The 47352-nt window shown below is 39.1% G+C and carries 38 protein-coding genes, 1 rRNA gene and 5 pseudogenes; 40 read left to right on the forward strand and 4 right to left on the reverse strand.

Translation table 11 applies throughout. The features are described from left to right. The 21 genes and pseudogenes from LFLEISCH_RS07100 to LFLEISCH_RS07200 all read left to right on the forward strand — a co-directional run. Positions 1–1571: ABC transporter permease (locus LFLEISCH_RS07100; protein WP_007474898.1), on the forward strand; the 1571-nt coding region annotated here is incomplete at its 5' end. Between the two features lie 291 nt (positions 1572–1862). After that, on the forward strand, positions 1863–2630 hold the full coding sequence (locus tag LFLEISCH_RS07105; protein WP_007474901.1) for a TatD family hydrolase: 768 nt from the start codon (positions 1863–1865) through the stop codon (positions 2628–2630). A gap of 294 nt (positions 2631–2924) precedes the next feature. Next, a complete protein-coding gene (locus LFLEISCH_RS07110) occupies positions 2925–4181 on the forward strand; it encodes a G5 and 3D domain-containing protein (protein WP_007474904.1) in 1257 nt (418 codons plus the stop codon). A gap of 93 nt (positions 4182–4274) precedes the next feature. Next, positions 4275–4850 (forward strand): ribonuclease M5, encoded by a 576-nt coding sequence (gene rnmV, locus LFLEISCH_RS07115; protein ID WP_149022049.1) that lies wholly within the window; start codon positions 4275–4277, stop codon positions 4848–4850. Beyond that, positions 4843–5730, forward strand: a complete 888-nt coding sequence (gene rsmA, locus LFLEISCH_RS07120) for a 16S rRNA (adenine(1518)-N(6)/adenine(1519)-N(6))-dimethyltransferase RsmA (RefSeq protein ID WP_007474908.1) — start codon at positions 4843–4845, stop codon at positions 5728–5730. Before rnmV ends, rsmA begins: the two co-directional genes overlap by 8 nt. A gap of 117 nt (positions 5731–5847) precedes the next feature. Further along, a complete protein-coding gene (gene veg, locus LFLEISCH_RS07125; RefSeq protein ID WP_007474909.1) occupies positions 5848–6105 on the forward strand; it encodes a biofilm formation stimulator Veg in 258 nt (85 codons plus the stop codon). Between the two features lie 519 nt (positions 6106–6624). After that, positions 6625–7485 carry a 4-(cytidine 5'-diphospho)-2-C-methyl-D-erythritol kinase gene (gene ispE, locus LFLEISCH_RS07130; protein WP_007474910.1) on the forward strand — a complete coding sequence of 287 codons (861 nt, stop codon included), beginning with the start codon at positions 6625–6627 and terminating at the stop codon, positions 7483–7485. Between the two features lie 17 nt (positions 7486–7502). After that, a pseudogene (gene chbG / locus LFLEISCH_RS07135) lies at positions 7503–8239 on the forward strand (chitin disaccharide deacetylase). A gap of 131 nt (positions 8240–8370) precedes the next feature. Then, entirely contained in the window at positions 8371–9192 is an 822-nt protein-coding gene (gene purR, locus LFLEISCH_RS07140; RefSeq protein ID WP_007474915.1) for a pur operon repressor, read from the forward strand. A gap of 184 nt (positions 9193–9376) precedes the next feature. Then, entirely contained in the window at positions 9377–10057 is a 681-nt protein-coding gene (locus LFLEISCH_RS07145; protein WP_007474917.1) for an efflux RND transporter periplasmic adaptor subunit, read from the forward strand. Positions 10058–10084: 27 nt separating this feature from the next. Next, complete coding sequence (locus LFLEISCH_RS07150) at positions 10085–10771, forward strand: ABC transporter ATP-binding protein (RefSeq protein ID WP_007474919.1); 687 nt, start codon at positions 10085–10087, stop codon at positions 10769–10771. Further along, positions 10768–11964, forward strand: coding sequence for an ABC transporter permease (locus tag LFLEISCH_RS07155; RefSeq protein WP_007474922.1), 1197 nt, complete (start codon positions 10768–10770; stop codon positions 11962–11964). The genes LFLEISCH_RS07150 and LFLEISCH_RS07155 overlap by 4 nt, the downstream gene beginning before the upstream one ends. Before the next feature lie 644 nt (positions 11965–12608). Beyond that, positions 12609–12902, forward strand: a complete 294-nt coding sequence (gene spoVG / locus LFLEISCH_RS07160; protein WP_007474924.1) for a septation regulator SpoVG — start codon at positions 12609–12611, stop codon at positions 12900–12902. A 123-nt stretch (positions 12903–13025) separates the two neighbouring features. Then, a complete protein-coding gene (gene spoVG / locus LFLEISCH_RS07165) occupies positions 13026–13334 on the forward strand; it encodes a septation regulator SpoVG (RefSeq protein ID WP_007474925.1) in 309 nt (102 codons plus the stop codon). A gap of 316 nt (positions 13335–13650) precedes the next feature. Beyond that, complete coding sequence (gene glmU, locus LFLEISCH_RS07170; RefSeq protein ID WP_007474927.1) at positions 13651–15024, forward strand: bifunctional UDP-N-acetylglucosamine diphosphorylase/glucosamine-1-phosphate N-acetyltransferase GlmU; 1374 nt, start codon at positions 13651–13653, stop codon at positions 15022–15024. 64 nt (positions 15025–15088) lie between these two features. After that, positions 15089–16048 carry a ribose-phosphate diphosphokinase gene (locus LFLEISCH_RS07175; protein ID WP_007474929.1) on the forward strand — a complete coding sequence of 320 codons (960 nt, stop codon included), beginning with the start codon at positions 15089–15091 and terminating at the stop codon, positions 16046–16048. A gap of 80 nt (positions 16049–16128) precedes the next feature. Next, the gene (locus LFLEISCH_RS07180; RefSeq protein ID WP_007474931.1) at positions 16129–18057 is read left to right on the forward strand and encodes a BglG family transcription antiterminator; all 1929 of its coding nucleotides are present in this window, start codon (positions 16129–16131) and stop codon (positions 18055–18057) included. 114 nt (positions 18058–18171) lie between these two features. Beyond that, positions 18172–19467 (forward strand): PTS sugar transporter subunit IIC, encoded by a 1296-nt coding sequence (locus LFLEISCH_RS07185; RefSeq protein WP_007474933.1) that lies wholly within the window; start codon positions 18172–18174, stop codon positions 19465–19467. Between the two features lie 12 nt (positions 19468–19479). Continuing rightward, positions 19480–19785: a PTS sugar transporter subunit IIB gene (locus tag LFLEISCH_RS07190; RefSeq protein WP_007474935.1), complete on the forward strand. Its 306-nt coding sequence runs from the start codon at positions 19480–19482 to the stop codon at positions 19783–19785. Between the two features lie 23 nt (positions 19786–19808). Further along, positions 19809–22052, forward strand: a complete 2244-nt coding sequence (locus LFLEISCH_RS07195; RefSeq protein ID WP_007474938.1) for a glycoside hydrolase family 3 N-terminal domain-containing protein — start codon at positions 19809–19811, stop codon at positions 22050–22052. Positions 22053–22055: 3 nt separating this feature from the next. Further along, complete coding sequence (locus LFLEISCH_RS07200; protein WP_007474940.1) at positions 22056–22388, forward strand: PTS sugar transporter subunit IIA; 333 nt, start codon at positions 22056–22058, stop codon at positions 22386–22388. Positions 22389–22415: 27 nt separating this feature from the next. Here the strand turns inward: LFLEISCH_RS07200 and fghA are convergent, their stop codons facing one another. The 4 genes from fghA to LFLEISCH_RS07220 form a co-directional block, all read right to left on the reverse strand. Next, positions 22416–23258, reverse strand: coding sequence for an S-formylglutathione hydrolase (gene fghA, locus LFLEISCH_RS07205; RefSeq protein WP_007474942.1), 843 nt, complete (start codon positions 23256–23258; stop codon positions 22416–22418). 4 nt (positions 23259–23262) lie between these two features. Continuing rightward, positions 23263–24378, reverse strand: a complete 1116-nt coding sequence (locus LFLEISCH_RS07210; RefSeq protein WP_007474944.1) for an S-(hydroxymethyl)glutathione dehydrogenase/class III alcohol dehydrogenase — start codon at positions 24376–24378, stop codon at positions 23263–23265. 355 nt (positions 24379–24733) lie between these two features. Continuing rightward, a complete protein-coding gene (locus LFLEISCH_RS07215) occupies positions 24734–25066 on the reverse strand; it encodes a putative heavy metal-binding protein (protein WP_007474946.1) in 333 nt (110 codons plus the stop codon). Positions 25067–25181: 115 nt separating this feature from the next. Then, positions 25182–26120 carry an L-lactate dehydrogenase gene (locus tag LFLEISCH_RS07220; RefSeq protein ID WP_007474948.1) on the reverse strand — a complete coding sequence of 313 codons (939 nt, stop codon included), beginning with the start codon at positions 26118–26120 and terminating at the stop codon, positions 25182–25184. A gap of 374 nt (positions 26121–26494) precedes the next feature. On the opposite strand from LFLEISCH_RS07220, the gene LFLEISCH_RS07225 reads away from it, so the two are divergent. The 19 genes and pseudogenes from LFLEISCH_RS07225 to LFLEISCH_RS07310 all read left to right on the forward strand — a co-directional run. Beyond that, entirely contained in the window at positions 26495–27121 is a 627-nt protein-coding gene (locus tag LFLEISCH_RS07225) for a 50S ribosomal protein L25/general stress protein Ctc (RefSeq protein ID WP_007474950.1), read from the forward strand. Positions 27122–27275: 154 nt separating this feature from the next. Continuing rightward, positions 27276–27830, forward strand: coding sequence for an aminoacyl-tRNA hydrolase (gene pth / locus LFLEISCH_RS07230; protein ID WP_007474952.1), 555 nt, complete (start codon positions 27276–27278; stop codon positions 27828–27830). Positions 27831–27940: 110 nt separating this feature from the next. Further along, entirely contained in the window at positions 27941–31480 is a 3540-nt protein-coding gene (gene mfd, locus LFLEISCH_RS07235) for a transcription-repair coupling factor (protein WP_007474954.1), read from the forward strand. Positions 31481–31513: 33 nt separating this feature from the next. Next, entirely contained in the window at positions 31514–33103 is a 1590-nt protein-coding gene (locus tag LFLEISCH_RS07240) for a putative polysaccharide biosynthesis protein (protein WP_007474956.1), read from the forward strand. An 18-nt stretch (positions 33104–33121) separates the two neighbouring features. After that, positions 33122–33388: an RNA-binding S4 domain-containing protein gene (locus LFLEISCH_RS07245; protein WP_007474958.1), complete on the forward strand. Its 267-nt coding sequence runs from the start codon at positions 33122–33124 to the stop codon at positions 33386–33388. 171 nt (positions 33389–33559) lie between these two features. Further along, positions 33560–33793 carry a hypothetical protein gene (locus LFLEISCH_RS16480; protein WP_007474960.1) on the forward strand — a complete coding sequence of 78 codons (234 nt, stop codon included), beginning with the start codon at positions 33560–33562 and terminating at the stop codon, positions 33791–33793. A gap of 73 nt (positions 33794–33866) precedes the next feature. Then, on the forward strand, positions 33867–33968 hold the full coding sequence (locus LFLEISCH_RS16485) for a hypothetical protein (protein ID WP_420912438.1): 102 nt from the start codon (positions 33867–33869) through the stop codon (positions 33966–33968). An 83-nt stretch (positions 33969–34051) separates the two neighbouring features. Beyond that, the gene (locus tag LFLEISCH_RS07255) at positions 34052–34477 is read left to right on the forward strand and encodes a S1 domain-containing RNA-binding protein (protein WP_007474962.1); all 426 of its coding nucleotides are present in this window, start codon (positions 34052–34054) and stop codon (positions 34475–34477) included. Between the two features lie 77 nt (positions 34478–34554). Next, positions 34555–36495 carry a hypoxanthine phosphoribosyltransferase gene (gene hpt / locus LFLEISCH_RS07260; protein WP_040504797.1) on the forward strand — a complete coding sequence of 647 codons (1941 nt, stop codon included), beginning with the start codon at positions 34555–34557 and terminating at the stop codon, positions 36493–36495. 304 nt (positions 36496–36799) lie between these two features. Further along, positions 36800–38886: pseudogene (ftsH, locus tag LFLEISCH_RS07265) on the forward strand (ATP-dependent zinc metalloprotease FtsH). Between the two features lie 109 nt (positions 38887–38995). Then, complete coding sequence (locus LFLEISCH_RS07270) at positions 38996–39772, forward strand: type III pantothenate kinase (RefSeq protein WP_007474968.1); 777 nt, start codon at positions 38996–38998, stop codon at positions 39770–39772. Next, positions 39769–40652, forward strand: a pseudogene (hslO, locus tag LFLEISCH_RS07275) (Hsp33 family molecular chaperone HslO). The gene LFLEISCH_RS07270 and the pseudogene hslO overlap by 4 nt, the downstream one beginning before the upstream one ends. A gap of 101 nt (positions 40653–40753) precedes the next feature. Next, the gene (cysK, locus tag LFLEISCH_RS07280) at positions 40754–41680 is read left to right on the forward strand and encodes a cysteine synthase A (protein ID WP_007474970.1); all 927 of its coding nucleotides are present in this window, start codon (positions 40754–40756) and stop codon (positions 41678–41680) included. 720 nt (positions 41681–42400) lie between these two features. Further along, the gene (gene folP / locus LFLEISCH_RS07285; protein ID WP_007474972.1) at positions 42401–43207 is read left to right on the forward strand and encodes a dihydropteroate synthase; all 807 of its coding nucleotides are present in this window, start codon (positions 42401–42403) and stop codon (positions 43205–43207) included. 15 nt (positions 43208–43222) lie between these two features. Further along, positions 43223–43591 (forward strand): dihydroneopterin aldolase, encoded by a 369-nt coding sequence (gene folB, locus LFLEISCH_RS07290; protein WP_007474973.1) that lies wholly within the window; start codon positions 43223–43225, stop codon positions 43589–43591. Next, positions 43592–44071, forward strand: a complete 480-nt coding sequence (gene folK, locus LFLEISCH_RS07295; protein WP_007474974.1) for a 2-amino-4-hydroxy-6-hydroxymethyldihydropteridine diphosphokinase — start codon at positions 43592–43594, stop codon at positions 44069–44071. Between the two features lie 90 nt (positions 44072–44161). After that, positions 44162–45158: pseudogene (gene dusB, locus LFLEISCH_RS07300) on the forward strand (tRNA dihydrouridine synthase DusB). A 128-nt stretch (positions 45159–45286) separates the two neighbouring features. After that, positions 45287–46785, forward strand: a pseudogene (lysS, locus tag LFLEISCH_RS07305) (lysine--tRNA ligase). Between the two features lie 452 nt (positions 46786–47237). After that, positions 47238–47352, forward strand: a 16S ribosomal RNA gene (locus LFLEISCH_RS07310); the annotation flags it as partial.

Below are 47352 nucleotides of genomic sequence, written 5' to 3' on the forward strand. Positions count from 1 at the left end.
CGAAACGTGATTATGTWAAAAAAATTATTTTTTGGGTTTTGGGACTAGGTGCTTTTTCAGGAGCTTACGTACCTGCATTTGAAGAAATTGCTAAAGGAACTGGTTTAATCGGTATGTATGAAACGATGCAAAACCCGGCCATGATTTCGATGGTAGGACCAACGCCTGTCCAAAATGCGGCTGATTACACGTTAGGTGCGATGTATTCAAATGAAATGCTTCTTTTTTGCGGGTTGTTCGCAATGATTATTTCTGCTCTTCATGTAGTCGGTCATACGAGAAAAGAAGAAGATTTAGGGCTTACTGAACTTGTTCGCTCCTTTCAAGTTGGCCGCCAATCGAATTCGCTTGCGGTCATTATTGAAACGGTTGTAATTAATATACTGCTTGGCGCTGTTACGGCTATCATTATGATGAGCTTTGGGGCGACAAGTATAACGCCAGGCGGGTCTGTTCTCTTTGGGGCATCAATTGCTGCTGCGGGATTAATTGGTGCTGTTATTGCGCTTGTTTTGGCGCAAATTATGCCAAACTCATCAAGCGCAACAGGCGCTTCGCTAGGAATTGTAGGTCTTTTGTATATTTTGCGTGCTGGAACGGATGTCACAAATGTAGATTTGTCGATGTTAAATCCAATGGGGTGGGTATACTTGACCTATCCTTTTACCGAAAATAATGTTCTGCCGCTTTTATATGCTGCTCTTTTTAGTTTAGTGCTTATTGTGGCTGCTTTTATGCTCGAAGGAAAGCGGGATATGGGAGCGGGCTATTTACCTGAACGCGAAGGACGTGCTGTGGCAAAAAAATCACTGCTTTCTGTATGGGGATTATTTTTCAAAATTAACAAAGGTGTCATTAATGGCTGGCTCGTTGCCTTTGTTGTAATGGGCGCGGCTTACGGCTCGATTTACGGCGATATGCAGTCGTTTTTAGAAAGTAATGATCTAGTGAAGCAAATGTTTACACAATCGGGTGTTTCGATTGAGGAATCTTTTACGGCGACGATTATGATGGTTTTAGTCAGCCTCGTTTCGATTCTTCCAATCGCTATTATTAACAAACTTTTTGTGGAAGAAAGTCGGCTTCGCTTAAGTCAAATTTATGCATCAAAAGTAACAAGAAGTAAATTGTACTGGACAACGATTTCGCTGGCCCTTATGTCAGCCGTATTGGGTATTTTGTTAGGAGTCGGCAGCTTAGGTGCAACGGCAATGTATGTCATGAAAGGGAAGTCTGTTATGGACATGGGCGACTTTTTAGCGAGTGGGTTCAATTTCCTACCCTCCGTATTGTTTTTCGCAGGTCTAGCAGCGCTCGTTTTCGGATTTGTACCGAAATTCACCAAGCTCGTTTATGCATACTTGGGCTATTCATTTGCGCTTAACTATTTTAGTGGCATTTTAGATTTGCCGGACTGGTTCTTAAAAACTGCGATTCAAAGCTATATTCCGCAAATGCCAGTTGACCATTTTGATGCCCCAACATTTATCACCATTACAATTATCAGTATCGCCTTTATCATTCTCGGTTATTTAGGTTATAAAAACCGCGATTTAATTGAAGGTGCTTAAAATGAAGCCGGTGAGTTTTACTCGCCGGCTCAGACTGCTGACAAACGGCAATCTTCGTTGTTAAACCCTCCGTTCCGGTGCTCACGTACTCGAGTACGCTCCGCTCCGGTACTCGGATTTGCCTAGAATCTCACCATTTATCAGCAGTCTGATTGTGGTGAGAAGCGTTTTGTTTTACGTAATCTTTGAGTTTTTATACAATCTGAGACGGTGAGTTTTACTCGCCGTCTTTTTACTTTCAACCGCATTTTATAATATAATAGAAGAAAGATGAATTTTGGGGGAATAAAAATGCTTTTTGATACACATGTACACTTAAATGACGCTGCTTTCAATGAAGATTTAGAAGAAGTAATAAAACGCGCTAAGGAAAATGATGTTTCGAAGATGGCGGTCGTAGGATTTAATCGTCCAACAATCGAACGAGCGCTTGAGCTAGCGGAACAATACGATTTTATTTACTTAATTTTAGGCTGGCATCCTACAGATGCGATTGATTTTACAGATGCCGATTTAGATTATTTACGCGAACTTACAAAGCATCCTAAAATGGTTGCGCTAGGCGAAATGGGGCTGGATTATCATTGGGATACATCCCCAAAGGAAGTTCAATTTGAAGTTTTTCGCAAGCAAATTCGGTTAGCGAGGGAAGTCAAATTACCTATCGTCATTCATAACCGCGAAGCAACAGAAGACATCATCCAAATTTTAAAAGAGGAAAAAGCGGAAGAAGTTGGCGGAATTATGCATTGCTTTGGTGAAACGGTAGAAGTGATGGAAGCATGTTTGGCGATGAATTTTTACATTTCATTTGGAGGAACGGTGACTTTTAAAAATGCAACACTACCAAAAATTGCTGCCGAAGCTATACCAATTCATCGGATTTTAATTGAAACAGATGCGCCGTATCTCGCACCACACCCGAATCGAGGCAAAAGAAATGAACCGGCATACGTCAAGTTGGTTGCCGAAAAAATTGCAGAATTGAAAGAAATGAAATATGAGGAAATCGCTAGAGCTACAATGGATAACGCTGAAAAGTTATTTCGCATCAATTAATATTTGTAATATTGGTGTAACAAAAGGCTATCTCTGTAATCTATTCTTAAGTTTAGGTCATAGGATAGAAATGGATTAGATGAAACCTCCTTATTTTATGCCTAAGTCTTGAGTCGTAGTTTTTTGACATCGAATTGTCATAAAGTCCACATAATTTAATTTTAGAGTTTTGAAATGGCTTTAAATCAACGTTTTTAATATTGTTTTGAGAAAATGTGAACAAAGATGGGCTAAAATTGACAGTTCTTTCTTCCCCTGTATATAATCACTAGCGAGTAGAAAGGGGAGAAATATATGACCATGGAAAACAGCAGTAACGTAGACCAGCCATCAAAGTGGAAATTACCTATTTTGATAGCAGGATTTGTTATTGTAGTAGCACTGGTTTTTTATTTCGTTTTCGAAGGAACAAAAAACGATATCACCATTTTAAATGCAGGTGAAAAAATTGAAGCTAAAACACATGCAGCTACAGTCGGTGAGGCTTTAGATGAAACAGGGATTAAATTAGGGGCGCATGATTCAGTGTCTCCGTCAAAAAATACAAAAATTAAAGACGGCATGGAAATTAATTTTTCTAAAGCTAGTCAAGTAAGCATTACAGATAATGGTAATGAAACAAAAGTATGGAGTACAAAGGCAACAGTGAAAGATTTGCTGAAGGACGAAAATATCACAACGCGTCCTCATGATGTTGTTAATGTAGCACTTGATACAAAAATCAAAGACGGTTTAAATGTGAAAATTGACCGCGCCATTAAACTAGTCCTACAAAACGGGGCTAAAAAAGAACAAGTTTGGTCTACAAAAGCAAATGTTGGGGACCTTTTATCTGAGAAGAATATTAAACTTCAAAAAGATGATCGCGTATCACCAGCTAAACATACAGCTTTAAAAGAAGACATGGCAATTTTAGTTACATACGTAGATAAAAAAGCAGAAGAAAAAACAGAAAAAATTCATTTCGATACCGTATACAAAAACGATTCTAGCCTTGAAAAAGGAGAAACGAAAGTTCTTTCTGCTGGAAAACAAGGTTCTAAAAAAGTGAAATACGAAATTGTTTTAGAAAATGGTAAAGAAAAATCCCGCAAACGAATTAGTGAAGCAGTAGTTGCGAAGAGTGAAGATAAAGTGGTTGCTCGCGGAACAAAAGAAGCTCAAGTTATTGCGGTTAATAATCCAAGTAAGCAAAAAGCATCAACTTCGCGTGCAGAATCCAGTCAAGCAAGTTCGAAAGTGTCTTCCGCATCTTCTGCGGCACCTAGCACGAGCGGCGGGAAAACATTTACAATGGAATCAACTGCTTATACAGGTGGCGGAACAACCGCGACGGGTATTAATTTAAGTGCGAATCCTGGTATGAAAGTTGTAGCAGTAGATCCAAGTGTAATTCCACTAGGCTCAAAAGTTTGGGTTGAAGGTTACGGAGTTGCGGTTGCTGGTGATACAGGCGGCGCGATTAAAGGAAATATTGTGGATGTTTATTTCCCAGACCACGGTTCTTGTGTAAACTGGGGACGCAGAACAGTTACAGTACGTGTTTTATAATTTTTAAATTTCTAAGCGGAGCCTCGTGAAAGAGGCTTCGCTTTTTTTAGATGCTATGGTATGATAAGCATATTGATTTTAAAAAGGACGTTAGTGATGGAGAAACCGATTATTCAAGAAATTATCGTTGTAGAAGGTCGAGATGATACGACAGCGCTAAATCGGGCTGTTATAGCCGACACGATTGAAACAGGCGGGTCAGCGATTAACCAAAAAATTTTAGAAGAAATTAAACATGCAAAAGAAAAACGCGGTGTCATTATTTTTACGGACCCTGATTTCCCCGGGGAAAAAATTAGAAAGACCATTGAGGCATATGTTCCGGGCTGTAAACACGCGTTTATTGAGCGTAAAGATGCGCTACCGAAAAGTGGGCGGGGACTTGGCGTTGAGCATGCGAGTGTAGAAGTGATTCAAAACGCGCTTTTAAGTTATCAGACAAGTGGGGAAACGGCAAATGAAACGTTAGTGCCGCGCGAAAAAATTATCGCCTCTGGGCTTTTATTTGGCGCTGGTGCTAAATTGCGACGGGAAAAATTAGGCGATTTTCTTCGGATTGGTTATACGAACGGCAAACAACTTGAAGCGCGTCTAAAAATGTTCGGCATCACCGAAACAGAATTTGATGAAGCACTACAAGCCGTTTTACAGGAGGAAAAGAATGAATAAAGATATTGCAACGCCTATTCGGACGACTGAAATTTTAAAGAAATATGGTTTTTTATTTAAGAAAAGTCTGGGTCAAAATTTCTTGATTGATCCTAATATATTGCGCCGAATTGTTACAACGGCCGGTGTTACGGAAGAAACGAATGTGATTGAGATTGGCCCTGGGATTGGTGCGCTTACGGAGCATCTGGCGCGTTCGGCAAATGAAGTTTTGGCTTTTGAAATTGATGATCGGCTCCTTCCGATTCTTGCAGAGACGCTTAGTCCGTATGAAAATGTGGAGATTGTTCACGCGGATATTTTAAAAGCGAATGTTCATGAAGTGATGGGTGAAAAATTTTCAAGTCCAGAAGCTCCGTTAAAAATTGTTGCGAACCTCCCGTATTATGTGACAACGCCGATTATATTGCAGCTTTTACACGAAAAAGTCCCTGCGAGCTCTATGACATTTATGCTTCAAAAGGAAGTGGCGGAACGAATTAGTGCGAAGCCGGGTACGAAAAGTTATGGTAGCTTGTCAATTGCTATCCAGTTTTATATGGTGGCGGAATTAGCGTTTATTGTCCCGAAAACGGTCTTTATGCCGCAACCGAATGTTGATTCAGCTGTCATTCACCTTGTGAAACGTGAAACGCCGGCTGCTATGGTGCATGATGAGACTTTCTTCTTTGAGGTGACCCGTGCAGCTTTTGCGCAGCGCCGTAAAACACTATGGAACAATTTGGTTTCTAAATTTCCGGAACTAAAAGAACAAAAAAATGAATTAGAAGTCCGTTTTTCCAGCTTAGACATTGATTTATCGAGACGTGGTGAAACTTTCAGCATCCAAGAATTTGCTAAAATAAGCAATGAATTAGCAAGATTTTTAAAAAATCATTAATTTTTACTAAGAAAGCGTATATAGTTGTTGACAATAGCCGTTTACACTGATAAAATATTCTGTTATTGATTTATTCTCCTCTTTATGGTATACTTTTATATAGTGAGGTGGAAAATAATGCCAAAAACCATTGCAAGCATTAAGAAAAGCCTAGACGAGAGACTAGGAAGAGCTTTAACATTGAAAGCAAACGGAGGCCGTAAAAAAACGATTGAACGTTGCGGTGTTTTAGCAGAGACCTATCCATCCGTTTTCATTGTTGAACTAAATCAAGATGAAAACAACTTTGAAAGAGTGTCTTACAGTTACACAGACATTCTAACAGATGCAGTAGAACTAGAGTTTACAGACGATAAAACAGAAGTCGCATTATAATGAAAAGCAAGCCGAATCTCATAAGAGGTTCGGCTTTTTGCTTGGCCTCTAAGGAAGCGTAGTTTGCTTCCATAGAGGCCAAGCATGAACTTGGGCGAAGCCCGAGTTCGAGCCCCGAAATCTCTAAGGAAGCGTAGTCTGCTTCCATAGAGGCCAAGCATGAACTTGGGCAAAGCCCGAGTTCGAGCCTCAAAATCTCAAAGGAAGCGTAGTTTGCTTCCCTAGAGGCCAAGCGTGAACTTGGGCAAAGCCCCGAGTTCGGGCCCCAAAATCTCAAAGGAAGCGTAGTTTGCATCCATAGAGGGGCCAAGCGTGAACTCAGGACTTAGCCCTCGAAATCGCACAGCATACTCGCTGAAAACAAACAGCAAAAACCTCCTAACTTACATTCTAAACCCTCTTTCATTCAAAAATAGCCGCCATAATTCTAATTTAAGCGTATAATTCAAGCTACATATTTTGTTCGGCATATGATAAAATAAACGAAGAGATTTAGAAGGATGTACGGAGGCCGAAAAAATGAAAATAACAATAAAGGCGCCAGCTAAAATCAATTTGTCACTTGATGCCTTGTATAAGCGAGAAGATGGTTATCATGAAGTGGAGATGGTCATGACAACAATTGATTTATCGGATAGTTTGCAGCTTGAATTACTTGAGGAAGACCGAATTGAATTAGATGTCAACGCGCACTTTATTCCTGATGATAAACGTAACTTAATTTACCAGGCGGCGGAGCTTTTAAAAAATCGCTATGATGTTAAAAAAGGTGTGAAGATTACACTGGATAAGCAAATCCCTGTTTCGGCGGGTCTTGCTGGGGGCAGCACAGATGCGGCAGCTACATTTAAAGGGCTAAACAAACTTTGGAACTTAGGGCTTTCTTTAGAAAAGTTGGCTGATTTAAGTGCTGAAATTGGCTCTGATATTGCCTTTTGTTTATATGGTGGAACGGCGCTTGCGACTGGACGCGGAGAATTGATTGAGCGTTTAAATCGTATGCCGGGTTGCTGGATTATTTTAGCAAAGCCGAATATAGGGGTCCAAACGCCTTCTGTTTACAAAGAATTACGTGTTCAGGAAGTGGGACACCCGAATACTAAAAAAATGCTTGAGGCGATATCTAGGGGCGATTTAGACGGTATTTTTGATTCGATGGGGAATGTGCTTGAAAGCGTTACACTTGAAAAAAATAGTCAGGTTAAACAGTTGAAAGATAAAATGCTTGAATTTGGTGCTGATGCGGCGATGATGAGCGGAAGTGGGCCAACTGTTTTTGCGATTGTTAAACAACATTCGCGGGCTAAGCGCGTTTATAATGGACTGCGGGGTTTTTGTAATGAGGTTTACATGGTAAGACCGTTATCATATGATGACTAAATTAAGGGAGGAAGAATATGAAACTTATTTTTAATGCGGACGATTTTGGGATGACGAAAGGTGCGGTTTACGGGACGCTTGATGCGTATAAAAATGGTGTCGTGCGATCAACGACCATGCTTGCTAATGGATATGCGTTTGATTTAGGCGTGCAAATTGCAAAGGAAAACCCGGGTCTTGATATAGGTGTACATTTGGCGCTTACGTTTGGTAAGCCGGTTTTAAAAGATTTGAAGACGCTTGTTGATTATGAGGGTAAGTTTTATCGAAATATTAATGAATTGCTCCAAAACGCACCTGATTTTAGTCTAGAAGAGGTGGAACGTGAATTTACGGCGCAAATTGAAAAAATAAAAGCGGCGGGTATCGCGTTCACGCACTTTGATGTCCACCACATGCTTGAACCGCATATTTATGAAGTGGAACATCGTTTGGCGGAAAAATACGGGGTCAGTGTTAGGCGTGCTCTTCCAGAAGTGGGCTACGAGCGTGTCACAACAACAGACGTGTTTATGAATGATTTTTATGCAGAAGGTGTTACCATGGCAACTATCCGCAAAATTGTCGAACAATATAAGGGGACGGATAAAGTTATTGAAATTATGACGCACCCTGCCTTTTAGATGAAAAATTACTTGCTATATCAAGCTATGCGGATATCCGAATGAAAGAGGTAACGCTTCTTACATCGAAAGAGTTGCAAAATTATTTAGCGCAGGAGAATGTGACGCTTGCAAGTTTCCGTGATTTGTAAAAACGAATTTCAAATGATAAAACTCTTTTAAGTTGTCAAGATATATGAAGTCTTTTATAATAAAGAAAAATACGTTACAAACATTTTATTTTTTGTTTTAATATACGGAATTAAAAAAGGGAAGAGAGAGTATGAAAATTCGGCGTAGTGAACGTTTAATTGATATGACAGAGTTTTTGCTTAGTCATCCGCGCAAATTAGTCCCTCTTACGATGTTTGCTGAACGTTATAGCTCGGCTAAATCATCTATTAGTGAGGATTTGGTGATTATAAAGAAAACGTTTGAAGATCGTGGCATCGGTACGCTTGAAACGGTCCCTGGGGCTGCGGGTGGTGTGCGTTATATTTCTATCGCTGGGAATGCAGATGTGCTTGATTTTGTGCAAACACTCTGTAACCGAATTGCTGAGCCGAATCGTCTTTTGCCAGGTGGGTATTTATATTTATCGGATCTTTTAGGGGAGCCAGTAACTTTAAAGGCAATTGGGAAGATTCTTGCTACTAAATTTAACAACCAGCCTATTGATGCTATTATGACGGTGGCAACAAAAGGTATTCCAATTGCTCAAGCTGTGGCAGAGCATTTAAGTGTTCCTTTTGTAATTGTACGTCGTGATAGTAAAGTAACAGAAGGCTCAACAGTTAGTATAAATTATGTATCAGGTTCAACTAAACGTATTGAAAAAATGGAATTGTCGAAAAGGAGCCTTGCTGAAGGTTCAAACGTGCTTGTTGTCGATGATTTTATGAAAGCTGGCGGGACGGTAAATGGTATGAAAAATTTACTGGAAGAATTCAACGCGAATTTAGTTGGTATTGCGGTTTTGGTGGAGTCGGAATACGCGGAAGAGCGTCTTGTAGATGACTATGTTTCGCTTGTGAAAATTAAAAATGTAAATGTAAAAGAAAAACAAATTGAAGTGGTGGAAGGAAATTACTTCACGGTGAGTTAAACTAAGGAAGTCAGTAGCTGGCTTCTTTTTCTTGTGCCCTGAAAAACGGACCATAGCCTTAAGTTCGTATAAACGCACGTTTTCCCGAAAAGAAATCAGTCCAGCGCTGTACGTTGCTTGCGCGTTTTTATGGTAGAATGTATAAATATTCTACAAATACATAACTCATAGAGGAGGAAATAAGTTGAAAAAATGGATGAAATGGGTCATAACAATTCTCGTTATCATACTAATTGGCGGTGGCGTCATTTGGTTTTTAAATAAAGGCGAGGCGAAACAAAAGGCAGATACGAGTGATTTTGTGACAACTAAAGTCAAACAAGGCGATATGAAAATCAATGCAACTGGAACAGGTGCTATCGTTCCGCAAAATAAACAAATGCCAAATTTTGATGAACTTGAGTTCCAAGCGCAAATGGATGAACTGGATATTCCTAATATTAAGGTTGATCAAGCCGTAAAAGTGACGGTAACAGCGCTTCCGGATAAAACATTTACAGGAAAAGTCAAAACAATCGCAGACCAAGGGCAGGCGCAAAACGGAGTATCCACTTTCCCTGTTACAATTTCATTAGATAGTACGGAAGGGTTAAAATCGGGAATGACCGCAGACGCTTCTATTTTAGTGAATGAGAAGAAAAATGCTCTCTACGTACCGATTGAGGCGGTCCAAAAAAGTGACGATGATCGCTACTATGTGATGATTCCTAAGAAAGAAAAAGAAGGACGTACAAAAAAAGTCAAACAGTTTGTAGAAACAGGACTTCACAATGAAGATAATATTGAAATTACGAAAGGTTTGGAAAAAGGCGATACCATTATCTTACCTTCCAAAAAATCATCCACAACGCAAGGTGGCTTTTAATCAAGCAGAAAAGGAGGGAAACGAACAATGAATCCACTTATTGAGATGAAAAATATCACCAAAACGTATACATTAGGTGGTGAAACCTTTAAAGCGCTTGATGATGTCACGTTATCCGTTGACGAAGGAGATTTTGTCACCATTGTCGGTCCGTCTGGTTCAGGGAAATCGACATTAATGAATATGATAGGTTGTTTAGACGTGCCAGATAGTGGCAGTTACCAGTTGGATGGGGTAGATGTTTACCGTTTAAATGATAACAAGCTTTCAGAAATACGTAATAAAAAAATTGGTTTTATTTTTCAGCAATTTAATTTACTTACAAAGCTCTCAGCGCTTGAGAACGTGGAACTTCCCCTTGTTTATGGCGGTTACGGCGTTTCGAAGCGGGAAAAAATGGCAATGAGCTGTCTTGACCGTGTTGGTCTAGCTGATAAAAAAAGAAACCTGCCAACCCAATTGTCGGGCGGGCAACAACAACGAGTAGCGATAGCGCGCGCTTTAGCGACTGAACCATCTATTTTACTTGCCGATGAACCAACCGGCGCGCTTGATTCCAAAACGGGTAAAGAAGTTATGGGCATCTTGCAATCCTTAAATGCAGCAGGAAATACAATCGTGATGATTACGCACGATTTAGAACTTGCTAAATACGGTACTAAAAGTATTCGCATCCAAGACGGACGCTTATATAAAGAGGAGGTTGCTAAATGACAATTCTCCAAAGTATGAAAATGGCCTTTAAGCAACTTAAAACGAGTAAGCTACGCTCCTTTTTAACCATGCTAGGTATTATTATTGGGGTTGCCTCTGTGATTTTACTTGTTTCACTTGGAAAAGGCGTCACGCAAGAGGTCAATAGCCAAATGGGTGACCTTGGCTCGAATCTGATTACCGTAATGAATACTTCGGTTAATCCGAATGATAAAATATCTTATGACGATGCAATGAAATATCAAAATATTGATGGCGTGAAAAGTGTATCACCTGAACTTTCTGGTCAAGTGAACGCAGCGTATGACTATCAAACTAAAAACGTCAAAGTTATCGGAACGAACGATCAATACCGAGGAGCGCGAAGTTTAGACTTAGAAAATGGTCGCTTCTTACTTCCAATAGATATCGAATATGGGCAAAAAGTAGCGGTTTTAGGCCCAAGCGTTGCAAGCGACTTATTTGGCTTCGCCAATCCAGTTGGAGAGACCGTGCGTTTAAATGGCCTGCCCTATAAAGTTGTAGGTGTTTTAAAAGAAAAAGGCGCTTCCATGATGGGGTCCAGTGATGACCAAATCTTCATCCCTATTATGGCCGCACAGCGTATGTTAAAAGATACCAATGTCAGAACGATTTATGTAGAAACGAAATCTGCAGATGTGGTAGATCCTGTTGTGAGTACGCTTGAATCAAGACTTTCAATTCAGATGAATGAAAAAGAAGATGATACTTCATCCCAAACAGGTCCCAAATACCAAGTCATTAATCAGCAAGAAATTTTAAATGCATTTAATACGATTAGTAGTACCCTAACGACCGCTTTAGGCGCTATTGCTGCTATTTCACTTGTTGTAGGTGGGATTGGAATTATGAACATCATGCTGGTTTCTGTCAGTGAACGAACGCGTGAAATTGGAATTAGAAAAGCACTAGGTGCAAAAAAACGTGCGATTTTAATGCAGTTCTTAATTGAATCTGTCGTAATCAGTGTGGTTGGTGGAATTATTGGTATTATTATTGGAGCTAGCGGAGCAGCGGTTTTTGGAAGTGTGGCGAACATACCTTCAGGAATAACAGCCGGAACCATTATTTTCTCCTTTGCTTTCTCTCTTTGTATTGGTGTTATATTTGGTATCGCACCAGCAAATAAAGCTGCTAAGTTGCGGCCAATCGATGCTCTTCGTTCAGAATAAGGGATAGGCGCATAGATATTTGGTGATAATCAGGAAGCTATCCTGACGCACTAAAAATCTATGTGCTTTTTTTGAAGAAATTGTAAAAGTAACAGCTGGAAAAGTAAAAAATGCTACGTTTTTGTGTCTTGTCATCTATTTTTAATCTGTTTGTTACATAAGAGCAAAACAAAAAAGTTATACGATGGTTTTTAAATTTGAATATTTCAAATAAGTATTTATTATCAACGTTTAAAGGGGATGTGACAAGAAAGTAATCGTTGTAAAAGGGGCCATATCCTAAAAAAAATTTAAAAATAAATATTGTTTTTGAAATGTACACAAATTTATTTTATTTTTATTTAAAATCAAAGAAAAAACTACTTTTTACGTTGTTTTCGAAGCGTTATCAATGATTTTAGTGTACTTTATAAATTCAATTTTAAAACAATTTATTTTGTCAATACTCTTATGCCTCATAAAGGTTATTTTTGAAACGAATTCACAAAGTTGTCAAATTTTCAATTTTTTTATTATTATAAGTGTAGGGAAAAAAGAGGTGCCTGGTGATGAAATGAAATCTCGATTTTCTTGGTAGCTTTCTGTAAGCTTGTTTAAAGCTTCAGAACAAAGTTTTGCAACTAGAGTTTAAGGTGGTGAAGAAAATGGAAATTACAGATGTGAGATTACGTCGTGTTGAGACAGATGGAAGAATGAGAGCAATTTCTTCAATCACGATTGATGGTGAATTTGTTGTTCACGATATTCGTGTCATCGATGGCAACGATGGACTATTTGTCGCAATGCCAAGTAAACGTACTCCAGATGGAGAGTTTAGAGATGTTGCACATCCAATCAACTCAGATACACGCGCGAAAATTCAAGAAGCTGTGTTAGCGGCTTATGAAGTAGCTGATGAACCAGTTGCATCTGAAACAACTTCTGCTGATGCAGAATAAAACAAAAAATCCCTTAAAATTAGGAACAAGTGAGTGAAACGGACAGAGAGGGATTCCTGAATCTGCTACCGCGATCGCGCGAACCTTATTGTAAAGGGGCCAATGGGATAAGGAGTGACGGAAATGCAAGTAACAGATGTGAGATTACGTCGAGTTGAAACTGATGGAAGAATGAGAGCAATTGCCTCAATCACTTTGGATGAGGAGTTTGTTGTACACGATATTCGTGTTATCGACGGAAATAATGGACTTTTTGTCGCAATGCCAAGTAAACGTGGCGTTGATGGAGAATTCCGTGATATTGCGCACCCAATAAACTCTGATACACGTGGGAAAATTCAAGACGTTGTTTTGGCTGAATATGAACGCGTTGGTGAAGAAGAAGCGAATGCCGTATCAGAAGAGGAAACGGAATCAGTTTCTGCTGAATAATTTGAATAAAAATAACCAGAGCTACTCTTTAAATAGGGTAGCTCTTTTTCAATCTTCAAAAATATGCTATACTTTTTTTAGACAACTTTTTGAAAAGGGGCTTTAAAGTGGGGAGAAAAAATAGCGTAGCAGATTATCAAACTTTATTAAAAAGCTCGTTTAAGAGGTCTTCCTCTTCTTCGGTTAGAAGTTTACGCCTAGTTACTTTACCTAGATATTGGTAAAGCTTTTTTGCGTTCTAGGTAACCTTGAAAAAAAGTAGGTTTTACGGTATCATTCATTATGGAAGAATAGTGTTAATTGGAGGTCTTTATATATGACAAATCAGTATGCCATCGTGCTTGCGGCTGGACAAGGCACACGGATGAAATCTAAATTGTACAAAGTATTACATCCGGTATGTGGCAAGCCAATGGTTGAACATGTTGTGGATCAAATTGCGCAACTAGATATGAAAAAAATTGTGACAATTGTCGGTCACGGAGCAGAAGATGTGCAGGAACATCTTCAAGATAAAAGTGAATTTGTAAAACAAGAAGAACAACTTGGAACCGCACATGCTGTTTTGCAGGCGAAAGAGTTGCTTGCAGATCTTGATGGTGTAACGATTGTTGTATGCGGGGATACACCGCTAATTGAGAGTGCAACAATGGGGGCGCTTATTAAATACCATTCAGAAAAACGTGCAAAGGCAACCATTTTAACAACACAATTAGATGATCCAACAGGTTATGGCCGGATTTTGCGTGATGATTTAGGCATTGTGGAGCGAATTGTGGAACATAAGGATGCGACAGAAAAAGAGCAACGCGTCCAAGAAATTAATACGGGAACTTATTGCTTTAATAATCGTGCGCTTTTTGAGGCACTTTCTAAAGTTTCAAATGACAATGCCCAAGGAGAATATTACTTACCAGATGTCATCAAAATTTTAAAAGATTCAGATGAAGTCGTTGCGGCTTATCGCATGGAAAACTTTGAAGAATCTCTAGGAGTTAACGACCGAGTTGCTTTAGCGGAAGCAAGCCGTTTAATGAGAAACCGCATTAACGAGCGACTTATGCGTGAAGGTGTTACATTAGTTGACCCAAACAGTACTTATATTGATGTAGATGTTGAAATTGGCCAAGATACAGTGATCGAAGCGAATGTTACATTACGCGGAAACACTAAAATTGGTGAAGATTGCCTAATTTCAAGTGGTTGTGACTTTGATAATGCCGTTATTGGTAACCGCACAATCATTCGTTCATCAGCCATTGAAGATAGTAAAGTAGGAGATGATGTTCAAATTGGACCATTTGCACATCTGCGCCCAGAATCAGAAATTCATAACCATGTAAAAATCGGCAACTACGTTGAAACCAAAAAAGCTATTGTGGGAGAAAATACGAAGTTACCGCACTTTATTTATATGGGAGATGCCGAAATCGGCAAAAACGTGAATGTAGGTTGTGGTTCGATTTCCGTTAATTACGATGGCTTCAATAAATCTAAAACAGTCATTGGCGACAATGTTTTTGTCGGATGTAATTCCAATTTAATTGCACCAATAAATGTCGCGGACAATGCTTATATTGCTGCAGGCTCTACGCTTACTGATGATGTTCCAGAAGGAGCTCTTGCAGTAGGGCGAGCTCGTCAAGTGAATAAAGAAGGGTACGACAAAAAAAATCGTAGAGAAGTTTAATAAATAATTTTTTCAACTTTTTTTGAAGAAATATCATTTATATAAAAATTTGTGGAGGCTGATTATGTCAAACGATTATTTTGATCCGAAGTTGAAAATTTTCTCGCTAAATTCAAACCGTGAACTAGCGGAAGAAATTGCGAAGGAAGTAGGGATTGAGCTAGGAAAATCGAGTGTAACTCATTTTAGTGATGGCGAAATTCAAATTAACATTGAAGAAAGTATTCGTGGTTGTCATGTGTATGTTGTACAATCAACAAGCTACCCAGTAAACCAGAATCTAATGGAACTTTTGATCATGATTGATGCATTAAAACGAGCTTCAGCAGCTACGATTAATATTGTAATGCCGTACTATGGCTATGCACGTCAAGACCGGAAAGCAAGAAGTCGTGAACCAATTACGGCCAAATTAGTAGCTAACCTAATTGAAACTGCAGGGGCAACACGTATGATTACGCTAGATATGCACGCGCCTCAAATTCAAGGTTTCTTCGATATCCCAATTGACCATTTAAACGCTGTACGTTTATTAAGTAATTATTTTAATGAGCAAGGTTTAACAGGTGAAGATATTGTTGTTGTTTCTCCTGACCACGGAGGTGTCACACGAGCGCGCAAAATGGCGGACCGCTTAAAAGCTCCGATTGCCATTATTGATAAGCGTCGTCCTCGTCCAAACGTTGCAGAAGTGATGAATATCGTAGGTAATGTAGATGGTAAAGTATGTATCTTGATAGATGATATTATTGATACAGCTGGAACCATTACACTTGCGGCTAATGCACTTCGCGAAAATGGAGCAACGCGTGTATTCGCGTGTTGTACGCACCCAGTTTTATCTGGACCAGCAATGGAACGAATTCAAGATTCACCAATAGAGAAATTAGTTGTGACGAATTCAATCGACCTTCCAAAAGATAAATGGATTGATAAAATGGAACAACTTTCGGTTGCTGCTCTTCTAGGTGAAGCGATTGTACGTGTTCATGAAAATGAATCAGTTAGCTCGCTTTTTGAATAAAGAAACAGCTTGTGAGCAGAATCTATTTTAAGGTTCTGCTCTCCTTTTTTATCTACTACACCTCTACAGGAGGCAATTTTATGGCACAAATAGAAAACCTTATTCCACGGTGGCAAAACCTACTTCACCATCTCTATTTAAAAATGGATTTTATGAGTGGTGAAGAATTAGCTGAATTGCTCCAAGTTAATGCAAGAACCATTCGGAGTGACATTAAATCGATAAATGAAATTTTTTCCAAAGAAGGGAATCAAATTGTATCTGTGCGTGGAAAAGGCTATCAACTTCAACTGCGATATGAAAGCGTTTTCCTGAAATTGTTAGCGCCCAGTAAAGAAGAGCGTTTTAATTTACAGGTCATCCCATCTTTAGCCCAAGACCGCATCCCCTATATTATTCGTTATTTACTACTTCAAAATGATTTTGTTAAACTCGACACGCTTGCCGAGGAACTCTACGTCAGTAAATCAACTATCAATTCCGACATGGTGGATGTGAAGCGGAAGCTTGCCGAATGTTCTTTAATTCTTTCTAAAAGAGCGGGGTACGGGGTTAAAATTGAGGGTTCGGAGATGAACATGCGTTTTTGTTTTTCAAAGTACTTGCTGAGTGATTCGGTGAGCCTACTTGTTAGCGATGAGGAGCAGACTTTCTTTGGGGAAATTGATTTGCGGAATATACAAAACATTATTTTAACAAGCCTTGCGGAGTATAAAGTACAGATGACCGATATGGCCGTTAAAAATTTAATTATCCATGTCGCTATTGCCATACGACGCATTAAAAATCAGCAATATGTCGAACAAAATGAGCTTCAAGGTTTGGAATTTAATATTCAAGAGTTACGGGCGGTTCAAAAAATGATTCAGGAAATTGAAAGGTTAGAATCCATTCAGTTCCCTGAAAGCGAGTTAACTTATATTTTGCTGCACGTATGTTCCAAGCATGTCTTGCAAAGTTATAACGGTTACCGAGAAGTTATATTGGTGCATAAAATGTTAGCGGAAATTAAACGCCAGTATGGATATGATTTTTCATCACACCAGCAATTTATAGCCCATTTAGCCTTACATTTAAAGCCTGCGATTAATCGGATTAAATTTAATATGAATATCCATAATCCATACTTAAGTAATATCAAAAGGAACTATCCCCTTGCATTCGAGTTTGGACTTTTGGCACGTGAAGTTTTAACAGAAGAATTAAATCAAGCAATTAACGAGGATGAGGCTGGCTACATGGCGATGCATTTCCTATACGCGCTTAGTGAGGAACCGAATAATCGAAAAAAACGCGTTTTACTCGTCTGCGCCTCAGGAATTGGCACGGCGAAATTATTAGAGATTAAAATCAAAAAACTGTTTGATACAGAAATTGAAATCATCGGAAGTTGTTCGCTTTATAAATACCAAAAGAATAAGCAGGAGGCGGACTTTGTTATTTCTACTGTACCCATTGAGGCGAGCAAACATGCGTATGTGCAGGTAACGCCATTTCTCTCAAAAGCCGATATTCGCGGCATAGAGCGCCTTTTAGAAAAAGATGAAAATCGTGCTACTTTTAACCCAATAAGCCTCTTTTTTTCTAAGAAATACTTTACTATTTTGGAGGGGAAAAGAACGAAAGAACAAATTTTAACAACACTTGCGAATAAATTCGAAGTGGAGGGAAATGTTCAGGCCTCGTTTTTGAAATCAGTAAAAGAACGGGAGAACATTGTCGCGACTTATCTCGGGAATGGTCTTGCCGCCCCACATCCCATTTCGGCAGACGTAAAAGAAACAAAAATAGCGGTTTGTATCACCAAAGAACCGATTATTTGGAACGAGGAAGGCGACGAGGTTCAAATCATTTTAATGCTTGCGGTAAAGAACAAAGAGCAGGAGCAGCTTTCTACTGTTTATGAAATCATTAGCCAAATTGTGGAAATACCTAAATTAGCAAAAGAAATACGGGAAGTGGAGGATTTTGAAGCCTTTATACGAATTTTAGAGTATGTAAAAACATGAGCGAGTGAAGCTTGTGTTTTTTTATTTCCTCTAGTAGACCTTACAAGCGGAAAAAGATTGCATTTATTTCTTGAAAAGAAAGCGCTACACTTAAGGCAACAAGGAGGGACGCATATGAAAAAATTTATTGAAAAATTAACGTGGCTATCTCAAAAATTAGGGAATCAAATCCATCTTAAATCCATGCGAGATGCGTTTGCAACCATTTTACCGTTTATTATGCTAGCAGGATTTATGGTTTTGATTAATAATGTCATTATTAAACCAGATGGATTTATGTCGAATGTGATTAGTTCAGCAACACTAACGAAATGGCAGGAACTTGGAACAAGTATTGTGAACGGAACGCTTGGAATTATAACGCTGCTTATAGGGGCTTCTGTTTCTTACTTTTTAGCTCAAAATAGAAAATTTGATAATCCATTTGCACCGGCACTTCAAACGATTGCTTTAATTGTTATTTTTATTCCGCTTATGACTTCGGTTATTCCAAATGGGGGGGAAGAAGCTGTTCAAATTTCTGGTGTGATTCCCACCTCGTTAACAGGGTCGGCAGGGATGTTTGTTGGAATTGTCACGGCACTTCTTTCGACAGAAGTATTTATCCGCTTGTCGAAAAGTGAAAAAATGAAGATACGAATTTCAGGCGAAAGTGTACCACCAGCGGTTATTAAATCATTTAATGTGCTGATTCCAACTATGCTAACCGTATTGATTTTCGCTTTTGTCTCATTTTTAGTTAACATGTTATTTAGTTTAGACTTATATTCTGTAATTAGTGCAGTTATTCAAAAACCATTGACCTTTTTAGTAACCAGTGTGCCAGGGTTCCTGACATTAATGCTTATTTCCCAAATGCTCTATTCTATTGGTATTGCGGGAAGTGGGATTTTGGGCCCGATTATGGATCCGGTACTTCTTGCAAACATGCAAGATAATATGGCTGCTTTTGCAAATGGATCGGCTATTCCGCATATTATCAATACGACATTCCGTGATATTTTTGGTGTCATGGGTGGCGGGGGAAATACAATTGCTCTCCTTATCGCTATCTTTGTTTGGAGTAAGAGAAAAGATTACCGAGAAATTGCAGGTCTATCGGCGGCACCGGGACTTTTTAATATTAATGAACCTGTCGTGTTTGGTCTGCCCATTGTGTATAACTTGAGTTTAATGATTCCATTTATTTTATCTACACCACTTTGTTTGTTACTTGCTTATATTGCTACCAGTATGGGGATAATTTCAAAAGTTGTTGTTCTTGTCCCATGGACGACACCACCAGTTATATCAGGGTTTTTGGCAACAGGAGGAGACTTTAGAGCAGCTATTTTCCAGATTTTCTTAATTGGTGTATGTATATTGCTCTACTTGCCGTTTTTAAAAGCAAACGATCATTTAAAAGTTTAGGAGAAGATATAAATGAAAAAACTTATGTTAATGTGTAATGCGGGAATGTCAACAAGTGTTTTAGTAAAGAAAATGCAAAAAAGTGCCGCTTTACAAGGGATTGAAATCGATATTTGGGCTATTTCAGAAACTGATTTTGAGAAAAACTGGAGAAATGCGGATGCTATTTTGCTAGGTCCTCAAGTGAGTTATATGAAGGATAAAGTGGATCAAACGGTTGGTGCGATTCCTGTGGATGTGATTGCGATTGTGGACTATGGTCGTATGAACGGCGAAAAAGTTTTAGCGCAGGGGCTTCAGTTATTAGAGAACAAATAAAAGTGGAAGAAGGTTGTGGCACAATGAATCTATCCATTTCAGAACGGGTCGAAAAACTTTTAGATCAAATGACGCTTACTGAAAAATGCGGGCAATTGAATCAGCGTTTATACGGCTGGGAAACGTATGAGTGGGGCGAGGACTCGCAACTTGTTCTCACCGATACATTTAAACAAGAAGTTGAAAAATTTGGAGGTATTGGCGCTTTATATGGCTTATTTCGTGCGGATCCATGGTCTAAAATGGATGAATCAAACGGTATTTTACGTCAGGAGTCGGCGAAAGCGGCCAATCAATTGCAAAAATATGTGATTCAAAATACGCGGCTTGGTATTCCGATGCTTTTAGCGGAAGAGGTTCCGCACGGTCATCAAGCGCTTGAAAGTGAATCATATCCGGCTAATCTTGCGAAAGGGGCTTCATTTAATGCGCCGCTTCAAAAACGAACAGCGAAGGCTGTTTCGGAGGAAATCAGCACGAAAGGCGTCCATCTGGCTTTAGCTTCAGCGCTTGATATTTTAAGAGATCCAAGGTGGGGACGTTCAGAGGAATGTTTCGGCGAGGACCCGTTTCTAGCTAGCGAAATGACGGAGGCGCTTGTTTCGGGTATGCAAGAAAGTGGTAAGGTGGCGGTTGTGTTAAAGCATTTTGCGGCACAAGGGGAACCGGTTGGCGGTCATAATTCGGGCCCGGTTTCGATTGGCGAACGGGAACTGCGCGAAATCTTTTTACCGCCGATGTTTGCGGGCAAACATGCAAAAGGTGTTATGGCGGCTTACAATGAAATCGACGGGATTCCTTGCCATGCTAACCGAAAATTATTGACCGAAATTTTACGCGGGGAAATTAGTTTTTCTGGCATTGTTATGGCGGACGGTTGCGCGCTTGATCGCCTTTTAATGTTAAATCAAAATCCAGAAGAGGCGGCTAAAATCGCGATTTCAGCTGGAGTCGATTTAAGTTTGTGGGATGACATCTATCCGCATCTTGAAGCGGCAGTCACAAATGGTCTGCTTCTTGAAAAACAAATTGACCAGGCAGTACGTCGTGTGCTTACGTTAAAATTTGAACTGGGTTTATTTGATAATCCGTATATCCCGGAAGAAGTTCCGGCGACTGACTTTAAGTCACTCAATTTAGAATCGGCGAGAGAAAGTATTTGTTTGCTTGAAAACCGAAATCAAACGCTGCCTTTTTCAAAAAAAGTAAAAAAAATAGCTGTCATTGGCCCAAATGCAGATGCATTATATAATCAGCTCGGCGATTATACGGCTCCGCAAAAAAAGGGGAGTGGCATAACGGTTCTGGAAGGCATGCGGCAAGTGGCGCCTCCAAATACTGAAATTGTTTTTGAAAAAGGGTCTAGAGTCCGCGAAAGACAGCCGCAAAGTTTAGAAAGGGCGCGAGAAATAGCACTAGGGTCCGAACAAATTGTGCTTGTGCTTGGAAGCTCGAGTGCGCGAAATTTTGATATGGCATTTTTGAAAAACGGTGCGGTAAGTTCGAAGGGGCCTAACATGGACACGGGAGAAAATGTTGATGTGGCAAATCTTGAGCTTCCGGACTGCCAGTTGGAATTGTACCATACGCTACGCGAATTAAATATCCCGCTTACAGTTGTGGTGATTTCCGGGCGTCCAAACGCGCTAACTGAAATTGCTCACACAGCGGATGCGCTCGTGATGGCGTTTTATCCTGGTGCGCTAGGCGGGCTTGCCATTGCTGAGACATTATTTGGCAAGAATAATCCATCTGGAAAGCTACCTGCTAGTTTGCCTTATGAAACGGGGCAGCTGCCAGTTTATTACAATCAAAAAAATGTCGTATACCAAGAAAATTATTTTGATGCTAAAGGCGCGCCACTTTACCCTTTTGGATACGGGAGAAGTTACAGTGAATTTATTTACCACAAGATTCGGTTTGAAAAAAGGGGTCTTTCGGTCGACGAATTAAATCGCGGTGCAAAATTTAATGTAGAAGTTGAACTGGAAAATGTTTCTGATTTAGCGGGAAAAGAGGTCGTGCAACTTTATATTCGCGGAAGGGGCGGGAGTATTACTAGGCGAAAAAGGGAGTTAAAAGCTTTTCGGAAAATGGAATTTTTACCCAAGGAAATTAAAAAGGTATGTTTTAAAATTGGAAAAAAAGAACTTGAAGTCTGGTCGGCCAAAAATAAGTATGAACTGGAGCCTGGTAAAGTGGATTTGATTATTGGAAACGGGCGAGATACCTATTTAGAGACATGGATTGAAATCGAGGAGGAATAAGTTTTGGACGGGATAGAACTGGCTTCTTTTGAAATTATAAGCTCTGTCGGGGCGGCTAGAAGTAGCATTATGGAAGCGATGCAATTTGCGAGACAAGGACAATTTAAACGAGCCTATGAAAAAATTGATGAGGCCAATGCCTATTTAAGTGATGGGCATAAAAAACATGTGGAATTAATTCAAAAAGAGTCTAGCGGGGACCAAATAACGGTTACCATTTTATTTATGCATGCGGAGGATCAGTTTATGACTACATATTCTTTGCGAGATGTTACGTATGAAATGATTGCGATTTGGGAAGAGTTAAAATCAGAAGAACGCCCTAGAGTGAAATAGGGCGTTCTTCTTTGAGGTTACAACTATCTATTGGCTTAATTGTTGGTAGTGAAAGGCAATGTGTTTTTCTATGAATGTGGCAATGGTAAAGTAACTATGATCATATCCTTTTTCTTTTTGGTAAATTACTTCAGCGTTCGTTTTTTGAGCTGCTGTTAAAAAAGTATTTTCTTTTAATTGAGTTTTATAAAATTCGTCTGCTGTTCCTTGCGTAATCATAATAGGCGGACGATAGGCGGAGGGAGCTTGAATAAGGCTCGTTGCATCCCACTCATTCCATTTAGAAGGGTCTTGGCCGAGATATGCGGTAAAGGCTTTTTTCCCCCAGGGAACTTGAGTAGGATTTAAGATGGGCGCAAATGCAGAGATTGCAGAAAAACGTTCGGGGTTCTTAAGCCCTACTATTAGCGAACCGTGCCCTCCCATAGAATGTCCCATTATACTTTCTTTTCCAGAAAAATTAGGAATAAGAGGATAAATGAGTTCGGGTAATTCTTTCGTTAAATAGTCATACATCTGAAAGTTTTCTTTCCAAGGATCTTGTGTAGCGTTTAAATAAAAGCCTGCGCCTTGTCCTAAATCCCAATCTTCGCTGTCTGCTGTGGCACCTCTTGGGGAGGTATCAGGTATGACGAATGCTAAATTTTTCTCGGAGGCATACTTCTGAAATGCGCCTTTTTGGCTAAAATTATCATCCGTACAGGTTAAACCAGATAACCACCAAATAAGAGCTGTTTTTGAATGGTTCGATGAGCTCTCTGGCAGATACAAGCTAAAAGTCATATCGCAGTTTAAAACAGAGGAGTGGTGACGATATTTTATTTGGCGACCGTTAAATATTCGGTGGCTACTTATCATTTTTAAATGCATAGTTTCACTCCCCGTAAGTTAGTATTGTGCGAATGGATTCCCCGCGGTGCAATAAATCAAAGGATTCATTAATTTGAGTGAAATCTAACCGATGAGTAATAAATGAATCTAAATCAATAGCACCGTTCATAAATTCTTTTACCATTCCCGGCAGTTGTGTTCGTCCTTTTACGCCGCCAAAAGCCGAACCTTTCCAAACGCGGCCTGTAACTAATTGAAATGGACGAGTGTGGATTTCTTTGCCTGCACCCGCAACTCCAATTATAATGCTCTCGCCCCATCCTTTATGGCAAGCTTCTAGTGCAGAGCGCATAACTTCTACATTTCCGATACATTCAAAACTATAATCAACTCCGCCGTTAGTCATTTCAATTAATACTTCTTGAATAGGACGGTCGTAGTCTTTTGGATTCACAAATTCGGTGGCGCCCATCTTTTTAGCTAATGCAAATTTATCCGGATTTGTATCGATGGCAATAATACGCTCTGCGCGTGCTTTTTTTAAACCTTGAATAACGGCAAGTCCAATAGCGCCTAAGCCAAACACGGCGGCTGTAGCTGAGGCTTCAACTTTCGCTGTGTTTTCCACTGCGCCTAAGCCGGTAGTCACACCACAACCTAGTAAGGATACTTTATCCAAAGGTGCTTTTTCATCAATTTTAACTAGATTAATTTCATTTACAACCGTATATTCACTAAAGGTGCTGGTTCCCATATAGTGATAGACAGGTTTTCCGTTATATGAAAAACGAGTTGTCCCATCTGGCATTAATCCTTTTCCTTGTGTTGTACGTACTGCTGAACATAAATTTGTTTTTCCAGATAAACAAAACTCGCATTTTCCACATTCGGGTGTATAAAGCGGGATGACGTGATCTCCTTTTTTGACAGAAGTGACTTTCTCTCCTACTTTAACAACGATTCCTGCTCCTTCGTGGCCTAGTACAGCAGGAAAAACTCCTTCTGGATCGTCGCCTGATAGAGTAAACGCATCAGTGTGGCAAACAGAAGTATATAAAATCTTGACCATTACTTCCGTTTCCTTTGGGTCAGCAACATCCAGTTCAACAATTTCTAACGGTTTGCCGGGTTCGAATGCTACGGCTGCTCTACTTTTCATTATTATCCCTTCTTTCTTTAAATAAGCCATATATTTTTAACTTATTCAAAAATCTATTATCCATTTCCAAATTTCATTATAATCGTAACATAAGCTGAAAATGGAAACAAAGAAGATAATTATAATAGGCAAAAAAGGAGTTGCGCCCCGAAGTAACCTCAACATAAAAATGAAGCCCTGAAAAAATTTAATTTCAGGGCTTCAATTATGAAAATATGTTTCTAAAATAAGAACTAATACGTAGAAGTATCTCTTGTCAAACTCAGCTTTTAGGCAACCATTCTTGATACGTATGATTAAATATATTTGTTTGTAGCTATAACAAAATGGTTAGTTCGTAAATTTTTTGTTAGTGTTAATAATCCTGTGTTTCAACAATAACCGCCGTACCAGATGCTGTAACCATAAGCATGCCATTATCCGCGCCGAGTACTTCATAATCAATATCAACGCCAATAATAGCATTGGCGCCTAAATCAGCAGCACGGCTTTCCATTTCGCGAATCGCTTCTTCCCGAGCGTTGATAAGCTCGTCCTCGTAGCCTTGAGACCTGCCACCAAAAAAGTTCCGTAAACCAGCACCAATATCTTTTACAAAATTGACGCCAGTAATGACTTCGCCGAATACAATTTTTTTATACTCAACGATTTGTTTTCCTTCGATATTTGGAGAAGTTGTTGTAATCATATATAAACCTCCTTTATTTTTCTTTAGTGTACCGCGTTTTATGAAGCTTCGTCAAAAGAAAATAAGAAGAGGACAGGCGTGTGCCTGTCCTCTTTTGTGTGTGATGGTTGTTTCTTTAAATTTCTTTCATTGCATCGCTTAGAACTTTTTTAAGTGTTTCTGCGGAGTTTTTCATTTGTTTCGTTTCTTCTTCGTTTAGTTTCATTTCAACGATGTGTCGCACGCCCTGGCGGTTAACGACAGCTGGTGCTCCAATGTAAATATCGTTTAGACCGTAATGACCATCTAAATATACAGATAATGGTAAAATCGCATTTTCGTTATTTAAAATCGCTTTTGAAATTCTAGCAAGTGCGGCAGCGATTCCGTAAAATGTTGCGCCTTTTTTATTAATAATTTCATAAGCTGCGTCACGCACGCTAACGAAAATTGTATCCATAGCACCTTGCTCGTTTTCTGTAATCCATTCTGTGATAGGAAGGCCGCCGACAGTTGTGTGGCTCCATGCTGGGAACTCTGTGTCACCATGTTCACCTAAAATGTACCCATGTACATTACGGGCATCCACTTTTAAATAATCAGCGATGGACATACGGAAACGTGCTGTATCAAGACTTGTACCTGAACCGATAACGCGTTCTTTTGGTAGGCCGGAGAATTTCCAAGTTGCATAAGTAAGGATGTCGACTGGATTTGAAGCGATTAAGAAGATGCCATCAAAACCACTTGCCATGACTTCATCAACAATACCTTTCATAATTTTTATATTACGATTTACAAGATCGAGACGTGTTTCGCCTGGTTTTTGTGCTGTACCAGCTGTCACAACAACTAAATCTGCATCGTGGCAATCGCTATAGTTAGCGGAATAGATTTTCTTCGGTGCGGAGAATGGGACAGCATGGCTTAAATCGATGGCATCCCCAATGGTTCTATCTTTATCGATGTCAATTATGCCAAATTCTTGGCCAATATTTAAGTTCACACAAGCGAATGCATAGCTTGATCCGACAGCGCCGTCGCCGACTAAAATAATTTTTTGATGGTCTTTCATAATTCAATTTCCTCCTTAGAAAACTTTTTACTAATACAGTATATCACTTTATATTAGTTTGTGAAACTATGAACGTCCTGAATTTGGAAATTTGTACTAATAAATTTATGAAAACGCTATAATACAGTTTGTAAGCTCTTGCATTCCAAATATTTCTACAATTAACGCAATTATTTTTGAGAATTAGACAAGTTTGCGTTAATATTGAAGTATAATAACTAATTCCAACACTAGTTTCTGTTTACCTTTTATGAGGGAAAATAAACCTTGTTCAAAAAATAAGGCTTTTAAAACTTTTGAAGGGTTTTAACTTTAAAGGGTAGGGTAAAATAGTTATTGTAGAATACAAAATGAATGAGTGGAGTGAATTTTTTATGGCAACTAATTTAGAAGTTCAGAAAAGAGATACGAAACAACATTCGCAAGTAACGGAAATTCGTAATGCAGGCCGTATCCCGGGAATTATTTATGGTTATCAATCTGAGAATATAACAGTTTCAGTTGATTCCTTAGAGTTGATTAAAGCGATTAGGGAACATGGACGTAACGCAGTATTCTCAGTAACTGTTGGCGGAAATAAATTGAATGTTTTATTACATGAATATCAAGTAGATCCTTTAAAAGATGAATTAATTCATGTGGATTTCCTTGCTGTTAATATGAGCGAAGAAGTCGAAGCAGATGTAAGAATTGACTTAGTAGGCGACTCATCAGGTGTTAAAGAGGGCGGCGTTTTACAACAAGTCCTATATGAAGTAACTGTGGCCGCGACGCCAGATAAACTTCCTGAAGCGATTGAAGTTGATATAGCGAAATTAGCAATTGGGGATGCCTTAACAATTGGCGATATTCCTAAAGATAAAAATTATGAAATTAAAACAGAGGCTGAAGAAGTAGTGGTTACGGTTTCTGCTCCTCGTACAGAGGAAGAACCAGAAGCGGATACAGAAGTAAAAGAACCAGAAGCTACTCATGGATCTGCTGAAGAACCAGTAGAATAATTGATTTCAAACGACACGATGCATTTAGGCGTCGTGTCGTTTTCTGTATGAAAAACTTTTAAAAGTAGAAACCGCATGTTATAATTTAGAAAATACTTTTAAGTAAACCAGTTCATTTGTGAAGTGGTTTTCGTTCGCATAGGAGAATAAATGAATGAAAATGATTGTTGGACTGGGAAATCCCGGTAAAAAATATGAGCGGACAAGACATAATGTAGGTTTTATGGTAGTTGATGAACTTAGTTACCGTTTTCAAACCCCTTGGAAAAGTTCGAAATTTAATGGTATGGTTAGTGAGCTTCGTATAAACGGCGAAAAAGTTTTGCTTGTTAAACCGCTTACGTTTATGAATGTCTCCGGGGAATGTGTGCGTCCGTTAATGGATTATTACCAAATTGATATAGAGGATTTAATTGTTGTCTATGATGATTTAGATTTGCCAGTGGGTAAAATTAGATTGCGCCAAAAAGGAAGTGCTGGCGGTCATAATGGTATGAGATCGCTAATTCAGCATTTGAAAACCCAAGAATTTAATCGGATTCGAGTTGGGATAGATCGTCCGCCTAAAGGAGAAATTATCCATTATGTACTAGGTGATTTTCCGAAAGCAGAACAGGCAGAAATTATAGAAGCGATAAAGAAAAGTGCGGATGCGATTCAGGATGCAGTTAAACTGCCATTTATAGAAGTGATGAATCAATATAACTAAGCATGTTTAGCGAAATGGAAGTTTTACTAAGCGTGCTTAGTTACTCGTGTTTGAAAGAAGGAATTTTCTGACAAATAAGCGAGCGAAGATGGGAAGAGGAGAGATTGGCTTTGAAAGGTTTAAAAGAATTAATTTATGAACAAAAAGAAATTCGCCAAATTATTCGTGCGATTAATGATAGAAAGGAATCACAACTGGTTACGGGACTGTCTGGTTCGTCGCGTGCGCTTTTTGCGAGCGTTTTGGAAGGAGCAACACAAAAACAAACACTTCTCATCACACATAATTTATACCATGCACAAAAATTATACGATGATTTACTTACTTTGTTAGACGGGGATCGCTTGTTTTTGTACCCAGCAGACGAACTAATCTCCTCAGAGCTAAGCGTTTCTAGCCCAGAACTTCGCGGCCAGCGGGTAGAAGCACTTGATTTTTTGCTTTCTGAAAAACCGGGGATTTTAGTTGTCCCTGTAGCAGGGCTTCGGAAAATACTTCCGCCCGTTTCGTTATGGAAAAAATACAATTTACAAATTGCACAAGGAGAAGAAATTGAGCCTGAACAATTAAAATTAAGTTTAGTGACAATGGGCTACACCATGAGTGATATGGTCAATACGCCGGGAGAATTTAGCATTCGCGGAGGTATTATTGACGTTTACCCAATCACAGAAGAATTTCCTATCAGAATTGAACTTTTTGATACAGAAATCGATTCACTTCGCTATTTTGACGTGGAAACTCAGCGTTCGCATCAACAAATTGAAGAGTTTCGAATTTTACCTGCAACAGAAATATTACTTGAACAAGCCTATTTTCCTGATATTGTAACACGTCTTGAAAAAGGATTAGCTGACACACTTAAAAATATGAAAAATGAAGAAGATAAACAAGGTTTAATGGAAAATATTGAAACGGATTTAGAATTGCTCCGTTCAGGTATTAAGCCGGACATGTTTTTTAAATATATTGGTCTTGCCTATCCAGACCCTGCATCGCTACTTGATTATGCCGCTCAAAATATGCTTATCATTTTAGATGAATATAGCCGAATTCAAGAAACCGATGAACGTTTAGAAAAAGAAGAAGCTGAGTGGCAAACTGAAACGTTAAGTCGTTTAGAAACCATTCGTGAAGTTAAACTCGGTCATCATTTTAGAGAACTTATGGAAGCTGTTCAAGTGCCTAAAGTGTATTTAACGCTCTTTCAAAAGGCCCAAGGAGTAATGCGTGTCGCACAAACTACCAATTTAGTTTATAAGCAAATGCAGCAATTTCACGGGCAAATGTCAGTTTTAAAAACGGAAATTGAAAGTTGGAATAAAAATAATTATGCAGTGGTGCTTTTAGCGCCGTCTGTTGAACGTGCTACTAAAATGCAACAAACATTGGCGGATTATGATATGGAAAGTGTTATTTTAGCACGCGAGGATGATGTACCGAAATACGGAGTTGTCCAATTTGTCATCGGTTCCTTCCAAAATGGTTTTGAATTGCCGCTTGCCAAAGTTGCGATTATAAGCGAAACCGAACTTTTTAATAAAAAAACGAAAAAAGTGAAAAAACGTCAGAAACTATCAAATGCAGAGCGTATCCAAAGCTACTCCGAACTTAAGGTGGGCGATTATGTCGTCCATGTTAACCATGGTATCGCGCGCTATGTCGGGATGGAAACACTTGAAATTAGCGGCGTTCATAAAGACTATTTATTACTCGTATATCAAGGCGAAGATAAATTATTTATCCCAGTTGAACAGCTTGATTTAGTACAAAAGTACGTTGGGGCTGAGGGGAAAGCACCCAAATTAAATAAGCTTGGCGGTTCAGAGTGGAAACGCGTCAAAACAAAAGTGAAGGCTTCTGTTCAAGACATTGCAGATGATTTAATTAAACTTTACGCTGAACGCGAAGCAGAAAAAGGTTTTGCATTTAGTCCCGATAGTGACATGCAACGCGAATTTGAAGATTCCTTCCCTTATCAACCAACCGAAGATCAAGTGAGATCCATACGAGAAATTAAGCATGATATGGAACGAATTAGACCAATGGATCGCTTGCTTGTTGGGGATGTGGGTTACGGGAAAACAGAGGTGGCTCTGCGTGCTGCGTTTAAAGCGGTAATGGATGGGAAACAAGTTGCATTTTTAGTCCCAACTACTATTTTAGCCCAGCAACATTTCGAAACAATGAAAGAACGGTTTCAAGGTTTCCCTATCAATATTGGTCTTTTGAGCCGTTTTAGAACACGGAAACAACAAAATGAAACAATTTCTGGGCTTGCTTCTGGAACAGTTGATATTGTTGTTGGAACGCATCGCCTGCTTTCAAAAGACGTCAAATATCGGGATTTAGGTTTCCTCATTGTAGATGAAGAACAGCGCTTTGGTGTAACGCATAAAGAGAAAATCAAACAAATTCGTTCTAAAATAGATGTATTAACATTGACGGCAACACCAATTCCACGAACACTTCATATGTCCATGTTAGGTGTGCGGGATTTATCTGTCATTGAAACGCCGCCGGCCAATCGTTTCCCAGTTCAAACGTATGTGACAGAACAAAATAATGTTTTAATTCGCGAGGCCATTGAACGGGAGCTTGCGCGAGACGGACAAGTATATTACTTGTATAACCGAGTCGAATCTATTTTACAAAAAGCGGATGAAATTTCCATGCTCGTGCCAGATGCACGTGTGGCGGTGGCGCATGGTCAAATGACGGAATCGGAACTTGAATCAGTCATTTTAAGTTTCCTTGAAGGGGAATATGACGTGCTTGTTACGACGACGATTATTGAAACAGGTGTTGATATTCCAAACGTTAATACTTTATTTGTTCAAAATGCTGATCATATGGGGCTTTCACAGCTCTATCAACTGCGTGGTCGTGTGGGACGTTGGAATAGAATCGCCTATGCTTATTTTATGTATCAAAAAGATAAAATATTACGTGAGGAAGCGGAGAAGAGGCTTCAGGCTATCAAGGAGTTTACGGAGCTTGGTTCTGGATTTAAAATTGCGATGCGCGATTTATCGATTCGCGGAGCGGGTAATATTTTAGGCGCTCAGCAGCATGGTTTTATTGATTCGGTAGGGTTTGATCTTTATTCGCAAATGTTGCAAGAAGCCATTGAAGCGCGTCGTCCTAAGGATGAACGTGAACCGGTTGCGCCAGTCGAAATTGATATTCAGGTGGATGCTTATATTCCGGAATATTATATTACCGATAGTAGACAAAAAATTGAAATGTATAAACGCTTCCGAAATGTCCTAGATGTAGAGGAACTGGAATCGCTGAAAAGCGATATGATAGATCGTTTTGGGGAATATCCCGAAGAAGTGGAATATTTATTTACAGTAACAGAACTGCGTGTACATGCACTGCTTGTGGGTGTTGAGTCGATTAAGGAAGAAGGGAAGAAAATTACGATTTTATTCTCGGAAAAAGGAACGGCGAACATTCGCGGCGATAAAGTGATGGAAGTGATTGCGGAATACGGCCGTAGTGTAGGTGTTGGTATGGAGGGGACATGCCTAAAACTTGTTATGAATGTACAAAATAAAAACTTGCAAGAATGGTTATATGCAGTGAAATCTATCATCGAAAATTTAAAAATGGCTTTAAAAGAGCCGAGTGAGGTTGAAAGCTAGAAAAAAGGGGATTTTAGAGAAAGGTGGCGGAGTATGTCTGAACGCTCGATTAAAAATTTAATGCGTGGCGCTATGTGGCTTACAATTGCCTCGCTTATTTCTAAAATTTTAAGTGCCGTTTATCGTGTTCCGTTTCAAAATATGGTAGGGGATGTTGGATTTTATATTTTTCAACAAGTCTATCCACTTTACGGAATTGCGATGACACTTGCACTCGGAGGCTTTCCGGTTGTGATTTCCAAAATGATGGCAGAGGCGGAAGGAGATTACCGCAAACAACAAATTATTTTGCAATCTGTTTACCGGACCTTACGAACTTTAAGTATCATTTTATTTCTTTTTCTATTCATATTTGCTTATTGGATTGCAAGCTTAATGGGTGATGTTAAACTTGTTTCATTAGTACGTACAGTCAGTTTTGTATTTTTGCTTACTCCGCAACTAGCTTTTTTACGAGGGTATTTTCAAGGGCAAGATGACATGGTCCCAACTGCTGTCTCACAAACTATCGAACAACTGATTCGTGTAGGCGTCATTATTATCGGCGCATGGTTAGCCATAAGAAGTGGGCAGGATCTTTACACAGCAGGAAGCATGGCGATGAGCGGCGCATTTTTCGGGGGCTTAGCGGCAGTTCTCATTTTAAGGCATTATCATAAAAAGCGAGTGGCTAGCGGCTTTCTCAAAGTTTGGGGCACCTTTACGAAAAAGGCTGAAAAAAAAGGAATTGCCAAAGCTTTTTTGGTACAAAGTTTGGCCTTTTGTACGGTTAGCGCAATGCTCATTTTATTTCAGCTTATCGATTCGTTTCAAGTGTACCGTTTAATGATAGATGGAGGGATTCCAGACCTTATTGCTAAAGCTTTAAAAGGGGTATATGATAGAGGGCAGCCTATTTTGCAACTCGGACTTGTCATTTCAACTGGCCTAGCGCTTGCGCTTGTGCCGATGATTACGGCAGCGCGTATTAGCAGGGAACAAATTAAACTAAAACGTTCTGTCTTTCTTGCGATGAAGTTAACACTTATTTTTTCAGGTGCCGAAACGGTAGGTCTGATTGTTATTATGCGCCCGCTTAATCAAATGCTTTTTGAAACAAGTGATGGTACGCTTGTCTTACAAGTTTTTATGCCAGCTGTATTTTTAAGTTCACTTATTATTATGATGAGCAGTATTTTACAAGGTTTTGGAAAAATAGCGGTTCCTGCTGTTGCGGTTTTAATCGGTGGGGTCATCAAATGCATAGGAAATGCAATACTTGTCCCCCGTTACGCAACTTTAGGCGCCTCTTTAGCCACCTGTATGGGCTTGCTTATGGTTTTAATTCTCTGTTATTTGGCTTTAAAACAAAATGTGAATGTGCCGTTTTTTGAGCGGCGGACGATTTTGAATTTGGTTGGGGCGCTTTTTGTGATGTGTGTGATTCCTGTGCTTTGGGAATGGGGTCTCCCGTTTACAACGAGGCTTGGAAGCGCCGTGCAAGCAATTTTCAGTGCCGTTTTAGGGGGCGCCGTATTTTTAATCTTCGCGCTCCGCTACAAATTGCTAGTCCCAAGAGATTTCACCTATTTACCGTTTGGGGCTAAACTTTTATGGTTAAGTCAACGGGTTATAAAAAAATAAAGAAAGAGGTATTGATTTATGCGATTAGATAAATTTTTAAAAGTATCAAGGTTAATAAAACGACGCACGGTTGCAAAAGAGGTGGCTGAAAAAGGTCGCATTGCGATAAACGGAGTGGTTGCAAAGCCAGGTACAAATGTAAAAGTCGGGGATGAACTAGTCATCCGTTTTGGTCCTAAAACTGTTACTGCAAAAATTGATCGTTTAGAAGAAAATGCGAGAAAAGAAGCTGCTGCTGAAATGTACACGATTATAAGTGAAGTACGGAATAGTGAAGAAAATTAAAGAATTGGAGTGTCAGCGTGTTTAAGCGGGCACTTTTTTTATGAAATCGAATATGCATAAAAAGTCAAGAAAAAAATCACTTGAATTCTCGGATAGCGATGGACAAATGATGGATTTATTGGTATTATTCTAACTAAGAATCCTTTTTTACAAAGCTAGGAGGTGCGATGAATGAAAAATGATAAAACGGTAACGCGTATGCAAAATCGTTACATCAAAGATACACAAACTAAGAAAAAAATCAAAAATCGTCGTCGTGTTGCCTTGGCTAGAAGGCTTTCAGGGCTTGCTATAATTTTAGCTATCGTTTTCGGTGCGCTATTTTTCACCTATACGAAACAAGCTCTATTACTCCAAAGAAGAAAAAAGACTGAAAAAGTACAAAACAAGAGCAAAAAAGACTAAGCGGTAGAAGATTCATAAAAAGGAAGAAAAAGCTTTAAAAGGGCAAATCAATAAATTACATGATGATGATTATATTGCAAAATTAGCTAGAAGCGAATATTACCTTTCGAAAGAAGGCGAAATCATTTTCAACACACCAACAGAAAATGAGAAGAAAAAAACTTCAGCGAATTAATATGCAAACTATTTTGATATGGTCTTTAATAAAGTTATAATAAAGGTTGTAAAGAGTGATTTTTAAGGAGGAAGCTTTTTTTTATGTCGATCGAAGTAGGCAACAAGTTACAAGGGAAAGTTACAGGGATTACTAATTTTGGGGCATTTGTGGAGCTTGAAGGTGGCAAAACAGGACTTGTCCATATTAGTGAAGTTGCGGACAACTATGTGAAAGATATTAATGATATTTTAACTGTTGGGGATGAAGTGACCGTTAAAGTGATGAATGTTTCTGATGACGGGAAAATTGGTCTTTCAATTCGTAAAGCTGTAGATCGTCCGGAACGTCCAGAACGTAATTATGATAAAAAACCTAAGTTTAACAAAAAACCAGCAAGAACTGCGAAACCTGCTGAAAACTTTGAAGATATCATGGCGCAATTTTTAAAAGATAGTGAAGATCGCTTATCAACAATTAAACGTCAAACAGAATCAAAACGCGGTGGACGCGGCGCTCGTCGTGGCTAAAGCGATTATAGGAATAAATTTAGGATGGGACTTCCCCATCCTTGTTTTTCTCATTAAGTGAAAGAAAGGTTTTTTTCATGGATGATTTTCTAAGGCGTGTAGAAGCTGAAATTCAAAAAAATGATTTAATCCGGCCAAATGAAAAGGTGCTTGTAGCAGTGTCTGGTGGTCCGGATTCTTTCGCGTTGCTTCATTTTTTAATGAAACGGCAAAGCCCGAATAATCTTGTTGTTTTACATGTGAATCATTCCCTGCGCAGTGAGTCGGACGAGGAAGCTGAATTTGTACGCGCTTTTGCAGAGGAACATAAGCTTCCTTTTATCCAAGAAAAAGTGGATGTAAAGAAACTTGCAGAGGAAGAAAAACGGGGAATTGAAGACGCTTCAAGGGTTGCTAGATATCGTTTTTTTGAAAAAATAGTGTTAGAAACAGGCATTTCAAAAGTAGCGCTTGCCCATCACGCCGATGATCAGGTTGAAACGATTTTAATGCGTCTTATGAGAGGGAGTTCGAGTGTTGGTTATGCTGGAATCCGCCCGCTTCGTCCGTTAAAAGAAGGGGCCATCATTCGTCCGTTTCTAGCGGTTACTAAAAAGGAGATTGAGGATTATCTTAAAGAAAATGCCATTTCCTACATGCTTGATACCTCAAATGATTCAGATGCCTATACTCGAAATCGTTTGCGCCACCACGTTACCCCTTTTTTGGGAAAAGAAAATAAGGGGTTGCAGCGTCATTTTAAAAAATTTTCTGATGAAATGTGGGAAGATCTCCATTTTTTAGATGAACTTGCGCGTAATAAATATGATGAATTAATAACGAAAACGGAAAATGGAATTAAATTAAATATAAAACAACTGGAAAATATGGCGATTCCTTTACAACGCCGCCTAATTCATTTACTATTAAAATATCTGTATAATAATGATATTCAGCTTGTCACTAAACGCCATGTCGAAGCGATTTTTGGAGTGATTCACGGTGACAATCCATCAGCGACACTTAATTTACCTAAAAGTGTGCTTATCAGACGTACATATGATCAACTAGAAGCACTTTTTTATAAAAAAGAAGCAAAAAAGGAATTTTATTATCAGATAGCTCCGAATGACAGGATTGAAATGTTAGATGGTTCTGTTTTTAAAATGAGGCAAAAAAGTTCAGTTGTGCAAACGGCTGGATTAGATGGCATTATTTTAGATGCAGACGCAGTTTCTCTTCCACTTGTGATTCGAAATCGCATGCCTGGTGACAAGATGACCTTGAAAGGAACAGGAGGAACAAAAAAATTAAAAGATATTTTTATTGACGCGAAAATACCGCAATTTTTAAGAGATACACTTCCTGTGATTACAGATAATGATGGGAAAATTTTGTGGGTACCAAGTGTTAAAGAATCCTGTTATGTTGTAAAACCAAGTCGCGAGAAAAAACAATATATTATGAGGTATAGCAAGAATTTAGGAGGAAAAAAGAGCATGCATAATGATATTCAAAAAGTGCTATTTAGTGAAGAGGAAATACAAAATAAAATTCGTGAACTTGGTACGGAATTAACAACCGAATACGAAGGGCGTAATCCGCTAGTAGTTGGCGTTTTAAAAGGTGCGACGCCGTTTATGACGGATTTGATGAAACGTATGGATACGTATTTGGAGATGGATTTCATGGATGTTTCTAGTTATGGAAATGGGATGGTTTCTTCTGGGGAAGTGAAAATCATTAAAGATTTAAACACTTCTGTCGAAGGAAGAGACGTACTTATTGTAGAAGATATTATTGATAGTGGAAGAACGCTAAGTTATCTAGTGGACTTAATTAAATATCGCAAAGCAAAATCAGTTAAACTCGTGACACTACTTGATAAACCAGAAGGTAGAAATGTGGATATTGACGCAGACTATGTTGGTTTTGTTGTACCAAATGAATTTGTTGTAGGTTATGGTTTGGATTTTGCTGAAAAATATCGCAATTTACCGTATATCGGGGTTTTAAAACCTGAAATTTATGCGGAGTGATAACATTTCACTTTTAGTGCTTTTCTTTGCTAAAATATAAAGATAAGTAGAAAGCTTGATAATAGACATAAAAATGCATCTAAACATGCAAATTAGTAGGCAACTCGCTACGGTTATGCTATTATTAATTTTAGTTTTTTAGCTCATATTACCTATTTGAGGAATGAATTTACTAATAAATGAATCTTCGTGAGAGAAAATGAATCTCGGATGTGTTTTTTCGGAAAAACAGGGAAAAGATTGGTATTCCTTGAATCAAATCTTGAAAGTATAATCCAGGCTCTTACGTGGGAGGAGGTAAGGAATGAACAGATTTTTTAGAAATGCGATATTTTATGTCATAATATTCCTAGTTATCATTGGGATTGTAGCTTCCTTTAACACAAATAAAGAGGCAGCCAAAGATATTAGTTATTCAGAGTTTATGACGAAACTGCAAGACGGGGATGTAAAATCATTTACGATTCAACCTGACCGCAGTGTTTATACAATTGAAGGTGAATTTAAATCATCGGATAAATCATCAAGTGATGATAAAAAAGGTTTAGGACAAAATAAAAGTGACACTGCCTTTACAACATACGCGATTAGCAGTGACACACTGTTAACGGATATGGAAAAAGCAGCGGATAGCAATGATACGAAAATTGAAGTCGTGCCTGCGAAACAAAATAGTGGCTGGGTAACATTCTTTTCTTCTATCATCCCGTTCTTAATCATTATCATCTTGTTCTTCTTCTTAATGAGCCAATCCCAAGGTGGTGGCGGCGGTAAAGTTATGAGCTTTGGTAAAAGTAAAGCTAAACTTTACAATGATGACAAGAAGAAAGTTCGATTTACAGATGTTGCGGGGGCAGATGAGGAGAAACAAGAGCTTGTTGAAGTTGTTGAGTTCTTGAAAGATCCGCGCAAATTTGCTGACTTAGGGGCTCGTATTCCAAAAGGTGTTCTTTTAGTCGGACCTCCGGGAACAGGTAAAACATTACTTGCTCGTGCTGTTGCAGGCGAAGCGGGAGTACCATTCTTCTCCATTAGTGGTTCAGACTTTGTGGAAATGTTTGTTGGTGTTGGGGCGAGTCGTGTTCGTGATTTATTCGAAAATGCGAAGAAAAATGCGCCTTGTATTATCTTTATCGATGAAATTGATGCTGTAGGTCGTCAACGTGGAGCAGGAATGGGCGGCGGTCACGATGAACGTGAACAAACGCTAAACCAATTGCTTGTTGAAATGGATGGTTTCGGAGGAAACGAAGGAATTATCATTATCGCAGCAACTAACCGTGCTGATGTACTTGATCCAGCCCTTCTTCGTCCAGGTCGTTTTGACCGTCAAATTATGGTTGATCGTCCAGATGTTAAAGGACGTGAAGCAGTATTACGTGTCCACGCTAGAAATAAACCTTTAGCGAAAAGCGTGGATTTAAAAGCCATTGCACAACGTACACCAGGTTTCTCTGGAGCGGATTTAGAAAACTTACTGAATGAAGCGGCATTAGTTGCTGCTCGTGCAGATAAAAAACAAATTGATATGAGCGATTTAGATGAAGCAAGTGACCGCGTTATTGCTGGTCCAGCTAAGAAAAATCGTGTCATTTCTAAAAAAGAACGCAAAACAGTTGCTTATCACGAAAGTGGGCATACTGTAGTTGGAATGGTCCTTGATGAGGCCGAAACCGTGCATAAAGTAACCATCGTCCCACGTGGACAAGCAGGTGGTTATGCGGTTATGTTACCAAAAGAAGATCGTTTCTTGATGACAAAAGCGGAACTTCTTGACCGCATTACAGGTCTCCTAGGTGGTCGTGTTGCCGAGGAAATTACCTTTGGTGAAGTGACAACTGGCGCAAGTAACGATTTTGAACGTGCAACTGAAATTGCCCGTCGTATGGTTACAGAATGGGGTATGAGTGACAAAATTGGCCCTCTTCAATTCTCATCAGGTAATGGGCAAGTATTTATGGGACGCGATTTCGGAAATGATAAAGGATTTTCGGATAAGATTGCGTACGAAATTGATACAGAAGTTCAAAGTATCATTCGCTACTGTTATGACCGTGCCAAAAATATTCTGTTAGAACACAAAGAGCAACATGTTCTTATCGCAGAAACACTTCTTGAAGTGGAAACACTTGATGCTCGTCAAATTCGTTCGCTATTTGATGATGGAGTAATGCCTCCGGATGCTGATACGTTAACAGTGGAAGAGTATCCTTCTGAAAAAGATAACGAAGAACCAAAATCTTTTGATGAAGAAAAGAAGAGATGAAGCATGAAGATAAGATTGAGCGCGAAGAGGCCAGCGAGGAATTTGGAGACGCACCTAAAGAAGTAACGTCTGAAGAATCCCCAAATGCTGAAGAAACGCCACAAGATAAAAAAGATAATGAATAAACGAAAAGGACTAAGCAGATGCTTAGTCCTTTATTCAAACAAAAATATCGACAAAAAAAAATAAAAAGAGTGTTATGATACGTAAAGAATTTAAAAAGGTGGAGAGACAATGATTTTAGTCATCGATGTAGGAAATACGAATTGCACATTTGGAATCTATGCTAACGAGGAGTTAAAGCATCATTTTCGAATTGCGACGAATAAGGCGAGGACGGCTGATGAGCTTGGAATGCTCGTACTTAGCTTTTTCAACTATGCCCATGTTTCACCTGAAGAAGTGACGGATGTTGTCATTTGTTCGGTAGTTCCGCCAGCTATGCATGCAGTTCAAACGATGAGTAAACGTTATTTTCAAGTGGATCCGCTTATTGTTGGCCCGGGCATTAAAACGGGGTTAAATTTAAAAGTTGAGAATCCACGCGAGCTTGGCGCAGACCGTATTGTGAACGCTGTGGCGGCTCTTTCGGAGTATAAAAGTCCTATTATTATTGTCGATTTCGGGACAGCGACTACCTTTTGTTATATTGATGAAAAAGGTGTTTACCAAGGAGGTGCGATTGCGCCCGGTATCATGACGGCAACAGAAGCGCTTTACAATCATGCTGCCAAATTGCCTCGTGTGGATATAAAAGCTTCGCAAAACGTTATTGGAAAATCGACAGTTTCCTCGATGCAGGCCGGTATTTATTATGGTTTCATCGGCCAGTGTGAAGGAATTATTTCTGTTATGAAAAAAGAAGCTGGGGTGAATCCAATTGTTGTCGCTACTGGTGGTTTAGCTAGACTTATTACTGAAAAATCGACACTTGTCGATGTGGTCGATCCCTTTTTAACCCTAAAAGGACTTTATGTATTATATAAGCGAAATAAAGGAGAAATGAAATGAAAGATTATTTAGTGAAAGCATTAGCCTATGATGGTCGTGTGCGAATTTATGCAGCTGTTACAACGGACACGGTTAGTGAAGGGCAAAAACGTCATGACACTTGGCCTGTTGCCTCTGCTGCGCTGGGCCGTACGATGACAGCAACACTATTTTTAGGTGCGATGCAAAAAGAAAATCAAAAAATTACGGCGAAAATAGAAGGCAATGGCCCGATTGGCACGATTATAGCAGATAGTGATACACAAGGAGCTATCCGCGGTTACGTCACTAATCCACATGTGAATTTTGTTGAATTAAACGAAGTTGGAAAACTAGATGTGCGCCGGGGCGTTGGGACAGAAGGAACGCTTTCGGTTGTAAAAGATTTAGGCTTTGGTGAAAATTTTACAGGGCAAATTCCAATTGTATCGGGTGAAATTGCAGAAGACTTCACCTATTATTTAGCGAATTCAGAACAAATTAACTCATCTGTAGGTGTAGGTGTTCTTGTTAACCCTGATACTACGATAAAGGCGGCGGGCGGATTTATGCTTCAGCTGTTACCGGGAGCGGATGACTCATTAATCACCGAAATTGAAAAGAACTTAGCCAAATGTCCGACGGTTTCGCGTATGATTGACAGTGGTGAAACGCCAGAAAGTATTATCACGCTTTTAGCAGGCGGCGAAGATAACGTGAAGTTTTAGAAACGATACCCGTCCGGTTCGAATGTAATTGTTCGAAAGAGCGTTTTAAAACGGCTATCATTTCACTTGGAAAAGAAGAAATTCGCGCGATGATTGATGAAGAGCACGGTGCAAAAACCGAATGTCATTTTTGTAGAAATCAATATCATTTTTCAGAAGAAGAACTTGAAAGCTTATATGAAGAAGCAAAATAATGAACTAGCCGCCATTTATGTTGCGGCTAGTTTTTAAATTTGACAAAATAACTCGGAATTAGGTAAAGTAAAAGAAAAGCTATTTGGAGGAGTGTTGAACTATGAAAATTGCAAATTCCATTACTGACTTAATCGGGCAAACACCAATTGTTAAATTAAATCGATTACCGGAAAAAGGTAGCGCAGAAGTATATGTTAAACTCGAGTTTCAAAATCCGGGTGGAAGTGTAAAGGACCGCATTGCGAATGCGATGATTGAAGCGGCTGAAAAAGATGGTGTTTTAAAACCAGGTGATACCATTATCGAGCCGACAAGCGGAAACACGGGTATTGGTCTGGCAATGGTTGCAGCAGCAAAAGGTTATCGTGCTATTTTTGTTATGCCTGATACAATGAGCCTTGAAAGACGTAAACTTCTCCAAGCGTACGGGGCAGAGCTTGTCCTTACAAAAGGAGCAGATGGCATGAAAGGCGCTATCCAAAAAGCAGATGAGCTTGCAAAAGAACACGGTTATTTTATCCCGCAACAATTTCATAATCCTGCAAACCCTGATATTCATGAAAAAACAACTGGTCCGGAAATTGTCGAAGCTTTCGGCCAAGAGGGACTTGACGCGTTTATTTCAGGAGTAGGTACTGGTGGTACGGTTACAGGTGCAGGGCACGTGTTAAGAAAAAATTATCCGAACATTAAAATCTACGCTTTAGAACCAGAAGAGTCGCCTGTATTAAGTGGTGGATCTCCGTCTCCGCATAAAATTCAAGGCATCGGTGCGGGTTTTGTGCCAGACACATTAGATACAAAAGTGTATGACGGAATTTTGAAAGTAACGAGTGAAGATGCTCTCACTACGGCTCGCGAAGTTGCGAAAAAAGAAGGAATCTTAGTCGGAATTTCATCTGGAGCTACAATTAAAGCGGCATTAGACCTTGCGAAAGAGCTTGGTGAAGGTAAAAAGGTACTTGCGGTTGTAGCGAGTAATGGAGAACGTTATTTAAGCACAGCTTTATATAATTTTGAAGATTAATTGCTAGATAAAGGTATAAATTTTAATATTTATACCTTTTTATGTGAAAAAATAAATAAAATTCTAATCTTTTTCTAATCTTTTACACAGTATAAACACTTTTTTTATTAGTATTATATGTATATAAGCTAACAACAAGCAAAAATATTTTCATTTCTTTCCCTTTTTAGAATGAAAATCCAAAACTCCCTTTTTGGACCAATGCGGTTTACTCCCTTTTCTCCGCATTGGTTTTTTGTTTGTCTAAAATGAAAGAAACAAAATGGAACTCTTACCAAACTTTCATTTTATTCTCAGGGAATTTTAGGGGAAGCTGTTTATTATATAGTTATAAGCTAACAACAAAACATTTTCATTTTCCCCCTATTAAATGAAAATCCCAAAACTCCCTTTTTGACCAGTGTGGTTCCTCCCTTTTCCACACTGGTTTTTTTATGTTTGTTTTGAGACGCGGGATGAGAAAATGAAAATGATTTTCTTACTAAACTTTCATTTTATTCACAGTGGATTTTAGTGGTAGCGGGTTAATATATACTCATAAGCTAACAACAAAACATTTTCATTTTCCCCCTATTAAATGAAAATCCCAAAACTCCCTTTTTTGACCAACGTGGTTTCCTTCCCTTTTTCCACGTTGGTTTTTTTATGTTTTTAAGCAAAAGGAAGTGATGCACGCTCGTTTGATGCTATAATGATTTTTGAGAGGTGAGGTTGTTGGTTATGAAATGGGAAAAAACGCAGAATAGCCTAGTGATGGGGATATTAAATATTACTCCAGATTCCTTTTCGGACGGCGGGGCTTATATGGACACGAAAACAGCTGTTTCCTATGCGAAGAAAATGGTAGATGATGGGGCAGATATTATTGATGTTGGTGGTGTCTCCACGCGTCCGGGATACTCGGAAGTTTCGATCGTAGAGGAGATGAACCGAGTTATTCCGATTATTAAAGCATTGCGTAAAGTTTTGCCAAATACATATTTGTCAGTTGATACGTGGCGAAGTGAAGTAGCATCTGAAGCGATTCTCGCGGGCGCTGACTTTTTAAATGATCAATGGGGCGCTAAAAAAGATCCGAATATGGCGGTAGTGGCGGCGAAATATGACGTGCCTATTTGCTTAATGCATAATCGTACGAACCGTGACTATCAAGATTTTATGGAAGATGTGAAAAATGATTTGCTCGAAAGTGTTGCTATTTGTTTAGAAGCGGGCGTAAGAAAGGAACATATCATTCTTGATCCTGGTTTTGGTTTTGTGAAAACCGTTAATCAAAATTTAGAAGTATTACGCCGAATAGATGAAATTGTGGCACTAGGCTATGAAGTATTACTGGGAACGAGCCGTAAGTCAACAATCGGTCAAGTTTTAGACCTAAAAGTAGATGAGCGGATGGAAGGTACGGGAGCTACTGTGGTATATGGCTTGTCAAAAGGATGTCATATTGTTCGTGTGCATGATGTGAAGCCAATTTCAAGAATGGTAAAAATGACAGATGCGATTATGGGGAATATGGATGAAAAATAGGAAAAGGGTGGAAAAATGGATAAAATTTATTTGAATGAATTAAGTTTTTATGGTTATCACGGTGTCTTGCCGCAAGAAAATCAGTTGGGTCAAACGTTTCAGGTGTCACTTATCTTGCATTTATCAACGAAAGAAGCGGGCGTGTCAGACCGTGTGGAGGACACGGTGAGCTATGCGGATGTGTATGAAACGGTAAAAGAAATTACAGAAGCGCGTGAATTTAAATTAATCGAGGCGCTTGCTGAAACGATTGCGACGGAAGTACTGCAAGATTATACACAGCTAACTGCGGTTACGGTGAAAGTAATTAAGCCAAATCCGCCAATTCCAGGGCATTATCATTCTGTAGCTGTTGAAATTTATCGTGAGCGGAGCGTGAACTGAATGGCCACAGCTTTTTTGTCTTTAGGCTCAAATATTGGGGAGAAGCTGGAAAATTTAACGAAGGCCGTTCATTTGTTGGCAGAAAATCCTGGCGTTACCCTTCAAAAAATTTCGAGTGTGTACCAAACGGATCCGGTTGGCTATGAGGAACAAGATATATTTTTAAATATCGTGATTCAAATTGAAACGAATTTAAAACCAGAAGCGCTTTTAGATACGTGTTTGCAGGTGGAAAAGGAATTAGGGCGTGTTCGTTTGTTTAAATGGGGACCTAGGCTAATTGATGTAGATGTTTTGCTCTATGATGATATTCAAATCGATACAGAAAAGCTAAAAATCCCACACCCTTTTATGCAAGAAAGAGCTTTTGTAATGTTGCCTCTTTTAGAAATTGCGGAGGAAGTCGCCAAACCTTACTTTATTGAAAAACAAATTGAAAACCAAGGAATCAAACGGACAAATTTTCAAATAAAGTGGTAAAAAAAGCACTTGCGAAACTTTAAAACTGTGTTAACATAACACTAGCGTATGAAAAAAGGAATTTTTAGAAGAGGAAGGGGCTTTAAAAGCATGTTTCAAATTGGTGATGTGGAGATTAAAAACCGTGTAGTTGTTGCTCCGATGGCCGGAATCTCAAACTCCGCTTTTAGACTTACAGTAAAAGAATTTGGTGCAGGTCTTGTTTGCTGCGAAATGATCAGCGGCAAAGGTATCGAGTACCGCAATCAGAAAACGATTGATATGCTTTATATAGATGAAAAAGAAAAACCGCTAAGTTTACAAATTTTTGGCGGCGAAAAAGAAACGCTTGTCGAAGCAGCGAAATTTGTTGCGGAAAATACGACGGCAGATATTATTGATATCAACATGGGATGCCCGGTCAATAAAATTATTAAGTGTGAAGCTGGAGCTAAATGGCTTCTTGACCCTAATAAAGTGCATGATATGGTAAAAGCTGTAGTTGCAGCCATCGATAAACCTGTTACAGTAAAAATGCGAATTGGCTGGGATGACGAGCATGTTTTTGCGGTAGAAAATGCCTTGGCTGCTGAGAGTGCCGGGGGCAGCAGCTATAGCCATGCACGGGCGGACGCGTGTACAAATGTACGAAGGTGTCGCAAATTGGGATATCTTGCGCGATGTAAAAAAAGCGATTAAAATTCCTTTTATGGGAAATGGTGATGTTAAAACGCCAGAAGATGCTAAGCGTATGTTAGAAGAGACAGGGGCAGATGGCGTTATGATTGGTCGTGCTGCACTTGGAAACCCGTGGATGATTTACCGTACTGTGAAGTATCTTGAAACGGGTGAACTTATGCCAGAACCAGAACCACGTGAAAAAATTGAAACCGCCTTGCTTCATTTAAACCGCCTTATTGAGTTAAAGGGTGAAAATATTGCGGTTCGAGAGTTCCGCCAACATGCTGCTTATTATTTAAAAGGAGCGCGTGGAAGTACTCGAGCAAAAGTGGCAGTAAACCAAGCTACTGAAAAACAAGAGATGGAAAAGATTCTCCTTGATTTTGTTAATCAATATGAAGAAAAAAATCTGATTAAGCCATCGTAAATCTACATTTTAAAAGTTGACACATAAATTTGTGTCAACTTTTTCTATAATTAGGGTGGAAAAATAGTATGAAAAAAGCGTATAATGGAAGCATCTGTTTATAATGAAAAGAATAGGAGTGTCATGATATGACTCACGAAAACCACGAAGAATTAAATGATCAGTTAATCGTTCGCCGTGAAAAAGTTGATACTTTGCGGAATATCGGTGTTGATCCCTTTGGTGAAAAATTTGTCCGATCTACTAGTCCGGAAGAAATAGAAGAAAAGTATAAGGATAAATCAAAGGAAGACTTGGAAGAAGCAAATATCGAAGTTTCCGTAGCGGGACGAATCATGACAAAACGTGTAAAAGGAAAAGTTGGATTTACACACATTCAAGATCGTTTCCATCAAATTCAAATATATATTCGTAAAGATAACATTGGCGAAGAAAAATATGATGTCTTTAAACTTGCTGATTTAGGAGATATTATTGGCATTAAAGGAACTATTTTTCGAACTAATACGGGAGAGCTTTCGGTTAAAGCAACGGATTTTGTTTTACTTACTAAAGCGCTTCGTCCACTTCCTGACAAATACCATGGACTGAAAGACGTAGAACAAAGATACCGTCAACGCTATTTGGACTTAATCACGAATGAAGAAAGCCAAAAGCGTTTTGTGATGCGTAGTAAAATCTTAAAATATACACGTGACTATCTAGATGACCAAGGTTATTTGGAAGTTGAAACACCAGTATTGCATACAGTTGCCGGCGGGGCAGCCGCAAAACCATTCATAACGCACCACAACGCACTTGATATGGACCTATACCTGCGTATCGCACTAGAACTCCACTTAAAACGCCTTATCGTAGGAGGTATGGACAAGGTATACGAAATTGGCCGAGTTTTCCGTAACGAAGGAATCTCCACGCGTCACAATCCGGAATTTACAATGCTAGAATCTTACGCGGCTTATGAGGATTTTGAAGATGTGATGAATTTGGTTGAAGGTCTCGTATCGTATGTTGCAGAAAAAGTAACAGGTGGCACAACCGTTACTTACGGTGAATATGAAGTAGATTTAGCACCGAAATGGACAAGGATTCATATGGCGGATGCTGTTAAAGAATATGCAGGGGTAGATTTGTGGAACGCTACGACAGAAGAAGCAAGAGAAACTGGCGAAAAAACATAAATGATCGAAATAACTAGAACAACATGACATACGGTCACATTCTCAATGAGTTTTTCGAGACATTCGTTGAGGAGAAACTCATTCAACCAACTTTTGTTTACGGTCATCCCGTAGAAATCTCTCCTCTGGCTAAAATGAGTAAAACTGACAGTCGTTTCACCGACCGGTTTGAACTCTTTATTGTAGGTCGCGAACACGCAAATGCCTTTTCGGAGTTAAACGACCCAATTGATCAACGCAAACGTTTCGAATCCCAACTGATCGAACGCGAACAAGGAAATGATGAAGCGCATGAAATGGACGATGATTTTCTTGTTGCGCTTGAACAAGGCTTGCCACCAACTGGCGGATTAGGAATCGGCATGGATCGTTTGATTATGCTACTGACAAATGCTCCTTCTATTAGAGACGTTCTACTATTCCCAACTATGAAACACAGAGACTAATTAAAAGCTTGTGACACTATAGTGTCACAAGCTTTTTTTATATGTATTATTAAAATTTGAAAGGAGATAATTTTCTGTAAAAAAACAATTTTTCCCAAGAGAAAAAACTTTTATAAATATGCTTGCAAAGCCCATAGAAACATGGTATATTTATAAACGTTCCAGTTGTGCGAGTGAGGCGTTAAAATAGATTTAATAAAATAAAAAACTATTGACTTCACTTAATGATTGGTGTAAGATATAAGAGTTGCTGAAATAAGCAACGGTGACCTTTGAAAACTGAACAGAACGAAGATGAAAAAGCGATGAAACAGATGTTTCACCAATCAATTCATAGGACAGGAAACAAAAAGATGTTTCCAAAAAAACTAGTAAGAAGCTAGCAAAGTCAATTTGTGATGCTAAGGAAACTTATTCACAGTGTTGAATAAGTATTCAAATTCGATTTACATTTTAAAGAGAGTTTGATCCTGGCTCAGGACGAACGCTGGCGGCGTGCCTAATACATGCAAGTCGAACGAACCAAAGAGAAGCTTGCTTCTCTGTCGGTGAGTGGCGGACGGGTGA

It is taken from the genome of Listeria fleischmannii subsp. fleischmannii LU2006-1, assembly GCF_000344175.1.
GTDB classification, from domain to species: domain Bacteria; phylum Bacillota; class Bacilli; order Lactobacillales; family Listeriaceae; genus Listeria; species Listeria fleischmannii.

Excerpts from the sequence above, each read along its gene's own strand:
- LFLEISCH_RS07105 (WP_007474901.1), top strand. The coding sequence starts at position 1,863 with ATGCTTTTTGATACACATGTACACTTAAATGACGCTGCTTTCAATGAA.
- LFLEISCH_RS07110 (WP_007474904.1), top strand. The coding sequence starts at position 2,925 with ATGACCATGGAAAACAGCAGTAACGTAGACCAGCCATCAAAGTGGAAA.
- rsmA (WP_007474908.1), top strand. The coding sequence starts at position 4,843 with ATGAATAAAGATATTGCAACGCCTATTCGGACGACTGAAATTTTAAAG.
- veg (WP_007474909.1), top strand. The coding sequence starts at position 5,848 with ATGCCAAAAACCATTGCAAGCATTAAGAAAAGCCTAGACGAGAGACTA.
- ispE (WP_007474910.1), top strand. The coding sequence starts at position 6,625 with ATGAAAATAACAATAAAGGCGCCAGCTAAAATCAATTTGTCACTTGAT.
- purR (WP_007474915.1), top strand. The coding sequence starts at position 8,371 with ATGAAAATTCGGCGTAGTGAACGTTTAATTGATATGACAGAGTTTTTG.
- LFLEISCH_RS07150 (WP_007474919.1), top strand. The coding sequence starts at position 10,085 with ATGAATCCACTTATTGAGATGAAAAATATCACCAAAACGTATACATTA.
- LFLEISCH_RS07155 (WP_007474922.1), top strand. The coding sequence starts at position 10,768 with ATGACAATTCTCCAAAGTATGAAAATGGCCTTTAAGCAACTTAAAACG.
- spoVG (WP_007474924.1), top strand. The coding sequence starts at position 12,609 with ATGGAAATTACAGATGTGAGATTACGTCGTGTTGAGACAGATGGAAGA.
- spoVG (WP_007474925.1), top strand. The coding sequence starts at position 13,026 with ATGCAAGTAACAGATGTGAGATTACGTCGAGTTGAAACTGATGGAAGA.
- glmU (WP_007474927.1), top strand. The coding sequence starts at position 13,651 with ATGACAAATCAGTATGCCATCGTGCTTGCGGCTGGACAAGGCACACGG.
- LFLEISCH_RS07175 (WP_007474929.1), top strand. The coding sequence starts at position 15,089 with ATGTCAAACGATTATTTTGATCCGAAGTTGAAAATTTTCTCGCTAAAT.
- LFLEISCH_RS07180 (WP_007474931.1), top strand. The coding sequence starts at position 16,129 with ATGGCACAAATAGAAAACCTTATTCCACGGTGGCAAAACCTACTTCAC.
- LFLEISCH_RS07185 (WP_007474933.1), top strand. The coding sequence starts at position 18,172 with ATGAAAAAATTTATTGAAAAATTAACGTGGCTATCTCAAAAATTAGGG.
- LFLEISCH_RS07190 (WP_007474935.1), top strand. The coding sequence starts at position 19,480 with ATGAAAAAACTTATGTTAATGTGTAATGCGGGAATGTCAACAAGTGTT.
- LFLEISCH_RS07195 (WP_007474938.1), top strand. The coding sequence starts at position 19,809 with ATGAATCTATCCATTTCAGAACGGGTCGAAAAACTTTTAGATCAAATG.
- fghA (WP_007474942.1), bottom strand. The coding sequence starts at position 23,258 with ATGCATTTAAAAATGATAAGTAGCCACCGAATATTTAACGGTCGCCAA.
- LFLEISCH_RS07210 (WP_007474944.1), bottom strand. The coding sequence starts at position 24,378 with ATGAAAAGTAGAGCAGCCGTAGCATTCGAACCCGGCAAACCGTTAGAA.
- LFLEISCH_RS07215 (WP_007474946.1), bottom strand. The coding sequence starts at position 25,066 with ATGATTACAACAACTTCTCCAAATATCGAAGGAAAACAAATCGTTGAG.
- LFLEISCH_RS07220 (WP_007474948.1), bottom strand. The coding sequence starts at position 26,120 with ATGAAAGACCATCAAAAAATTATTTTAGTCGGCGACGGCGCTGTCGGA.
- LFLEISCH_RS07225 (WP_007474950.1), top strand. The coding sequence starts at position 26,495 with ATGGCAACTAATTTAGAAGTTCAGAAAAGAGATACGAAACAACATTCG.
- pth (WP_007474952.1), top strand. The coding sequence starts at position 27,276 with ATGAAAATGATTGTTGGACTGGGAAATCCCGGTAAAAAATATGAGCGG.
- LFLEISCH_RS07240 (WP_007474956.1), top strand. The coding sequence starts at position 31,514 with ATGTCTGAACGCTCGATTAAAAATTTAATGCGTGGCGCTATGTGGCTT.
- LFLEISCH_RS07245 (WP_007474958.1), top strand. The coding sequence starts at position 33,122 with ATGCGATTAGATAAATTTTTAAAAGTATCAAGGTTAATAAAACGACGC.
- LFLEISCH_RS16480 (WP_007474960.1), top strand. The coding sequence starts at position 33,560 with ATGAAAAATGATAAAACGGTAACGCGTATGCAAAATCGTTACATCAAA.
- LFLEISCH_RS07255 (WP_007474962.1), top strand. The coding sequence starts at position 34,052 with ATGTCGATCGAAGTAGGCAACAAGTTACAAGGGAAAGTTACAGGGATT.
- hpt (WP_040504797.1), top strand. The coding sequence starts at position 34,555 with ATGGATGATTTTCTAAGGCGTGTAGAAGCTGAAATTCAAAAAAATGAT.
- LFLEISCH_RS07270 (WP_007474968.1), top strand. The coding sequence starts at position 38,996 with ATGATTTTAGTCATCGATGTAGGAAATACGAATTGCACATTTGGAATC.
- cysK (WP_007474970.1), top strand. The coding sequence starts at position 40,754 with ATGAAAATTGCAAATTCCATTACTGACTTAATCGGGCAAACACCAATT.
- folP (WP_007474972.1), top strand. The coding sequence starts at position 42,401 with ATGAAATGGGAAAAAACGCAGAATAGCCTAGTGATGGGGATATTAAAT.
- folB (WP_007474973.1), top strand. The coding sequence starts at position 43,223 with ATGGATAAAATTTATTTGAATGAATTAAGTTTTTATGGTTATCACGGT.
- folK (WP_007474974.1), top strand. The coding sequence starts at position 43,592 with ATGGCCACAGCTTTTTTGTCTTTAGGCTCAAATATTGGGGAGAAGCTG.